Origin of the sequence: Paenibacillus sp. OV219 (assembly GCF_900110075.1) — a bacterium.
Classification (GTDB): domain Bacteria; phylum Bacillota; class Bacilli; order Paenibacillales; family Paenibacillaceae; genus Paenibacillus_Z.
Window position 1 is genome coordinate 230686 of the sequence record NZ_FOCJ01000008.1, and the last position, 46906, is coordinate 277591.

The 46906-nt window shown below is 50.2% G+C and carries 48 protein-coding genes (1 of these 48 cut by a window edge); 21 read left to right on the forward strand and 27 right to left on the reverse strand.

The annotated features are described in order from the left end of the window. Together BMY11_RS20530 and BMY11_RS20535 are read right to left on the reverse strand one after the other, a co-directional pair. Positions 1 to 419, reverse strand: the 5' portion of a protein-coding gene (locus BMY11_RS20530; protein WP_090580511.1) for a PadR family transcriptional regulator. It extends 157 nt beyond the left edge of the window; 419 of the gene's 576 nt are visible here — the first part of the coding sequence; the start codon lies at positions 417 to 419; its stop codon lies off the left edge, out of view. Positions 420 to 425: 6 nt separating this feature from the next. Further along, positions 426 to 2033, reverse strand: a complete 1608-nt coding sequence (locus BMY11_RS20535; protein WP_090580513.1) for an MDR family MFS transporter — start codon at positions 2031 to 2033, stop codon at positions 426 to 428. A gap of 359 nt (positions 2034 to 2392) precedes the next feature. Between BMY11_RS20535 and BMY11_RS20540 the strand changes: the two genes are divergently transcribed. Further along, a complete protein-coding gene (locus tag BMY11_RS20540) occupies positions 2393 to 2908 on the forward strand; it encodes a hypothetical protein (protein ID WP_090580515.1) in 516 nt (171 codons plus the stop codon). Positions 2909 to 3136: 228 nt separating this feature from the next. Here the strand turns inward: BMY11_RS20540 and BMY11_RS20545 are convergent, their stop codons facing one another. From BMY11_RS20545 to BMY11_RS20575, 7 genes are all read right to left on the reverse strand, one after another. Continuing rightward, complete coding sequence (locus BMY11_RS20545; protein ID WP_090580518.1) at positions 3137 to 3361, reverse strand: hypothetical protein; 225 nt, start codon at positions 3359 to 3361, stop codon at positions 3137 to 3139. 50 nt (positions 3362 to 3411) lie between these two features. Then, positions 3412 to 4398 carry a lipoate--protein ligase gene (locus BMY11_RS20550; RefSeq protein WP_090580521.1) on the reverse strand — a complete coding sequence of 329 codons (987 nt, stop codon included), beginning with the start codon at positions 4396 to 4398 and terminating at the stop codon, positions 3412 to 3414. A 16-nt stretch (positions 4399 to 4414) separates the two neighbouring features. After that, positions 4415 to 5215 carry a helix-turn-helix domain-containing protein gene (locus tag BMY11_RS20555; RefSeq protein ID WP_177182736.1) on the reverse strand — a complete coding sequence of 267 codons (801 nt, stop codon included), beginning with the start codon at positions 5213 to 5215 and terminating at the stop codon, positions 4415 to 4417. A 96-nt stretch (positions 5216 to 5311) separates the two neighbouring features. Continuing rightward, positions 5312 to 5986 carry a C40 family peptidase gene (locus BMY11_RS20560; protein WP_177182737.1) on the reverse strand — a complete coding sequence of 225 codons (675 nt, stop codon included), beginning with the start codon at positions 5984 to 5986 and terminating at the stop codon, positions 5312 to 5314. A 142-nt stretch (positions 5987 to 6128) separates the two neighbouring features. Then, positions 6129 to 6869, reverse strand: a complete 741-nt coding sequence (locus tag BMY11_RS20565; protein WP_090580702.1) for a phytanoyl-CoA dioxygenase family protein — start codon at positions 6867 to 6869, stop codon at positions 6129 to 6131. Between the two features lie 96 nt (positions 6870 to 6965). Beyond that, on the reverse strand, positions 6966 to 7268 hold the full coding sequence (locus BMY11_RS20570; protein ID WP_256217667.1) for a Dabb family protein: 303 nt from the start codon (positions 7266 to 7268) through the stop codon (positions 6966 to 6968). A 414-nt stretch (positions 7269 to 7682) separates the two neighbouring features. Next, positions 7683 to 8045: a DUF1572 family protein gene (locus BMY11_RS20575; RefSeq protein WP_371262901.1), complete on the reverse strand. Its 363-nt coding sequence runs from the start codon at positions 8043 to 8045 to the stop codon at positions 7683 to 7685. A gap of 1 nt (position 8046) precedes the next feature. On the opposite strand from BMY11_RS20575, the gene BMY11_RS20580 reads away from it, so the two are divergent. Beyond that, complete coding sequence (locus BMY11_RS20580; RefSeq protein WP_090580536.1) at positions 8047 to 9042, forward strand: DNA/RNA helicase domain-containing protein; 996 nt, start codon at positions 8047 to 8049, stop codon at positions 9040 to 9042. Next, a complete protein-coding gene (locus tag BMY11_RS20585) occupies positions 9039 to 9665 on the forward strand; it encodes a histidine phosphatase family protein (protein ID WP_090580538.1) in 627 nt (208 codons plus the stop codon). Before BMY11_RS20580 ends, BMY11_RS20585 begins: the two co-directional genes overlap by 4 nt. 100 nt (positions 9666 to 9765) lie before the next feature. On the opposite strand, the gene BMY11_RS20590 is transcribed toward BMY11_RS20585, so the two are convergent. Together BMY11_RS20590 and BMY11_RS20595 are read right to left on the reverse strand one after the other, a co-directional pair. Next, positions 9766 to 10698, reverse strand: coding sequence for an aminotransferase-like domain-containing protein (locus tag BMY11_RS20590; protein ID WP_177182738.1), 933 nt, complete (start codon positions 10696 to 10698; stop codon positions 9766 to 9768). After that, a complete protein-coding gene (locus tag BMY11_RS20595) occupies positions 10641 to 11186 on the reverse strand; it encodes a GntR family transcriptional regulator (protein WP_090580544.1) in 546 nt (181 codons plus the stop codon). The genes BMY11_RS20590 and BMY11_RS20595 overlap by 58 nt, the downstream gene beginning before the upstream one ends. A gap of 108 nt (positions 11187 to 11294) precedes the next feature. On the opposite strand from BMY11_RS20595, the gene BMY11_RS20600 reads away from it, so the two are divergent. Both BMY11_RS20600 and BMY11_RS20605 read left to right on the forward strand, forming a co-directional pair. Then, positions 11295 to 11861 carry a DJ-1/PfpI family protein gene (locus tag BMY11_RS20600; protein ID WP_090580547.1) on the forward strand — a complete coding sequence of 189 codons (567 nt, stop codon included), beginning with the start codon at positions 11295 to 11297 and terminating at the stop codon, positions 11859 to 11861. 19 nt (positions 11862 to 11880) lie between these two features. Then, positions 11881 to 12339 carry a RidA family protein gene (locus BMY11_RS20605; protein ID WP_090580550.1) on the forward strand — a complete coding sequence of 153 codons (459 nt, stop codon included), beginning with the start codon at positions 11881 to 11883 and terminating at the stop codon, positions 12337 to 12339. A 58-nt stretch (positions 12340 to 12397) separates the two neighbouring features. Here BMY11_RS20605 and BMY11_RS20610 read toward each other — a convergent pair whose 3' ends face one another. After that, entirely contained in the window at positions 12398 to 13207 is an 810-nt protein-coding gene (locus BMY11_RS20610; protein WP_090580553.1) for a phytanoyl-CoA dioxygenase family protein, read from the reverse strand. A 133-nt stretch (positions 13208 to 13340) separates the two neighbouring features. Next, positions 13341 to 14213, reverse strand: coding sequence for an AraC family transcriptional regulator (locus BMY11_RS20615; RefSeq protein WP_090580556.1), 873 nt, complete (start codon positions 14211 to 14213; stop codon positions 13341 to 13343). 80 nt (positions 14214 to 14293) lie between these two features. Between BMY11_RS20615 and BMY11_RS20620 the strand changes: the two genes are divergently transcribed. After that, positions 14294 to 14881, forward strand: coding sequence for a hypothetical protein (locus BMY11_RS20620; RefSeq protein ID WP_143069319.1), 588 nt, complete (start codon positions 14294 to 14296; stop codon positions 14879 to 14881). Between the two features lie 99 nt (positions 14882 to 14980). Beyond that, a complete protein-coding gene (locus BMY11_RS20625) occupies positions 14981 to 15910 on the forward strand; it encodes a manganese-dependent inorganic pyrophosphatase (protein ID WP_090580562.1) in 930 nt (309 codons plus the stop codon). 103 nt (positions 15911 to 16013) lie between these two features. Here the strand turns inward: BMY11_RS20625 and BMY11_RS20630 are convergent, their stop codons facing one another. From BMY11_RS20630 to BMY11_RS20650, 5 genes are all read right to left on the reverse strand, one after another. Then, positions 16014 to 16295, reverse strand: coding sequence for a hypothetical protein (locus tag BMY11_RS20630; RefSeq protein ID WP_090580565.1), 282 nt, complete (start codon positions 16293 to 16295; stop codon positions 16014 to 16016). A gap of 98 nt (positions 16296 to 16393) precedes the next feature. Continuing rightward, the gene (locus tag BMY11_RS20635) at positions 16394 to 16876 is read right to left on the reverse strand and encodes a hypothetical protein (protein WP_090580568.1); all 483 of its coding nucleotides are present in this window, start codon (positions 16874 to 16876) and stop codon (positions 16394 to 16396) included. 117 nt (positions 16877 to 16993) lie between these two features. Next, on the reverse strand, positions 16994 to 19771 hold the full coding sequence (locus BMY11_RS20640) for an alpha-mannosidase (RefSeq protein WP_090580569.1): 2778 nt from the start codon (positions 19769 to 19771) through the stop codon (positions 16994 to 16996). A 149-nt stretch (positions 19772 to 19920) separates the two neighbouring features. Next, complete coding sequence (locus BMY11_RS20645; RefSeq protein WP_177182739.1) at positions 19921 to 21108, reverse strand: LacI family DNA-binding transcriptional regulator; 1188 nt, start codon at positions 21106 to 21108, stop codon at positions 19921 to 19923. A gap of 159 nt (positions 21109 to 21267) precedes the next feature. After that, positions 21268 to 21714, reverse strand: a complete 447-nt coding sequence (locus BMY11_RS20650) for a cupredoxin domain-containing protein (protein ID WP_256217668.1) — start codon at positions 21712 to 21714, stop codon at positions 21268 to 21270. Between the two features lie 126 nt (positions 21715 to 21840). On the opposite strand from BMY11_RS20650, the gene BMY11_RS20655 reads away from it, so the two are divergent. From BMY11_RS20655 to BMY11_RS20665, 3 genes are all read left to right on the forward strand, one after another. Next, positions 21841 to 22920: an alpha/beta hydrolase family protein gene (locus BMY11_RS20655; RefSeq protein WP_090580575.1), complete on the forward strand. Its 1080-nt coding sequence runs from the start codon at positions 21841 to 21843 to the stop codon at positions 22918 to 22920. Between the two features lie 240 nt (positions 22921 to 23160). Beyond that, positions 23161 to 24612 (forward strand): stalk domain-containing protein, encoded by a 1452-nt coding sequence (locus BMY11_RS20660; protein WP_177182740.1) that lies wholly within the window; start codon positions 23161 to 23163, stop codon positions 24610 to 24612. Positions 24613 to 24699: 87 nt separating this feature from the next. After that, positions 24700 to 25209, forward strand: coding sequence for a hypothetical protein (locus BMY11_RS20665; RefSeq protein ID WP_090580581.1), 510 nt, complete (start codon positions 24700 to 24702; stop codon positions 25207 to 25209). Positions 25210 to 25263: 54 nt separating this feature from the next. Here BMY11_RS20665 and BMY11_RS20670 read toward each other — a convergent pair whose 3' ends face one another. After that, complete coding sequence (locus BMY11_RS20670; protein ID WP_090580585.1) at positions 25264 to 25728, reverse strand: hypothetical protein; 465 nt, start codon at positions 25726 to 25728, stop codon at positions 25264 to 25266. 159 nt (positions 25729 to 25887) lie between these two features. Here BMY11_RS20670 and BMY11_RS20675 point away from each other — a divergent pair, with 159 nt between their 5' ends. Together BMY11_RS20675 and BMY11_RS20680 are read left to right on the forward strand one after the other, a co-directional pair. Next, positions 25888 to 27147: an alkaline phosphatase gene (locus BMY11_RS20675; protein ID WP_090580589.1), complete on the forward strand. Its 1260-nt coding sequence runs from the start codon at positions 25888 to 25890 to the stop codon at positions 27145 to 27147. 344 nt (positions 27148 to 27491) lie between these two features. Continuing rightward, positions 27492 to 27776 (forward strand): hypothetical protein, encoded by a 285-nt coding sequence (locus tag BMY11_RS20680; RefSeq protein WP_090580593.1) that lies wholly within the window; start codon positions 27492 to 27494, stop codon positions 27774 to 27776. 232 nt (positions 27777 to 28008) lie between these two features. On the opposite strand, the gene BMY11_RS20685 is transcribed toward BMY11_RS20680, so the two are convergent. The 6 genes from BMY11_RS20685 to BMY11_RS20710 all read right to left on the reverse strand — a co-directional run bounded on the left by BMY11_RS20685 (position 28009) and on the right by BMY11_RS20710 (position 36162). Further along, positions 28009 to 29520 (reverse strand): ABC transporter substrate-binding protein, encoded by a 1512-nt coding sequence (locus BMY11_RS20685; protein WP_090580596.1) that lies wholly within the window; start codon positions 29518 to 29520, stop codon positions 28009 to 28011. 95 nt (positions 29521 to 29615) lie between these two features. Continuing rightward, entirely contained in the window at positions 29616 to 30548 is a 933-nt protein-coding gene (locus BMY11_RS20690; protein ID WP_090580599.1) for a carbohydrate ABC transporter permease, read from the reverse strand. A 12-nt stretch (positions 30549 to 30560) separates the two neighbouring features. Continuing rightward, a complete protein-coding gene (locus BMY11_RS20695; RefSeq protein WP_256217669.1) occupies positions 30561 to 31613 on the reverse strand; it encodes an ABC transporter permease in 1053 nt (350 codons plus the stop codon). Between the two features lie 63 nt (positions 31614 to 31676). Next, a complete protein-coding gene (locus tag BMY11_RS20700) occupies positions 31677 to 33293 on the reverse strand; it encodes a response regulator transcription factor (RefSeq protein ID WP_090580601.1) in 1617 nt (538 codons plus the stop codon). A gap of 62 nt (positions 33294 to 33355) precedes the next feature. Continuing rightward, on the reverse strand, positions 33356 to 35125 hold the full coding sequence (locus BMY11_RS20705) for a cache domain-containing sensor histidine kinase (protein WP_090580604.1): 1770 nt from the start codon (positions 35123 to 35125) through the stop codon (positions 33356 to 33358). Positions 35126 to 35304: 179 nt separating this feature from the next. After that, positions 35305 to 36162 carry an amidoligase family protein gene (locus tag BMY11_RS20710; RefSeq protein ID WP_177182741.1) on the reverse strand — a complete coding sequence of 286 codons (858 nt, stop codon included), beginning with the start codon at positions 36160 to 36162 and terminating at the stop codon, positions 35305 to 35307. A 327-nt stretch (positions 36163 to 36489) separates the two neighbouring features. On the opposite strand from BMY11_RS20710, the gene BMY11_RS20715 reads away from it, so the two are divergent. Both BMY11_RS20715 and BMY11_RS20720 read left to right on the forward strand, forming a co-directional pair. Beyond that, on the forward strand, positions 36490 to 36987 hold the full coding sequence (locus BMY11_RS20715) for a hypothetical protein (protein ID WP_090580610.1): 498 nt from the start codon (positions 36490 to 36492) through the stop codon (positions 36985 to 36987). A gap of 100 nt (positions 36988 to 37087) precedes the next feature. Beyond that, on the forward strand, positions 37088 to 37489 hold the full coding sequence (locus tag BMY11_RS20720) for a DUF3888 domain-containing protein (protein ID WP_177182742.1): 402 nt from the start codon (positions 37088 to 37090) through the stop codon (positions 37487 to 37489). Between the two features lie 287 nt (positions 37490 to 37776). Here BMY11_RS20720 and BMY11_RS20725 read toward each other — a convergent pair whose 3' ends face one another. Next, complete coding sequence (locus tag BMY11_RS20725) at positions 37777 to 38754, reverse strand: aldo/keto reductase (RefSeq protein ID WP_090580617.1); 978 nt, start codon at positions 38752 to 38754, stop codon at positions 37777 to 37779. Positions 38755 to 39068: 314 nt separating this feature from the next. Here BMY11_RS20725 and BMY11_RS20730 point away from each other — a divergent pair, with 314 nt between their 5' ends. Further along, entirely contained in the window at positions 39069 to 39686 is a 618-nt protein-coding gene (locus tag BMY11_RS20730) for a sigma-70 family RNA polymerase sigma factor (protein WP_090580620.1), read from the forward strand. 90 nt (positions 39687 to 39776) lie between these two features. Here BMY11_RS20730 and BMY11_RS20735 read toward each other — a convergent pair whose 3' ends face one another. Beyond that, entirely contained in the window at positions 39777 to 40355 is a 579-nt protein-coding gene (locus BMY11_RS20735) for a class I SAM-dependent methyltransferase (protein ID WP_256217671.1), read from the reverse strand. A 316-nt stretch (positions 40356 to 40671) separates the two neighbouring features. Between BMY11_RS20735 and BMY11_RS20740 the strand changes: the two genes are divergently transcribed. The 6 genes from BMY11_RS20740 to BMY11_RS20765 all read left to right on the forward strand — a co-directional run bounded on the left by BMY11_RS20740 (position 40672) and on the right by BMY11_RS20765 (position 46778). Then, on the forward strand, positions 40672 to 41760 hold the full coding sequence (locus tag BMY11_RS20740) for a BMP family lipoprotein (protein ID WP_090580625.1): 1089 nt from the start codon (positions 40672 to 40674) through the stop codon (positions 41758 to 41760). Between the two features lie 105 nt (positions 41761 to 41865). Continuing rightward, positions 41866 to 43362, forward strand: coding sequence for an ABC transporter ATP-binding protein (locus tag BMY11_RS20745; RefSeq protein ID WP_090580628.1), 1497 nt, complete (start codon positions 41866 to 41868; stop codon positions 43360 to 43362). Between the two features lie 23 nt (positions 43363 to 43385). After that, complete coding sequence (locus tag BMY11_RS20750; RefSeq protein WP_090580711.1) at positions 43386 to 44432, forward strand: ABC transporter permease; 1047 nt, start codon at positions 43386 to 43388, stop codon at positions 44430 to 44432. Beyond that, positions 44416 to 45339, forward strand: coding sequence for an ABC transporter permease (locus tag BMY11_RS20755; protein ID WP_090580631.1), 924 nt, complete (start codon positions 44416 to 44418; stop codon positions 45337 to 45339). The genes BMY11_RS20750 and BMY11_RS20755 overlap by 17 nt, the downstream gene beginning before the upstream one ends. 24 nt (positions 45340 to 45363) lie before the next feature. After that, positions 45364 to 46041, forward strand: coding sequence for a sulfite oxidase-like oxidoreductase (locus BMY11_RS20760; RefSeq protein WP_090580634.1), 678 nt, complete (start codon positions 45364 to 45366; stop codon positions 46039 to 46041). Further along, a complete protein-coding gene (locus BMY11_RS20765) occupies positions 46041 to 46778 on the forward strand; it encodes a nucleoside phosphorylase (protein WP_090580637.1) in 738 nt (245 codons plus the stop codon). Before BMY11_RS20760 ends, BMY11_RS20765 begins: the two co-directional genes overlap by 1 nt. Positions 46779 to 46906: the final 128 nt, after the last annotated feature.

Consider the following 46906-nt stretch of genomic DNA (forward strand, 5'->3'; position numbering starts at 1 on the left):
AATTGAAGAACGGCGGTCATCCGTTCGATTCGAGCTTCGCAATCGGCTAGCTGTATCACGATGAGTGCTTCAACCTTGGCAGGATCGCCATGGCGGATGAACGGCATCGTTAGGAAGACCGGATGCTGGGGATAAGAGTTCTGCTTGAACTCAGCATGCAATAGATCTTGAAAAGATGCTTTGCCTGCATCGGTAATCCGGTAAATCGTCTTGTCCGGCCGATTATCGCCAGGCACCGAGACGACTTCCGCCGCCTCGATTAACCCGTCCTGCCGCAGCTGGTCAACTGCATAATACAGCGACCCGTCGCGAAGCTTGAAGCATTCATTCCAATTGCGGTGTTTAATCGTTTGACGAATCTCGTAAGGGTGACGCTCGCACTCCATCAATAGCCCCAGGATTAAGAGCCGCATGGACATTGGCTACTAGCCTCCGTGGTACGAAGGTTCAGGTTTGCCTGCGCCTTCGCCTTGCTGGCCCCCAGGACCTGGCTTGCCTGAAGCGCCTTTCGGGCCTCCGGCAGCTTTGCCGATTTCAAGTCTTGCGCGGCCGAGCAGGAGTGCGAATACAATCGCAAGAACCGGCAGGATAACCGACCATTGGAAAATAAACACGATGGAGTCTGAGAGCTTGCTTAGCAGCGTATTGACGATTTCAGGGGAAAGGCCCATCTGCTTTTGAATGACAGGATCCAAGAGCGCCTGGCCGCCTTTAATTTTCTCGGCAACCGCTGGATCCATATTTGGAATTGCTTTGACATCGGACTGGAATGCAGATTTCTGTAACGTACCGAATACCGTTACGCCAAGCGCGGAACCAATCGTTCTGAAGAACGTGATCAGCGATGAAGCCGAACCTTTATATTGCGGTGGTACAGCATTCAGCGTTGAGATGTTTAGCAAGGAGAACGATACGCCAATACCGAGACCGACAATGACCATGAACAGTGTGATGACTAAGCGGCTTGTTTGATCATCCATCACGAAGCCGAGCAGCGATGTGCCGATGATCAGCGTAAGTGCGGATAGAAGCATAACATCGCGGTATCTGAAACGTGTCGCAATCCGGCCGCCGATCTGACTGCTCAGAACGACGCCAAGCATCATAGGTGTAAGTACGCTGCTTGTTTCAGTAGCCGATTTATGGAATACCCCTTGAATGAAGATTGGGATATAAGTAGCTGTGGCGATCATTACGCCGCCGTATAGCAAGCTGATGCCCATGCTGCCTGTTACGACATTGTTTTTGAATAGGGACAGCTGAATGATCGGGTCTTTCGCTTTACGCTCCACAAAGAGGAATCCGATCAACAGTACAGCGGAAGCGACAAACAGGGAGATCGTCTTCGCCGAAGCCCACGGCCAGTTGTCCGAACCGCCCAGCTCTAGGCCGAACATGAGGAACAGGATGCCTGCAGTCAGAACGATTGCGCCTGCCCAGTCGATAACTTGTTTGCGTGCATTACGCGTTTCATGGTAAGCCTGTGTGATGAACAGTACCGCAAGAATGCCAATCGGCACGTTAATGTAGAAAATCCATCTCCAGCTGACGCTGTCTGTAATAACGCCGCCCATAACGGGGCCAAATACGCTCGAAATACCGAATACGGCACCGAATAGACCCATCATTTTGCCGCGCTTCTCAGCAGGGAATATGTCAAAAATAATCGTGAACACGATCGGCATAATTGCACCGCCGCCGATACCTTGAATCGCGCGGTAGATGATCAGCTGATCCATGTTTGTTGCCGTGCCGCACATAATTGATCCTAGCATGAACAGGATGAGACCGGATAGGAAAAATCTTTTGCGTCCGTACATATCGGACAGTTTACCGAATATCGGCGTTGATACGACCATGGCGATCATGTAGGCGGAATAAACCCAAATAAATTTATCAAAGCCGCCGATCTTTTTGATGATCGTAGCCATTGCGGTAGACACGATCGTCTGATCGAGCGCCGCCATAAACAGCCCGAGCAACAATCCGGCAATGACGAGCTTTACGTTACTTCTCTTGGCGTCCACTTGCATTCTCCTCTCGCTTTTGCGTGTAATAGTGATAACTCAAATTTGAATAGCCATTCATTATTATACTCAAATTTGAGTTTCTAACAAGTGAATTTGAAGTAAAACGGTTTAGAAATTATTTTGCCCGGGTATAGGGTGGGGAATTCGGGTCGTGTAGGGGAGCGGAAAGTTGGTCAAAAACGCCGAAGAAGTCCAGTAGACCAGCTACATTGGCGAAAAGTTAGTCCAAACCGCCGAAGAAGTCCAACAGACCAGCTACATCGGCGAAAAGTTAGTCCAAACCACCGAAGAGGTCCAGCAGACCAGCTACATCGGCGGAAAGTTAGTCCAAACCGCCGAAGAGGTCTAGGAGACCAGCTACATTGGCGAAAAGCAGCTACATTGGCGGAAAGTTAGTCAAAACCGCCGAAGAAGTCCAGCAGACCAGCTACATTGGCGGAAAGTTAGTCAAAACCGTCGAAGAGGTCCAGCAGACCAGCTACATTGGCGGAAAGTTAGTCCAAACCATCGAAGAGGTCCAGCAGACCAGCAACATTGGCGAAAAGTTAGTCCAACCCGCCGAAGAGGTCCAGCAGACCAGCTACATTGGCGGAAAGTTAGTCCAAACCGCCGAAGAGGTCCAGAAGACCAGCTACATTGGCGGAAAGTTAGTCCAAACCGCCGAAGAGGTCCAGCAGACCAGCTACATTGGCGGAAAGTTAGTCAAAAACGCCGAAGAAGTCCAACAGACCAGCTACATCGGCGAAAAGTTAGTCCAAACCATCGAAGAGGTCCAGCAGACCAGTAACATTGGCGGAAAGTTAGTCCAAACCGCCGAAGAGGTCCAGCAAACCAGCTACATTGGCGAAAAGTTAGTCCAAACCGCCGAAGAGGTCTAGGAGACCAGCTACATTGGCGAAAAGTTAGTCCAAACCGCCGAAGAAGTCCAGCAAACCAGCTACATTGGCGGAAAGTTAGTCCAAACCGCCGAAGAGGTCCAGTAGACCAGCTACATTGAGAACCAATGTGTGAATGTATCCCCCAGGGATCTATCTATATTCGCCGAAAAACAGCAAAAAGCCCACGCAGCGCATCAACCGTGCCGCATGGGCTTTACTATTTATTATTTACTCGTTCTCAACTACTCGAGCGACTGGCCCGGAGCAGGTACGGCATTTGCCTCTTAGCAGAAGGCCGTGCTTCTCTTTCTTGATGCTGTAATCGACAATTTCAACAGCCCCACCGCATTTGCCGCAAAATACGTTTCGTACAAGCTTCTCGCGATACTGCTCAGGAATCGCTTTCCAAGTTTGTAAAGCTTGGATCGAGGTGACGTTCTCGTTCTTCGCCATCGAATACTCACTCCCATTCCATTCGATTAGTTAATCTCCGCCAACAACCATTAGAACAGCAGTGCGAGCCATTCTTCCCGATCGACCGGGCCAAAATACACCGTCAAATCCACATCCGCCAGCGCGGCAGCGACATCCGCCGCATTGTAACGCACGCCTGCGAGCCGCGCAGTTACATCGCTCACTTCGCCGGTGCCGAAGAAGTCGCCGAAGACGGACGCTTCGGCAATGATGCCGTCCTTCACATCGAGCCGCACGTCGAAGGTGCCAGCAGCAAGCCGCTTCACTTGACGCACGTTGAACGCAGGGGAGCGACCGTAATTCCAATCCCAGCTGCGGTACCTCTCTTCCGCAAGTTGATCGACTGCTGCGAGATCCGCCTCTGAGAGCGGATACGCCGGAATATCTTTGCCGCCGAAGATGGACTCCAACAGGAAGGAGCGGAACTGCTCCATTGTCATCGGCTCCTGCAAGAATTCGGCAATGTTCGCGACTCGGCTGCGGACGGACTTCGTCGCTTTCGATTCGAACTTGGCTGGATTCGGCTTCAAAGCCGACACGATGGAATCCACCTCGGAGTTGAACAGCAGCGTGCCGTGGCTGAACATGCGACCTTTCGTTGCGAACTGTGCGTTGCCGGAAATTTTCCGTTCGCCGACTTGCAGATCGTTGCGGCCCGACAATTCAGCATCGACGCCAAGCCCACGAAGCGCCGCCACGACGGGCTCTGTGAACTTGCGGAAGTTGTGGAACGATTTGCCGTCGTCCTTCGTGATGAAGCTAAAGTTCAAGTTGCCCAGATCATGATAAACTGCGCCGCCGCCGGACAGTCGGCGTACGATATGAATGCCGTGCTCTTCCACATAGGAAGTGTTAACTTCTTCGGCGGTATTCTGATTCTTGCCGATAATGATGGAGGGTTCATTCATGTAGAAGAGCAGAAAATCTTCATCCCCCGTCAGATTGCGCAGAATATACTCTTCAAGCGCAAGGTTCCAGGCAGGATCATTGTTGCCCTGATTATCGATAAATCGCATCGCAATGTACCTCCATTTATTTGACCGTGACTGTTCCCCAAGCGGACTTGCGGATTTCTGTCGGGGTGCTGCCAGTCTGTTCTTTGACAAGCCGGGACAGGTGAAAAGCCGTCTTGAACCCGCAGCGCACAGCAATCTCGCCAACCGCGAGGCCGGACTGCGTCAGAAGCTCGGTCGCCTTCAGCACGCGATAGTGCCACAAATAGCGAATCGGCGTCATCTGATTGTGGCTGTGAAATAGTCGAACGAGATGCTCGGGTGAGACACCGGCCGCGCCAGACAGTTCATGCAAGGAAATTTCCTCGGCAAAATGCTGCTGCACATACGTAAGAGCTCCTCGAATGCTCGGATGCAGCTCTTGCTGCTGCTTCGTCTCTGCGATACGTGCGGCAAACGAATGAAACGCCGCATAGCCAAGGCTCACCATCAGCTCGTTATGGTTCAAGCCATCTTCCTTCATGGACAAGATCATATCTGTAATTGTATTGAGCGCTTCCGGAATCGGCATGCTAAAGGGAAGGCTGTCCAAATACGCCAACTCGAATTCGGTAAGCGGCTCCACCGATAAGGCGATCCAGCGGTGCCAAGATTCCTGCGTCTTCGCGAAAGCAAAATACTCTTGGTGATGCGGCTTCAGCAGGACGACTTGTCCAGGCTTCACATCATAATGAACACCGTCAATCGTCATGTCGAGCTCTCCCGTATGAAGCAGCACGAGCTGTATATCCTGCTGCACGCGAGGACCATATGTACCGCGAGGTGGATAGACGATGGTACCCGCGTGAATAGAAGTTATTTTGGCATAAGGCAGGCTCATCGTTAGTTCCCAGCTCCTTATCTCCATTATAACGATATCGCCCTTAAACAGGAACAGCCCGGCGAGATCCGCCAGGCTGCTGAACAACATATTCAATTAATAAATGCGTTTCGCCCCGGCATAGCGCGGGCTCCAATAGGTATTGTCCAGCTGCTGGACGTACACGCCTTTCGAGGATGTAGCTGAGATGAACGAACCATTGCCCATATAAAAGCCGACATGATCGATTGTACCAGTCGTTCCGATACGGAAGAAGACGAGATCGCCTGGTTTCAGCATGGCGCGTGCCACGTTACTGCCTTGCGTAAATAGATTCGCAGCGGTTGTCCTCACTTGAGGGACGCCGAATTTAGTGAACATGAAGTAGACAAAGCCTGAGCAGTCGAAGCCAGACGTGCTTGACCCGCCCCAGGCATAGGGAACGCCTATGTAAGATGAACTTTCTGCAATCAGCTTCTGCTTCAAGAGCGCATGATTGATCGCATCGCCGGTTACCGGACCTGCAAGTCCGTCAGCTGGGAGGCTGTAGTTGTTCTGGAAGGCAAGAACGGCATCACGAGTAACCGTACCGTAATAGCCGGTTGCTGTAGGGTAGTTGAAGTAACTTAAGGCTTTCAAATTATTTTGCAGCGTTGTGACGTTATCGCCTGTTGTACCTATGCTCATAATGGCAGAGCTTGCTTGCGCGCTTCTAATAAACGGCGAAGCAGCCTGTGTTGTTCCTGTCAGAAGGGTGAAGGCGGCCGCGGCTAGCAATAGATTTTTCTTCATGTTAGTCCTCCATCCAAAATTGGGATAAATACTCCTATTCTTTCTCAGCATACCAGTAACAAACAAGAGAGATAAGCTGAGTTTTACTGGAAAAAAAGAGACAGCCTTGGCATTACTGCCAGGCTGTCCGATTCATTACATATTAGTAGAGCAGGAATTTCTTCTGCAAATCCATGCGAGGTGTTGTCGCATCCTCGCGGATATAGTGGCAGACGTACGAACGGCGCCAACGATCTGTGCTGCGGTTGCGTCCTGAGGAGTGAATGAGCAGCTCATGGAAGAAGAGAATGTCGCCTTTCTCCATGATGACAGGTACCTGCTTCGTAAGGTCGATGCCTTCCGTTTCATCTGTCCAAGGCTCATGCTCATCGAGGTTCTTCACCGCACCATGCGGCAGAAGGCCAAGGCGATGCGACTTCGGAATGACCCATAGGCAGCCATTCTCTTCATCGACATGCTCTTCCATCGCGATCCAAGCGGCAATCATCGTCATTGGATCGTTCTTAATATAATAGAAGTCCTGATGAGCAGCCTGTCCCGGTGCTCCCGGTTCTTTATAGAAGAACATGCTCTGAATGCCGACCGCCTCACGACCCATTAGCTGAGCGAGCGTTCCCCGAATGACGGGAAGCTTCATCATCTGTGCCGCGAAGCCGTCTTGCAGATGCGGATTGAAGAGGCGAACGGAGTAGCGTTTGCTTGGCTCGCAAGATGCCCATTCCGGCATCGGGTCCATATTTCGCAGATCGTAGATATGTCCGTTATAGGCATCTATCAAATCATCGGAGCAGCCCTTCTTGATGAGCAAGAAGCCGTCATCTTGGAATTGATCTATCTGCGCCTGTGTTAGAGGCGTTGTAATTGGCGGAATCATTTTGTTCATTGTCGTCATCCCCTCTCCTTAATTAATTTAAGCATACCGTGGGAGAGGGAAGCGAACAATGGCTGACATTATCACAAATATATCTGAAATTGATATTTATGCGATTGGGTAGTCAACAACAACAACATTCTCAAGCAAGCCGCCGAGCTGCTGCACGAACGCTTGGTGAAGCGGATGCGGACCATATGCGCGAAGCGCTTCCTTATTCTCGAACGTCACCCGCAGGCCGAGGGAATAGCCGTGGATGTTATCCGTTTCTTCCGTCACATTAATGCCGGCACTAACATCAACAATGCCAGGGATGACGCCTTTGAAAGCAAGCAGCTGAGCAAGCAGCTCCTGCTCCTTCTCTGTCGTAATGCGGTCGTTGAATTTGAAAATGACGAGATGCTCGAACAAGTGAATCGCTCCTTTGAATTAGGGGATTTTAGGTGATCGTTCATTCCGTATTATAGCAAAAATCGGATGATGTGGATTGACGCTTATTTTGGCATGTGGCAATATTTTGAATAATTATTCAATATACTATCGCATTAATGTATTAGTATATTAAAGAGAGATGGGCATATGAGATGCAGGAAAAGATCGGAATTTCCATGCTATTCCCATTCGATTTTCCCTTTTCTCAACTTGGCTATATACACGATTTGCCCCGTGTGATAGTGAATCTCTCTTACCATGGCTATCATTAAGTTAAGCGCAGTTGACTGGTTATTTATTTGGCTGTAGGTAAGGGGAGGCTTGTCTAGAAAAGGCTGCGACATCAGCAATTGAGGATTAGCCTTCAAGTGTTCCAGGAATTGCAGGATAATATCAAATGCTTCTTTTGCCTTCTGATATGCTTCCTCTTTGGAACCCTCGTTCAAACTCCTTGTCTCTGTCCCTTGTGTCAGGTATGTTAAAAAAGATTTGTTCAATTCGTGAGTGAACACATCCGCGAATATGAGCGACTAGATTTGCAATACTGTTGCTTTCAGAGTTTGGCGACCAAGTAATATCTTCTTCCGACAATTGTCCTATAGCTGTAAGGGTCCCTCTCATTTCGGACCGAAACTTCGGCAACATACTTTCAATGACCTCGATGGCGATATCCATTAGCACACCTCTGAATCCCTTATTTTGTATATAATAACGAACGTTTGTTCTTGTGTCAATAACTAGATGGAGGTGTGACATTGTGCAAAATACGCAATTAATTATGATCGAGGGTATTCCTGGTTCGGGAAAATCCACGACTGCACAGCTAATATCGAATGAGTTACTCCGGATGGGTTTGGGTCATAAATGGTGGTACGAAGAAGTGAAAGGCCATCCTGTTTACATTTACGAGAATTACAACGAAATGCAGACAATCATTGAGGATCTGACAAGTGGAAATTATCAGAAGGTTATCGATAGGGCTCTAAAGAAATGGCGTGAATTTGCCGATTCTGTACAGTTATCTAATGAAATCGTTATTGTAGACAGTTGTCTTTTTGGATACTTGACTTGGACTTTATTTCCATTTGAAGTGCCGGTGCAAGAAATTGAGGCATACGTAAAAGCTGTGGAACAAATGCTAAAGCCTTTGAATCCAGCCATTATATATTTCTATCAAATCGATATTGGTGCAGCGCTCAAAAACATCTGTACGCGTCGAGGTGGAGAGACCGAACAACATTTCATTCGTGCTTCTACGGGGTCTGCATATGGAAAATCCCGAGGATTAGATGGATTCGAGGGTATGGTAGCTTATTGGAAGGACTATCGCACCTTAACGGATACAGCTTTTCAAAGCTTGGCTTGCAATAAAATTTCCATTAACAACTCTGAAGGAAACTGGCCGCAGTATGCTCGTATGATATCTGATTTCTTAGGATTTGATAACTCCGATGTTGGTCCAATGGTTGAACGTGATCCTAAACCTTTACTTGGAGACTATCAAGCTGAGCTGGAGGGGATTCCCGATTGTTCGATTCAATTCGAATCAGGTCATTTGATCGCAGATGGACTTCCACAGGTATGGACAAGATCCATATTAATTCCGAGGGCGGTCAATGTGTATGATGTTCAATCATTACCGTTTCAAGTGAGGTTCATTGAAGATGAATTTATTCGATTGTGCTTAACGGGTCCTGCGTTATTGGATGGTCCTGTTGATTATAGATTCGTTAAGAAGGTGGGAAACCGTTGAAAGAGCTGTACTTAATCAGGCATGGCGAAGCCGAGCACCTATTGAAAGGTAAGGTTGGCGGATGGTCGGATACACCATTAACCGAAAAAGGACGTAATCAAGCCAAACTGACAGGAAAGAGATTGCATGCATTATTGCAAAACAAACCAATCCATTATTATGCTAGCGACCTCTCGAGAGCAAGCGATACAGCTGTCATAATTGGTGAGATGATTTCAAGCAGTCCAGTTATCGTTAAAGAACTAAGGGAATTAAGTAATGGACTTGCAGCAAACAAAACGAAAGAACAAGCCGAGAAATTAAAGCTGCCGCGCACGGATCCCATACTTGATTGGATACCTTACCCCGGAGCGGAAAGCTGGGTTATGATGCATGATAGAGTAGCTCGATACATGGATCAAATTAATAACGATATATATGAGACAACCGTGATTATCTCTCATTCGAATACAATAAATGCAATTATACATTGGTGGTTAGGATTTGATGCTGAGCTGATCTCCAACGTTTCGTTTGATATTGACCCATGTAGCATAACCTTGCTTAATAGAGTCGAATGGTCTGGGAATAAGAATATTTCCAAGTTAAACGATACGTGCCATTTGGAATGTAATTGTGAATGATGAAATGAACGGAATATGGGAGGCAGTTATGACACTATAGGACCCTAACCTAGGCTACCGGAAGCAACGGACTTCGTGATTTGAGTTGGTTGTATAATAATTACAGAACGGTTGACCAAGCTTTTCTTAACAGTTGCACACCACGATCCATATCCTTCACTTTGATTCCCCCAAATCCGAGATAAATCTTGGGGTTGCCACCAGCTAATCGCATTTGATTATCCTGACTACCGTATACAAGCACGCCTTCCTGCTTTGCTAACTCCATTAAATGCTCGGCATTGACAGGGGTAGTAATCGATAATTCGATGTGTAACCCTGACCCGCTGCTATTGACTGCGACAGAGTCTGGCATATAGGTGCGTATGTATTGAACCAATGCCTCGTGCTTTAACCGATATACCTTCCGCATCCGCCTTAAATGGCGATACCAATGACCGCGTGACATAAATAACTGCATAGCCCATTGATTCATTCTTGAAGGACAGGAGTAAACCTGATCTAATAATTGAAGCTTTTCTAATAGCTGCAGTGGTAAAATCATATAGCTCATACGAAGTGAAGGCGTAAATACCTTCGAAAATGTCCCCATATAGATGACGACGCCGTCCTTGTCCAGTCCTTGAAGGGAAGGGATTGGTTTGCCAGATAGTCGAAGCTCCCCATCATAGTCATCCTCAATAATATAGCCTCTGTTCTTATTGGCCCATTGAAGCATTTGTTGTCTCATCACATAGGACAAAGGTTCACCTGTTGGACGGTGTGAAGGGGTTATATAAAGCAAACGAATCTCATTGTCTGTAAGCTCGTGTTCCAGTTCTCCAGTATTGTTCATTGAACATGGGACAATGTGAAACCTGTTTTGCGTAAAAATGGGTCTGACTTGAGCTATTCCAGGCTTCTCGATCCCAATGTTAAGGTTTTCTCCCAAAAGTCTGGAGAGTAAGTGAATACTAGAGGAAATTCCGGTTCCAATTACAATTTGTTCGGGTGAACATACAACTCCCCGTGAGTGTCGAAGATACTGTGCCAAGCTCTCTCGTAATGGATATTCCCCCTTTGGATCGCGTATTCATGAAGGGATTGACTATGGAGTGTAAGGGATTCACCTACTATGGACTTCCATATTCGAAGAGGGAACGAATCTCCATCAATCGTGAGAAGACTGAAATCAATATAACCTTCTTCCTTATATGCTTGTCCATTTGCCTCAAGTTCGGTTGCCAGCTTCCTAGGAGTCAAGGAATCGGTTTGAATGGATGCTCTCTCTACATACGGATTAACCACAATTAAGCCCGCTCTTTCTTTACTAAGAACATATCCTTCTTCCAACAACAAATGATAGGCCGTTTCTATCGTCGTTTTGCTGATGTTTAACTGTCGTCCAAGTGAGCGAATGGAGGGTAATTTCGTACCGTCTTTTAAGACGCCTTCCTGAATCAATGCCCGAATATGTTTATATAACTGCATATATAGTGGTCCGTCTGTATGAAAGGAAAGATTAAGTTCGATCGTATTCACCTCCTCTTCTGACCCTTAAATATTGTTCTAAACTGAACCTTTATAAAGGGTCATTACTATTTTAAACTTTGTACTAAGTTTCCATCAAGTGTGAGGAGAGAGTTAAAGATGAGGATGGCATTTATATTATTCGATGATATGACGACGTTAGATTTCTCCGGCTTCCATAATGCGGTGACTTGGTTAAAGAAACGTAATATCTTGGAGGACTTGTCGTGGGATTATTGCTCGAATAAAGAAGTAGTTAAAGATGATAGAGGGATGAGCATTCAAGTAGACCATGTTCTTCCGGATTTGTCTGTTTACGATCTGATATTTATCCCTGGTGGCATAGCGACACGGCAATTAATCCACGACCCGATCTTTATCGATTGGATTCGAACCGCACAAGAAGTGGAATATAAAGTCTCTGTATGTACGGGGGCGCTCCTGCTCGGAGCAGCAGGATTAACTAAGGATAAGACAATTACGACCAACCCGTTAGCCTTAGATTTACTGGAACCTTATTGCAAGGAGGTCGTCAAAGTTCGAGCTATGCGAAATGGGGATGTGTTTACCGGTGGCGGAATAACCGCATCCATCGACCTCGGTTTGTTCTTTATCGAGGCAATTACGAACAAAGAAGTTGTACAAGAAATTCAAACCTATATGGACTATCCCTATTACAATCTTTGAGCATGCAGGAGGAACAACCATGACGGAACAAACAGTAGCTGAGAGATTGAGGTTGCTCGGGATTGTACTGCCAAGTGCGAGTGAGCCTGCTGCCAAATACACGAATGTTGTGAAAGTAAATCATCTATTGTTTGTTTCAGGAAAGGGACCTGCGGGGAATCCTAGGGGCAAGCTTGGAGAGGATTTTACAACAGTAGAAGGTTATCAGTTCGCTAGACAGGCTGGAATTGAAATTCTCGCCGTATTGGTATCAGCTATAGCTTCCTTGGAAAACGTGAAAAGAGTGGTTAAAATTCAAGGCTTCGTGAATGCAACCGCTGCTTACGAAGAGCATCATAAGGTGTTGAATGGCTGTTCAGATTTAATGCTAGACGTTTTTGGAGAAAAGGGAGTACATTCTCGGTCGGTTTTTGGAGCTGTTTCTGTCAGAGATAATCTTCCGATTATTATTGATTCGATATTTGAAGTGGAAGAATAGAAGGCGTAATGCGAGGTTCAAGCAAAAGAAAAGGTGCCGGCATCCCGGCACCTTTAACTTATCCCATCATCATTTTGCCAACAGCTGCCTCAGTCTCTTCCTCAAACGCTTTCGCGTCGACCATCCAAGGCGTTACGCCGAGCAGCATTTTGCGCATATTGCTAGTCGCCTCGGATTGGATTCTCTCCGATGGCTCATAGCCAGGCCATGTGCGAAGGGCGGATTGAGCGTAGTTGTAGATCAGCGAGCGACGAGTCACGTCGGACAGATTGTTCAGAGCGGAGTGGTACGTGTAGCCGTTGAAAATAACAGCCGTACCTTTCTTCACGTTCATCCGTGCATGTCCAGGCAGATCTTCTTGCTTCTCGACCTTCGGCAGATCAGCGTCCTTCATGTTATTGCTTCCCGGCAGGAATGCCAGACAGCCGCCGTCATAAGGAACATCGGAGAGGAAGTAGAACACTTTAATCATCCATGGCACTTGCTTCTCGCCGATGAACATCTTCGTCGAGGTATCGCGGTGCCAGTTCGTGTGCGACACTTTGCCGGGCGGCTTCAGCAGGGCGTCGTTGTCGATCATCACGAAGCTGTTGCCGATCAAGTCACGCATGATGTTCATCATCCGCTTATGCTCCATCAGCTGCAGGAATTGCTCGCCGTATTCGATAATGCCGCAAATTTGCTTCACATGATTCAGCTGGCCCGTAGCCGGGTTCACACGATTATTCGTTTCGAATTCGACGAACGCCTCGTCGATTCGGTCATTGTATAGGTTTACTTCGTCTTCGCTTAGAAAATTGTCCAGGACGAGAAATCCATCGCGTTCCCACATCAATTGCTGTTCCTCAGTAAGTCCGTGCAAGCTCATTATTACGTCCTCCTCATTAGCGGATCGCTTTATTTATCTTTATTTTAAAGGATACTGAGGTCGTATAAAATAAAGCGGATTGCCGACTATACACCATAAATTGCTGTTGTACAGCAAAGATCAGCCCGCCCACTTATGAGCGTCTTAAATTTCGCCGGAAGTCGCGGGGCGATTCATGCTGAACCTTGAGAAAAGCATGCAGGAACGCATTATAGCTGGCAAATCCGCTCTGGATGCTGATCTCGTTAATGGAGTGGGAGGTGCTGATCAAGAGCCGCTTCGCATGATGCACCTTCTTCAGAAGCACATATTCTTTGGGCGTCACACCGTATTGCTTCTTAAATTGGCGGATAAAATGGTACAAGCTAAGCCCAGCAATTCCTGCCAGATGCGACACGTCCTCTACGGTCAAGTAGCTCGCGTCAATGTAGGCTTTTGCACGCTGTAGTGATTCAGGCTCCGCTCCGCCATAGCCGGAAGTGGCGTGGCTGCCGCTCAAGTCGCGCCGAATGCGATAGAATTCGAGCAAGAACTGATAGAGCAGCGCTGAGACGGGTAGCTCATGCGGTGTATCCTCATCCTTCATGAGCGTGATGATCTGGTCGATCAACTCGGTCAGCTCGTTGTGAGGAGTCGGCAGCGATTGAATCATGGAATAAGCCCCTTCGCCGTAGAGCCTTGGCCAATAGTGCTCCATATCGATGCCGTCGAAGACGAGATAGTACATCTCGAATGGGTTATTCTCTTCGGTCTTGTACGCGTGCGGTATACGCATATCATGGATAAGACAGTCGCCTTCGACGATGTCGATCCATTGGTTCGCATGCTTGAAGCTGCCTTTGCCTTTGGTGACGAACAAGATTTCATAAGCGGGATAATAGTCGCGATAGTAGGCGAAAGCGCCGTGCGGCGCGTCATAACCGCCGATTAGGCCGTGAAATAGTTGGCTGCGTGCGAACTCGCTCGGCGTGCCGATATATTGGTATGATGCCAGGGGGGAAGTCATACAAGCATCCTTTCCGCTTTTCGGTTGGTGCTTTCATTATAGCGTGGATTCGTTGCTCGCGTCAGGCGCTGCCTAGTACAATGAGGACAAGCAAGCTCTATTATCGTGAGGATGGATGGGGATGGACAATGGAACGAGCGGAAGCAGAGGCAATTGCCGATTGGATGCGGCGTTATAGCGAAGCCGAGGCAGTGGATACTTACGATGTAACGCGGATTAGCAGCGGCGGCGCACCATTGCAGGGATTCCATCAGTGGGCAAACGGGAAGCCGCTTGTGGATGCTTTTCACGTCAGTCGGCCGCTTGTGGGCGGAGCGCTTTATGTGCTGTTCATTGATTGGCACCGGAACGACAACTATTACTTGGTGCTCTATGCCGGCGATAAATCGACGACACATGCGGAGATTCAGAAGCTTGTTTATGATGAAGGCGGGCAGCCGTCGCATCTTCGCTGGACGTACAATCCGCTGAAGCGCGATGGCGGCAACGCAGTGCGCAAAGCCTACTTCAAGCAACAGTGGGGTGAGCTTATGATGACGATTCCGGTGCTGGGCGCTCTGGGTGAGGAGGAGATCGGGTGTTTCTTTGATGCGATCTTCGATGTAGTGGATCGGCGGCTTCGGGCAGACCGGGCTCCGGAGCTTCTAGACGAATTTGACAATATGTAGAATTGTGATTGAAAATGCCGTTATGGAATAGGCATTGGGGCCAATAAAATGTATAATACCGATAGGGATTCAAAACTATTATCAATAAGGAGCATCAAGATGTCAAAAACATTGATTTTCGGCCACAAAAACCCGGATACAGACACGATCTGTTCTGCAATTGCTTACGCGGATTTGAAAACAAAGCTTGGCCTTGAGGTTGAAGCAGTTCGTCTTGGCGAAGTGAACGGTGAAACGCAATATGCGCTGGACACGTTCAAAACAGCAGCGCCTCGTCTCGTTGAGACAGTTGCAAGCGAAGCAAGCAATGTTATCTTGGTTGACCACAACGAGCGCCAACAAAGCGCGAGCGACATCGACAAGGTGCGTGTTGTTGAGGTAATCGACCACCACCGTATTGCTAACTTTGAGACAAGCCACCCGCTTTACTACCGCTGCGAGCCAGTGGGCTGTACGGCGACAATTCTTAATAAAATGTACAAAGAGAACGGCATCGCAATCGACAGCAACATCGCTGGTCTAATGCTGTCCGCAATCATCTCCGACTCCTTGCTGTTCAAATCTCCGACTTGCACGCCGGAAGACGTTGCAGCAGCTCGCGAATTGGCAGCAATCGCTGGCGTTAACGCTGATACTTATGGCCTCGAAATGCTGAAAGCTGGCGCAGACCTGAGCCAGAAGACAGTTGCTCAACTGATCACGATTGACGCAAAAGAATTTACAATGGGCAGCTCCAAGGTTGAGATCGCACAAGTAAACGCAGTTGACGTGAACGACGTTCTGTCGCGTCAAGCTGAAGTTGAAGCGGCGCTGAACCAAATCATCGCGGACAAAGGTCTTGACCTGTTCGTATTCGTTGTCACTGACATCCTCAACAACGACTCCGTTGCTATCGCTCTTGGTAGCAAAGCTGCAGCTGTTGAAACAGCATACAACGTGAAGCTTGACGATAACAAAGCGGTTCTGAAGGGCGTAGTTTCCCGCAAATCGCAAATCGTTCCCGTATTGACTGAAACGCTGAGCAAGTAAGACTTTGCTCTCGCGCACAATAGGAAAGCCGCATCTCCTTAGGGGGATGCGGCTTTTTTTGTATGCTTTAGGCCATCGCTCGACGCTTTTTCAAAGTGGTATATTAGCCCGATCGAAAACGCTGGATCATTTTATCCGCCGCTAAGCCTACCCCGTACCAGACGCCAACAGCCATTACTACAGTGAGCAATCTGAAGTGATAGCTAACAATGTCGTCAAAGCCCAGCAGCTGCTTGAAGAGAAACTCGACATTGCTGACGAGATTTGCCGACACTTGATTATCGCCTTCGCCAAGTCCGTGCTGGATGCTTTGGTCGATACATACAGATATGGCAGTGAGAAGAAGTTGAAAGGCAGGTAGTACATACCGCAATTGCAATCCCATACGCATAGCTCTCCACCAATCTATTAGGATTTACATAGCATTAGACTGCGGCAGCACAAGGAAAGTTGCGTAAAGATGAAGCTGAGACTGCCAACTATCTATCCATAAGAGTTGTATTTTTTGTACATATATCTAACATGCTGTTTGTGCAGCTTGTCCTTCAGCTTCGAAAGGGAGGCTGCATTGAGCTGTGCCATTGTTTCCGGCATCCCTTGATAAGCTTCGGTCAATTGGTCGATAACAAAGGCTCGGTCATCGTTAAATTTATTTTGCAGCAGGATCGAGAAGAGCTCGGACTCCAGCTCGCGGGTAAATCGAGCTACCTCGACCAGATCAGAAGAACTGTGAGTCTTGTTAAAACCAAGCAGTATACCCGTTCCTTCGCGGATCAATCCATACTGCTGGAACACAGGCTCACCGGGAGCTTGCTCGAATACATCTCGTACGCCGCCTACATAACTTCTGACGTCATGCAAGATATCTGAGGCTTGCTGCTTGGACTGTTTGTGCTGTTGAAAGAGGTGTGTCATGTACAAAATAACAATTAGAACGACAATCCCGAAATAGATATACCGTCTCACCCTCATTTTTCCCTCCAATTCTATCCAGTCCTTCGCCCTGCATCATGCCCAAACCAGCACTGAGTTATGTGCAAAAATGAAAAAAAGGGCTGCCACATGGCAGCCCTAGAAGTACAGTTATTTAATAAGTCCGATACTTACTATCTCATGTCCTGCAATCTCAACCGTCGCAGAACCGCTGTCGCCGCTGCCCAGACGCGCATCAGAAGCATCCTCGAGAATAGTGCTCGGATAAAACTCGCGATGCGATGGGGAGCTGACGGTCAGCTCGGCTGGCTGGCCGGATAGGTTGTACCAGCGGGCGATCCAGTCGCCGCGGTCTTCTCCCACCTTGAGGCTGGACAGCGCAAGGCCGGATGCGCCCATTGTGTTCCAGCTCAGCAAGCTGTGCTCGGCAGGGAGGCTGCCGCTATGCACGCCAGTTTGGCTGACGGTGAGCGGTACCTGGAAGCCGTATGCTTGCTGGTACGCCGCGAAGCGATTGTATTCTCCCTCGCCCTCGCCGTTATGCGGAATGATCATCCACTCCGCTTCATTGTCACCGATGCACTGTGCATCCGGCGTCGTGAAGACGCCCCAGTCGCCAAGCTCGCCAACGGAGCGAAGTATCGTTACTGCAATCGAGCTTCTGCCATCACGCAGCACCTCATACTCATTGAGACCCTTGTTCGCAATGGTCAACCCGCGACCGGCATGATGCACATCGACAAAAGCGCTCTGATGCTGGCAGTTGCTTGGGTTCTGCCACTCTGCTTCCGGCTGCGCCTGGCGCTCTGCGACTTCGAAGATCGAGTCTGCGAAGTGGCTGGATGCCGTAACATCAGACGGGAAGAGGACGCGCAAGCGCTGATCCTTCGCCGGATTGCTAATGCGCGCATGCACGCGGACGCCTGATTCGGAACGATTCAAGCTGACGCGCGTGACAATGGTCATCGGCACAAGCTTGCTTGAACGTTGCGCTTGCCGGTCGAGGAACGGAATCATCGTTGCAATTTCCGTCTGAAGACGTTCATCGGCACTTTCCGGAACGTCGAACGTATGCGTAATTTCAAACGCTGCGCGATATGGCGTATCTTCGACCTGTACGATTGAAGCCGTAAGTCCTTGCGTCGTAATCGCCTGATCTCCATTCGGCTGCTTGAAAATATACTCGTTGCCAATATCCCCAACGTTCTCGTAATAGCCGAGGCCAGTGAAGGTTTGACCCGAGCGCTTATCAAGCAGCGTCAAGCTGCCGTCTGCTTCGATTGCGACACGCAGAGAAGCGTTCTCCAATGTGTTCGGCTGCGTAATAAGCGATGCGCCCACACCAGTCGTACCAGCCGCGCCCACTGCAGCTTCCCCAGATACCCACGCAAAGGTAGAATAGCCCATCGCAGGAAGTTTCGCCGCTTCAAACGTCACAGCTATAACGCGGGCAAAATACGGCTGCCTGAATCTGTCACTCGGCAGATCATAGTTAAAGCGAACGCCTTTATCGACAACGGTGCAGTCAATCCGTTCGCCTGTATGGCTAACGAGGTAGCCGTCCGCTGTCGACTGCTCCGCGACGAATGCAGCAGTCGCATCCGGCGTCTCGCCTGGCTTGGAGTTGAGGTAGCGGCGACCAAGCTCAAGCTCCACCGTCACGACGCCTGAACCGCTATAGCCGCTCGTGCTGTAGACAACGAATGGCGCAGCAGCCGCGCTGATCGAAGCGAAGCCCGATGTATCAATCTGCTCACTTAGATGAGCGGCGCTGTCCGCGATGACCGATGCGGCTACGCCTTTGCTCTTCTCGAAACGAGTCTTCATCTCGTGGTACACTTCATCAACGCTGCAGCCGCAGATGCTGTCATGCGGATGGTTCTGCATAAGCGTTCTCCAGGCATAGTTCAATAAACCATGCGGGTACGGACGTCCCGCTGATTGGGCGAATGCCGCGAGTGGTTCAGCGACCTTCTCCAGCATCGTCTGATTCTGCTGATTGAGCTGCTTAATATATACACGCGCAGAAGCTGTATTCACGAGCGTGAACCAGCCGTCTGTCCGCTGTCCGCGCAGCTCGCCGCGAATCGTGCTGAGCGATTCAGGCAGGGAAGCCTGTACGGCCTTCATATAGTCATCATAATTCGAATGAATGAATTCGTGGTCGGGGTACAGCTCGCGGGCTGTCCGAAGTGCCGCGGACAGATTCGCTTGCGGAGGCTGATGATCGCAGCCGTTCATGAGCAAGAGATGCGGCGTTGAAGCAAACTTCGACGCATTCGCAATGGCATTGTCCCAGAATCTACGCGCAGCTTGCGGCTCCTCTGGAATTTCCATGCCGTTATGATACCAGTTGGCGAATAGAATGCCGAGCACTCGCGAGCCATTCGGCGACTCCCAGTACATCTCGGAGTACGGAGACTCGAGGTCCATAGCTTCGGCCACACTGTTGTTGAAGCCGGTCGCTTTCACGCCACGTCCGAATACGGCTGTCGTAATGCCAGCTTGCTCGAGCAGTTGTGCCGCCTGCCCCATATTACCGAACGAGTCGGGGAAATAGCCGAGCTTCGATACCGGCCCGAATGCCCGTGCATCCCGGTGGCCGATCTGCATGTTCCGCACATTCGCTTCGCTGCTGGTCAGAAACTCATCCTGCAAAATGTACCAAGGTCCAGCGGATAAGCGGCCTTCCTGCACGAGTTGAACTAGCTTTTCCCGTTTCTCAGGATAGACCTGCAAATAGTCGTCGAGCACAATCGTCTGACCATCGAGATAGAAGCTCTTAAACTCCGGATCGTTATCCAAAATGTCGAGCAGCTGATCCATCGTCTGAATAAGCTTGGCATGATGTGCCTCGTAAGGCATATACCATTCCCGGTCCCAGTGGGTATGCGAGATGACATGAATGACCTCTTTTGGCGTTGTCATAGTGGGGGCGACCTCCTGAATTATCGAATAAAGTATATTTTAATAATAACGAAGTCCAATTTTCTTGTAAATTAAAATATATACAAAAAGCCCGTGACCTTGTGGTCACGGGGTGGAGACAGTGCGTTTATCGGTTGGTTAGCGGATGTTCACGGGAATGACGGCGGTGCACTGGTCGATTGTCTGGCGATCAGCTTCGTGCTAAGCACGAGCTTGTTGTTATTGCTGTCTTGTCCACGCTCTGGGGTTAAGACGAGCTTCGCGGCTTCTCGGCCGATGCTGTAGAAATCCTGTTCGATCGTCGTTAGCGGCACTTCCAAATGCTCGGTGAAGGAGAGATTATCGAAGCCGGTAATGGACAACTGCTCCGGTACGGCTACGCCTGCTTGCAATGCGGTTTTCAATAGCCTTGTGGCAGTATAGTCGTTCACGACAACGGCAGCCGTTGGTGCCGGATCAAGCGAGAGCAGCTTGGACAGCATGAACTCGCCTTCTTGCGCCGGCTCTGCGAGCAGCTCCATGTATTCGGTGGCGGAGCGAATCTCATCAATGTTGATGAGCCATTCCGGCATAGGCGGAATGCCAGCTTCGATAAGCGCGTTGCAGTAGCCTTTGTACCGGTCGCTGACGGACACGGCTTCTTTCCACGATTGGCACACAAAAGCGATCCGGGTATGGCCGAGCTTAAGGAGATGTGAAGCGAGATTATAGCCCGCTTCCACGTTGTTGGAGATGACGAGCGGCGCATCCAGTCCTTCGATGTTGCGGTCGATGAGGGCGAACGGGATGCCTTCAATGGTGAGGCTGCTGAATACGTCGATGTTCTTGTAGCTCGACACGGGATAAACGATAATGCCGCTCACGTGGTCCTTGGTCAGCCTCTGGATAATGCTGCGCTCGACGCTGTCATCGTATTTGGAATTATGAAAGGTGACGTACAGCCCTTGCTTCGCGCATTCTTCTTCTACCCCGCGAAAAATCTCATAGCCTACCGTTTCGCTAAAAGGCATAACGAGCGAGATCACAGGCATAGCGTGGTGAGAGGCAGGGGCAGCAGGATCCAATGCGAATATAGCCCCAGAACGGGATTCCGCTAGTGCAAAATGCGAAGGCTCCGGCCGCTCAGTGACGAATGTGCCTGCTTTCTTAATTCGCTTAATGAGGCCATTTGTCTCCAACTGACGCATGGCATTGGTTACCGTAATGGCACTGACGCTGAACTGCTCAGCAATCTCCGGTCCGGTCGGCAACTTATCTCCTGCGTGCAGCTGCCCGGTTCCGATTTGGTCTGTATAGTAATCGATAATGATTTGATAGCGAGGTTTACGTTCGCTCAAGGGTGCTCCTCCAACTTTGTGCCGATGCATTAATATATATTTTAATTAGTATAAGGCAAGGTCGGCGATATGCACAATAGCAGGCAAGGTTAGCGGAAAAAGCAAAAACGCAGTAACCTGTCGGTTATCTGCGTCTCGTTCTGCTCGTATGATTAAACATTAAGCTTCATCTACAATAATGGTGCCCTTCATATCGCGATGTCCGGAGCCGCACATAACGGAGCAATGGAATTCGAAGGTGCCAGCGTTCGCTGCATCGAATTCGGCGCTGCCATTGCCTTGGATGTCTACGCTGTAGTCAGGAATTGTGAAGCCGTGGCCGCCATCATCGCTTGCAAGCGTAATCTTCACATGCTCACCTTTCTTGACGTGAATTTCCTTCTGATCGTACTCGAAATCTTTGGCCCCGAGCTTAATCTCGTGTGTTGCGCCCGATGATGCGCTGTCTGCTTCTTTTGTATTGTTGGTTGAGTTGTTCGTGGTGGTGGTATTAGATGTTGTATTGCTTTTGCCTGAGTTCGTGTTGTCCGAATTACTTCCGCAAGCGCTGGCAATGGCTGCTGTAACGATGAGCGCTAAGATTAGCATCCCTGTTTTTGCTTTCACGATTATATCACTCCCCCAAATGTTGGCTACATTTTCCATTCTAGCAGAGCTACATTAAAATAGTATGAAAGGAACGATTCTATCTGTGGAGAATTTATTTAGAGGAGATAGAGGAGGGGGCTGGCGATGCCAATAGGCCGCACGACGAGGTTGCTCACAGACACGGGCAGGAATAATCCTTTTGCCAGTGATGGCGGGTCCAGACGGATCATGGTCAGTATCTATTACCCTTCAGCGAAAGTGGATGAAGCGTTGCCGCTGCCTGTTTATCCGCAATTGTTCGAGCCGGGTCAAGCGGCCGCGCTCGCTTTCTTGCGCAGCAATGGCGTAGATCCGGCGTATATCGCTTCCTTACAAACGGACATTTATAACGATGCTTTATTGGCAGAGCCTAATCTTACTGCTGCTTCTTACCCGGTCGTTATTCTATCACCGGCCTTCGGCATTGAGCGGGATATGTACTCGTTCGCTGTGCGGAAGCTGGTGCGGAGCGGCTTCGTTGTGCTGACCGTCGGCGCCACCTATGAATCGGTGTTTACGGTATTCCCGGACGGCGAGAAGATTGCGCAGCTTCCTTCCTTAACGAATCTGCAATTGACGGATTGGCAAAGCTGGAACTCGCTGCTAGAGGTGCGCGTACAGGATCTTACTTTTGTACTCAATCAGCTAGAGGTGATGAACGAGCAAGACGCACTTCTGCGAAACCGACTGAATCTACAACAGGTAGGTATAGTAGGGCATTCACTCGGCGGTGCTGCTGTATATCATTTGCTGGGCAGAAGCCCTTCTGTGAAAGCAGGGGTTTTGCTCGATCCAAGCCTTCATATGCTCGGTTCCGTCAGCAAACTGCTTCAAATACCAGTTCTGCTCATGCGCCAAAATGCGTCCACATATGAAATGCTGCTCAGCAGCGGTTGGTCGGAATCGCTTGCCAGCGAGACAATAGCGGGCCAGCGGCAGCTTGCCGATGTGTTGATAGGCTATCAATGCTTCGTGCGCGTCCACGGCGCGAATCATCTCTCGTTCAGCGACGTGCCTCTATTTATGGCGGACGCGAGCATCGCACAGAAGCATAAGCTTATTGGCACGGCAATCGCGGACTTCATGATGGAGCATGTCTGCGGCGCGGCAGGGCAGCACACGAACCGGGTTCAATCGTATGCAGGTTTAAGTGTTATTCGCAGTGACGGGCATTCGGCAAGCTAAAGCTCACGGGGGGACTGTTAACCGGCCGCAAGCCGTTGCTCTGTTCCTCGCGAGAAAGAGAGGATAATAGAGACCTAATAGAAACGCCTGTTGACGACGAACTGCTGATCCATACGGATCGGCAGTTTTTTTGTTGAGTGATTCTCTCTGAAGTGAAATGATGCAACCTTACTTGCTTCCTTGGCGTCTTAGGTGAGTATAAAAGCTGTCTAATAAATGGTAGAACAGGAGCGTACTCACATGATGAAGGTTATCATTCCAGCAACACTCGCGATGAGCCTGCTTACATTTTTCGTAGGAGCGGCTAACGCTAGTGCTGCAGAAGCAGCGAGCCAATCCACGATTAGAGATTTTGGTATCGATTCGCTCATTAAGATGGACGGCACCTACTGGATATGGGGACAGAACCATTCGGTTCCCACCCAAATTCATGAACTTTCGGACGTTGCGGCTTCTTATGCTGATCGGGTCATTATGAAGAAGGACTTGTCTGTCTGGCACTGGGAACCGACTTCATCTGCGACCGCATATAAGCTGGAGCCTATCCCAACTTTGACGGATATCGCTTCGATTACAGATGCGTGGGAGAAGACTTTTATCATCGAGAAGGATGGGGATGTATTCGTTACACCACGATTGAATGGGACTACGCTTGACTGGGGCAGCATGAAGCAAGTTGACGGGCTCGATCATGTGAAGAATATGAGCCTCTTTATCGAATCCCCAAGCTATAATCAGCAGCAGCTCTTTCTGAAGACCGACGGAACGGTATGGAAGAGTGAGGATAAGCTCGGCGAGGTTTATCAGGTTAGTAATCTTGATCACGTCGTAGATGTAAGCAACAAGTTCGCGCTTAAGCAGGACGGGACCGTTTGGGCGGTAGATACGAGCTCCGCGACCAGGCTGTCGGAACTGTCTGATATTCAAATGATCAGAAGCAATGGAAATTCAACGGTGGCGATAGACAAGCAGTCGCATCTCTGGTTCTGGGGAGTGACGTTCACAGGAGTGTCTGATGGAACGGTTCTGCACGATCAAACGCCGATACAGATTACGAGCTTAAGCGGGGTGGCCGATGCTTTTGTCGTGGAACGTACACTGCTTGCTTTGACCAAGGATGGCAGTATGTATAGCACGTCAATTAATTTGGAGACGATGTCTGTTGCCCCTCGCTTCGAGCTTCTGGCTACACGTATTAGCAGCGTTAAAGCCGGACCCCGCCATCTCATTATGCAGAAGAGCGACGGTACGCTGTGGGGATGGGGCGTCAACAAAGAGGCCATGCTCGGCAAAGGCGATTACGAGTTTCAGTACACGACGCCTGTGGCTGTCCAGAAACCGATAACAGTCGAGCTGAACGGAGACAATATTGCGCTTAGCAACGGAGTTATCATTCAAGATGGGCAAGCATTCGTTCCGCTTCGTTCGATTTTCGAGAAAATGGGAGCAGCAGTAAAATGGGATTTATATAGCAAAAAAGCGACCATTCAGAGTGCGGATACTGCAACCCAAATCGAAGTCAACTTCATGTCAAGCAATCACACATTGAATGGAAAAACGATTAAGATGAGCGTCGAGCCGTTTATTGTTAATGGCACGGTCTATTTGCCGCTACGTTTCATTAGTGAATCGCTTGGCGCGAAAGTGGACTGGGTGCAGCAGGAGAGCCGCATTACGATCACAATGAAATGATTGTAGTTTTATTCGTTTGTGCAAATACGCAGCTATCCCCTTCCTCTATGAGCGAATGATCATATCCTATATGGAAAGAGTAGGGAGGTGGTCAAGCTGGCTAACCAATTTCTGGACATGCGGCTGTCGGTGCACTCGAATACGAGCGGCGGCGATACGGAGCTGACGAATACGCCGCTGTTGATCGGAGACATCGGTGTGCAAACCGCAGGTGCAGCTTCTATGAACGTGAGCAATGTTCGCGTATTGTTGACGGGAACGGTATCCGTTATCAAGTTTTATGATCCCGATATCATCATCGTAACAGAAGAAGCTATCCTCACCTCGTTCATAACGATAAGCATTGAACGGGGCGGTACGGGGACTGCCGGTACGGGGACGGTTATTTGGGAAGAGGTTGTGGACGTAAGCTTGCTTCAATTGACGATTGCGCCGCTAAGCGTTAATGCCGGGGATTTTCCGCCTGCCGCTGCGGTTATGGCTGGACAGATTCGTTACACGATGTTCATCCGTGTGGACAATCCGTTTTACTCGTATCGGTTCGAGCTGAGTGGTCCTGCTGTACTGAATGGCATCGCCGCAGCCGGAACGACATAGAAAGATGAGATGACTCCTGTATGGACGGGAGTCATCTTTTTTCTGGTGAATGAATTAATCCGAGAAGGCGCTGGCATTAAAGCTCTCGGGGCCGATACGTGTGCAACCTTCAGACGAAAATAAAAAGAGCGAGTAGACAAGCTCATGCGAAGCGGGAAAAGGAACATTGTAGTCGGATGCGGTCAGATGGAGAATCTTCACGCCGGACTCGGCTCGACTGAACTCGTAACGGGTGTAGCCGATAATCGGGTCAGTTGGCAGTGTTCCTCGGATCGCGCCAAGGGCAACAACCTTTTCCTCGGGCAGCTTCTCAGGAATATCAATGGCGGCTATGCCGGACAGCTGGACGCGGATAATGCCGGATGCGCCGGTGACGATCAGACCGACAACACCGATCATTGTAGGCGTATCGGCTAGCAGCTCGATGTTGATTGAGTTGCCGTTAGAAGCATTTTGCGAGGTGCGGGCATCTAGTAATTTACTCAGTGGACATCCCTCCTTTGTGCTAGTGTATGCCACCCTTGTCCACATCGCTCACGGCAGCAGCTAGTAATTGAGAAAATATGGATTCTGGTTACATTTATGTATCCCATTAACAAAACATACATATACGGAAAACATCCTCTTAATAGAAGCGCATTAAGATAAACACGTAACTATTACGAGGAGGTAGAATGAATGAAACGGTTAGGCAAAGGTATGAAAAGCGCGATTACGGTGACAGCATTAGCTGCAGTTGCAATTACGAGCAGTGTCGCTGCGCAACCTTCAACACCTGTGAACGCAGCATCCTCGCAAACGAAGAACGTAATTCTGTTTGTCGGCGACGGTATGGGAACAGCACAGCGTGACGCGATTCGCCTTGCAACAGTCGGTGAGAAGGGCAAGCTGGCTATGGATACAATGCCTTATGTCGGTCTATTACACACGAGCTCTACAATTCCGGTAACGGATTCTGCTGCGGCTGCGACTGCTTTTGCAAGCGGCGTGAAGACGTATAACGGTGCAATCGGTATGGATGAGAACAAGAAGTCTGTGAAGACGATTATGGAATATGCGAAGGATGCGGGCAAATCAACTGGTGTCGTGACGACGAGCCAAGTAACAGATGCGACTGGCGCAGCTTTTGGCGCGCATGTTGAGAACCGTGCGTTGCAAAGCGATATCGCGCTGCAATACCTGACGAAGAGCAAGATCGACGTTATTCTCGGCGGCGGTGAAGACTTCTGGTACCCTGCAGGCGAACCGGGCAAGTTCAAGGACGAGCCGGCTGAAGATCCATCCGAGAAGAGCAAAGGTACGCAAGGCAATCTCGTGAACAAAGCGAAGCAGCTCGGCTACAGCTTCGTATCGAACAAGACGGATCTGGCAAAAGCTAAAGGCGGCAAGCTGCTCGGCCTGTTCTCGAATGAAGAAATGTTCCAGCAGCGTCCAGAGGGCGAAGGCGACATCTACAATCCAGTCGTTTCGCTGCCTGCCATGACGAAGAAAGCAATTGATACACTGTCGGCGAATAAGAAGGGCTTCTTCCTGATGGTCGAGGAAGAGGGAACAGATGAGTTCGCGCACAGCAACAATGCGAAGATGACGATCAAAGCAGGCCAGCAGCTGGACAGCGCGGTTCAAGTAGCGAAGGATTACGCGAAGAAGAACCCGGACACGCTCGTGCTTGTGCTCGCTGACCATGAAACAGGCGGCTTCTCCATCGAAGAGGTAAGCGCGGATGACGAGAGTGGCGATGGCATCTCGAAGGAAGACGGTCCATTCGCAATCGCGAACTCGAAGCTGAACTTCGTTGTCGACTGGACAACGTCCGGCCACACAGCGGTTGACGTGCCAGTTACTGCAACAGGCAAGAACGCGGAGTTGTTCTCGGGCGTGTATGAGAACACGGAGATTTTCACGAAGCTGATGCAATCGCTTGGGTTTAAGAAATAAGTTTTGTGCGAGGTGACTGGATTCAGCCGAGCCCAGTCCGCGCTCCCGATATGGTGCCCCCATCCCGCCTAGTTGGCGCTGGTGGGGGTTTTTGTGTTGTTGACGGAGGTATCTACATTGAGAGCGACTTAGCTGGTCTGGTGGACTACATTAGTGGAAATTCGGCGTAATGGGGGAAATTAGCTGGTCTGGTGGACCACATTGGCGGAAATCCGTCGCAAAGGGATAAAGTAGCTGGTCTGGTGGACTACATTAGCGGAAATCCGTCGCAAAGGGATAAAGTAGCTGGTCTAGTGGACCACATGGGCGGAAATCCGTCGCAATAGGAGAAAGTAGCTGGTCTGGTGGACTACATTAGTGGAAATCCGTCGCAATGGGAGAAAGTAGCTGGTCTGGTGGACTACATTAGTGGAAATCCGTCGCAATGGGAGAAAGTAGCTGGTCTGGTGGACCACATTAGCGGAAATCCGTCGCAATGGAGGAAAGTAGCTGGTCTGGTGGACCACATTGGCGGAAATCCGTCGCAAAGGGATAAAGTAGCTGGTCTGGTGGACTACATTAGCGGAAATCCGTCGCAAAGGGATAAAGTAGCTGGTCTGGTGGACTACATTAGCGGAAATCCGTCGTAATGGGGGAAAGTAGCTGGTCTGGTGGACTACAATAGCGGAAATCTAACGTAATGGGAGAAAGTAGCTGGTCTGGTGGACTACATTAGCGGAAATCCGTCGCAATGGGAGAAAGTAGCTGGTCTGGTGGACTACATGGGCAGAAACCGGCTCGGTTGGTCGGTGGGCTCTTGCCATAAACACGAAAAAGCGAACCACGGACAAGCGCCCATGGTTCGCTTTTTACTATTCACGCTTACTTCGATCTAAGGAACGCGTTTAATTGCTTTTGCTTCTCTTTGAGCACTTTATCGAGTCCGTTCGCGACTTCTTTCTTCTGGAATTCTTTCGCTTTCGAAGGGGCGATTGCGCCTGTTTCGAGTCCGGCAATATATTTGCTGCGGACGGTAACGAGAGCGGCTACTTGCGATTTCACCGGCTGAGCGTTGAAGGTAAAGCCAAGTGCCGGCGACAGCTTCGCGCCTTTGTTGAACGCTTTAAACTGAGCCCATTTGTCCGGAGATTCCGTATTCCAAACATAGTTCAAGAACTGGTTACCAAACATCCATGTCGCGCCTGGATTGTAGTTCGCTGCGTTCGGACCAGGTTTAATGATTTCGTTAGATACTTTCTTGTAATGCGTGCCTTCGATACCGAAGTTAAGCAGATTGTTTAAGTATTTGTCAGAGTGGAGCAAGTTGATGAACATCATCGCACGTGCCGGATTTTTGGACGTAGAGGAAATACCGAGCATAGAGCCCGCTGTTTCGCCGGTCGATACCGTACGGCCCGTCATATTAATTTGTTTCAGCTTGCCTGCCAAGTTCGCTGCAATGCCGAGCTCGGCATCTTTACCTGGCTTCAGCGATGCGACGATCATAAAGACGTTGCCTTTCTTCAGGGCATCCTGGCCGGACAGCTGCGTCGTTGCGGCATCTCTGTTGATATACCCTTTCTTGAAAATGTCGCGGGTGAGCGACAGCTGGTCCATATACTGCTTGTCGTCAAATCTTGTAATGACTTTGGTGCTTGTGCCGTCTTTGCGAATTAGTCCTTCGATTGTCGTATCGCCAAGGTAATCCTGTTGCATGAAATAGTGGGAGTTGAAGTTGTCGCCGTCACGCAAGAAGAGCGGTGTCATGCTCGGCATTTTCTTCTTGACCGTTGCCAGAATCGGAACGAGATCCTTAACAGATCTGACAGTGTTCAGCTGCGTGGTCAGGCCGAGTCGGTCGGCGATATCTTTGCGGTAGATGACGCCGCCTTGGGCAGCCAATTCTTTGTTCGTCGGAATGCCGTAGTTATGGCCATTAACCTTAGAGCCCTTCAGGAAAGCAGAATCCAGCGTCCGGGTTATGTCTTTGCCATATTGGGCGATCAAGTTGCCAGCAGGTCCTCTAGAATCGTCAAGCGCCAGAAACACATTTTTAGCTACGTCGTTCGCATGGCCATTCCATTGCGCTGTAAAGATAACATCCATCGGCTCGCGGCTTGCTTTGAGCAGGTTCATTTTGCTGTCCCACTGGCCCCAATCGATCGGGATCAAGTCAATCGTCGCATTGATTTTGGACTTTAAATAAGTGTTCATCTTCGCTTCAACTTTAGCCTCATCCTTCGCCGGAGAGCCAGGGTAGTACAAAGTAAGCTTGTAAGGCGCAAGTGAACTGCTGGATGCTGCGCTCGCTACCGGTAACGCGGATAAAACTAAGCTAGCCCCCCCTACAATGAGAGAGATGCTTCTTCCCAGCTTTCTTTTTCCTACGAACATGTGGTAGTGCCTCCCTTATAAGTTTAAATGCGATGTATACTCAACCGGATGCAACCGGACCGAGCCGTTCGTGAATACCAACTAATATTCGCTCGTTACCCCTTTATCGCTCCGACAGTCAAGCCTTTGATGAAGAAGCGCTGGAAGAAAGGGTAAGCGAACACGATAGGGCCAATACCGACAACCGCCATTGCCATAGTTACCGTTTCTGTAGGCAGCTGGTAATCAGGGTTTTGAGCCAAAAGCGCCGAGTAAGCCGTCGAGTTGGCGCTCAGGAAGGTGATATCGAGCAGTGCCTGATACATGCGGAATTGGATCGTATAGAGCGTATCTTCATTAATGAAGAGTAAGCTCAGAAACCAGTCGTTCCAGTAGGTCAGCGTACAGAACAGGCCGACGGTCGCAAGGACTGGTAGTGAGAGTGGCAGAACGATTTGGGCGAATATGCGCCACTCGCCGGCCCCGTCGATTTTTGCAGATTCCAAGAGCGCAGGCGGTACGGAATGAGTGAAGAAGGTACGAATAAGTAAGACGAAGAAGGGCTGAACGAACATAGGAATCATAAGAACCCATAAGTTATCCCGCAGATGCAAGCCCTGTGTATACAGCAGATAGAAAGGAACAAGTCCGCTGTTGAACAGGAGGGTGAAGAACATGATGAAGGAGAACACTTTGCGATGCGGAAAGTCTTGTCTGGATATCGGATAGGCATATAGCGACATCGTAATAAGCGCAATCATTGTTCCGACTAAAGTGATTAGGATGGAGACGCCGTACGATCTGACGATGCTCGCCCAGTCACTGAGAAGGAAGTCGTATGCCGAGGTACTAAACTTCTCGGGCCACAGCTTATAGCCGTCTACCAGCACGCTATTCTCATCCGAGAAAGATACCGCGATTACGAGAAGGAGAGGCAGTACGCAAAGAATCGTGTAGAACCAGAAGAAACCGTTAATTAGAAAGTTTGGTAAGCTTGCGATTTCATTTAAGTTTTTTTTTCGTTTGGCTGCAGCTGCAGCTGTATTCATTACGAGCCCCCCTTAGAACAATGCATCGTCTCTGCTGATCCGACGAATGACCAAATTTGACAGCAGCACCAGAATGAACCCGACGAACGCTTGATAGAGGCCAGCCGCGGAAGCCATGCCGATATCGCCGCTTACAATAAAGCTTTGGTAGACGTAGGTATCGATGACGAGCGTTGTATCGTAGAGGATTCCCGAGTTGCGAGTGACCTGGAAGAACAATCCGAAGTCGGAATAGAAAATGCGGCCGATCTGCAGCAGAGTCAGAACGATAATAACCGGGCGAATCAATGGGAGCGTAATGCTGCGGATTTGACGCCATCTGGAGGCACCGTCTATCGTTGCCGCTTCGTAGTACTCTTGGTCGATTCCGATAATAGCTGCCAAGAAGATAACCGCGTAATACCCGATCACTTTCCAAGTATTAATGAGGGGCAGAATGATCGGCCACCACTTCGGATCCGTGTACCAGTCGATTGGCTCAATCCCGAACCAAGGAAGTACCACCTTGTTCATGATACCGATGTCCGGATTTAAGAAAGCGTATACAAGATACGAAATGACGATCATCGACAGAAAGTAAGGAAGGAACATGACCGACTGGTGCAGCTTCGCCAACCGGCGGTTTCTCATGGCATTAAAGAGGAGGGCGAACGTAACGCCGACGACCAAATTCAAGAAGATGAATACAGCGTTGTACAGGAGCGTGTTGCGGGTAATCATCCAACCGTCGGTCGTGCTGAACAAGTAGTCGAAGTTGGCTAGACCGACCCACTTGCTGTCCAGAAAGCTTTGGATGAAACTATCGGCCGTATACTCAATTTGCTTAAAGGCGATCAAGGAGCCGATCATCGGGATGTAATTGTTCAGTAGCAGCACAAGCAGTGCCGGAGCCATCATGATGTAAAATGACCCAAATCTCTTCCAATAGCCGATGTTTTGCTTGGTTCGCGACTTCGGCACAGACGTCTTCTTAGCGGTGTCCACAGCTTCTGTCGTTGGCGTCATCTCATCACCATCCTTGCTTTCTCTTGTACCTTCATTGTAAAGGAATGGGAGATTAGTCATCTATCTACTCCGGTGACTGACATAGCACTGTGGTGACATTAGGGGGAGTCTAGCATTTTGTGGCTAATGCATAATTTGATTCATTTTGCGATATTCCTGGGGGGATAAGCCTGTCATCTTCTTAAATAGCTTGGCAAAATAGGAGAAATGGACATAGCCGACTTCTTCCGCAATGTTGCTCACTTTGTCGTTCGTTTCGATCAAGTATCGTTTCGCGCGTTCGATACGTATTTCCGTAATATAGTCCGATAAGGAGTTTCCTGTCTCTTTGCGGTACAGACGCGATAGATAAGCTGGGTTGCGATATACAGAAGCAGCGATGTCGTCCCGGGTCAACTCCGTATGCAAATGCTCATGGATGTACGACTGAACCTTCGCAATGACGGCGGAAGCATCGCGCGGACGCTCCGCGATGGCTTGTCCCATTTTGTAGACCATTTTGGCGGCCCATGCCAGCAGCTGGATTGAACTTCGCGGAACTTGATACTCTTTCAACTCACTGACTGTGAATACATCGTAGATGGAAAAGCCTTTGCGATAAGCGACGCGATACAGCATGCTCATCATGCCATAGTGGAATAGCTCGAGCGCTTCGCGGCTTGCTTGCTCGGTCTGCCACTGCTTCAATGTGTCTTCGACCACCATGCCCAGCTGTTCATAACCGCCATTATCGAGCAGTGCTCCCCAATCCGCGAACGAAGGAATTTGAATGCCCGCACCGGCAGCACTCATTTCATAGCCGCATGCAGCTGCGTCCTGGACAGACTGTGGGGCGGACACATTGGACCGCTCCAATTGCTGCAGCCGCTCAAGCGAGCTGGCAAGTCCGCCTAACCCAGAGCCTTCCCCCACATAACAGGAAACTCTGCAATGGAAATAACTTTGGCAGGCCGCCACATATTCATTGCATTTCCGAAGCAAAGCAGCACGATCAGCGGGATCGTCGTCGTTCAAATACAGCAGTACCATGTTCAGTTCGTTACGGTCTTGCAGCACAGTGCCTGGCCATTCCCCTAAAATAATCTCCGCAGCCGATTTCCGCAGAGCGTACTCCATGATGCTCTCGTCGCGCGCATCGAGCTCGATATCCCATTGTTCGATGCTGAGCAGAACCGGAAGCACCTTACTGCCTTCACCTAGCGGAATATCGAAGTAATCGAATTGCCGCTTCAGCCGCTCAGGAGTCAGACGTACACGGCCAGATAGAAGTTCTTGCCAGAAACGCTCCACCAGGATGGGGAGCTGGTTCTTCCATTGTCTCCTACCGAGTTCGATGATCTCCTCGAATTGCTGCTGTTCTCTTCGCAGCTCGATCTCGACCAAAGCGCGTTTCACAACTTCCTTCAACGCATCGTGATCGACAGGCTTCAATATGTAGTCGAAGCAGCCGTTATGCAGCGCTTCCTGTGCGTAATCGAATCTCGCATGCCCCGTAAGGAAGATGGTCAGCGTGTGAGGGCGGTTATCCCGCGTCCAACGAAGCAGCTCCAGTCCGCCGAGGCCGGGCATTTCAATATCGGAGATGATAAGATCCACGGGATGCTCCTCCAACAGCAGGATAGCCCCGGCTGTATCCTCGGCCTCCATAATTTTGTGGATCGGTAAATCGCTCCAATCGATGCCTTGTGTAATGCCTTTCAGCGCGTAGATTTCATCGTCGACGACAAGCATTCTAACCATCCGAGCAGTCCCCTTCCATATCGTATGAGTAGGTGTATGAGTATGAGAAAAGAAAAACGTTATTATCCGTCTTCGAATGTGCTTGTCCCGCGAAGTGGCAGGCGCATACGGACGATTGCACCTCCGGACTCGCCGTTCTGAAAGGTAATCCCGCCATCATCGCCGTACAGCATACGGAATCGGCGGCGAATGTTCCAGATCCCTAGATGATGCTCGCCTGCTTCATTAATATCCGCGCCGCTTTGCAAATCCTCCATAAAGGCATCAGGAAATCCCGGGCCGTTGTCCACAATTGTCAGCATGAGGAATTGCTCCGGCTTCTCATCATCATGGCTTGAGGAGATGTCGATACGGAACGGCTTGCCGTCTTGAACCTTCTTGCTGAACCCGTGTATGACCGAATTTTCGACGAAGGGCTGCAGCAGCAGCGGGGACAATTGGACCGGTAAATGCTCGGGGAGCACATGAATCTCATATTCAAGCTTCGTCACGTAACGGATTTTTTGGATTTCCAAATAATGCTCGATATGCCGGATTTCATCCTCCAGCGCAACCACCGTCCGATGCCCGAGCATTAAGAAACGGAAGTAGTCAGCCAAATGCAGGCTCATCTTCTGCACCAATTTGTAGTCCTTCAGTGCGGCCAAATTATAAATAATATTGAGGCTGTTCATATAGAAATGAGGATTGATTTGGATTTGGAGATGTTTATACTCTGCCTTCTGCACGCGAATCTGCTCCTCGTACACGTCGATTTTGAGCTTCTCGATCTGTTCAGCCATTAAGTTGAACGTGCTCGACATGAAGGCAAATTCGCTGTTACCGGGGTTGACCGGCAGCCGTACATGGAATACCCCTTGGCCCAGCTTCCGCATACCGCGGATGAGCGCGACTAAAGGCTTGAACATCACCCTCTGCAAGAACAGCCAATAGAAGGATAAGACGATGGCAACGGTCAGCGGGATCCAGATATACAGCATTTTTTGAAAATACGGCAAGTTTTTGAGCGTATACGTTTCGGGGATAACGATCATATAGTGAATATCAGAAATCGCTGAGGGCTGTGTTATGACGAGAAAATGATTGTGGTTCCATGTCGTTCGTCCCTGCTTGGTCATCTCCACGATATCGTTATGCACGACCGTCTCTTGAACGACTGGCAGCGGAGAGTTCGTCAGCGGATTACCTGCTGGATCAACGACAAACGTCGCCCCATCGGGACCAACGTCAAATTTGCTGAGTTCTTCGTTTAATCGGTCAATTTGTACCAGCGCTCCCATATAGACGCCGGAGCCAAGATCGACCGTTTTAATGAGATAATTGGTGTCGTGCGGAATGGAGAAGCGCTCCCAGCGCTGCGTCTCTTCAGGCAAATTCTTCGAGGCAAGCTTCGTGGTGTAATTCAGCAGAGCATCCTGCACTTCAGCGAAGTGGAAGCTGTATTGAGTGGAGAAGAACATATCGTCATCTTTGCGGGAATAAACGAAGAAGGTGTCGACTTTATTGTAGTAGCCTGTATCGAGCAAGAAGCGCCGAGTCAGCTCCATCTTCGCCATCGTATAATCCGAATCGTCGCTTTGCAGAGACAGCAACTGTATCGTTTGAATGTCCGGGTCGCCTTGCATGCGATATAAATAACGCATCGTTTCCTGGAGAATGGCGTCGTTATTCTTCACCTGCTGCTCCATCAGGTTGTTATAGTGCAGCGAGATTTGGTCACGCACAACGTTCGTCGCATACACATTGTTGTAGATGAGAAAGAGCACCATAGGTGCAGTCATCATTAAAAAGCCGAATACGATCTTGAACCGAACGGACTGCAAAAATTGCATGGTCCCCCATCCCTCGCATCGTAGTATCCAAGTTATTCCAACCTCATTCAAGCATACTCTAGACAAATGAAAGCGGCAACAAAATCTGGGTCTATCGTCGCATTCGCATGATGGAAACAATGAAGGGGCTGCCCCTCAAGTCTTTTTGACTTTTGGGACAGCCCCTTCTAAATAATAAGCTAGGCGAGTTGGCGCTTCACCGTCCAGCCCGTTGTCGGCGGCTCGATGACGAATTTGTGCAGCTTGCCATCGGTGTCTTCGATGGCAAGCTTCAGTCCGTCAGCGACGGGGAGGATGTCATGCACTTCACCGCCTGGGACGAGCTCTTGCACGAGCGGCTCCAGGACTGGGATAAGTGCATCCTCGAGCCACATGCGCTCCACATGCCATTGCGGTGCAGGCGTGGGAATGGGATAGCCGCTCGCTGGTGCGCCAAGCGCGGCCGCCAGCTCGAGCGGATCGCCGCCGTTGTCTGGCAGTAGAGCATCAGCTCCAACCACGGCGACAAAACGCAAACAAAGCTCAATCGCATTCAGCACCTCATCATATTCGATGCTGCCATTGGCATAGCGGATTTCGACCGTTCCGATATCGAACCATGCCGCCGTATTGATGCCTGAGCGGTGGGATTGCGGTCGGCCCCTATGGCGGACCGACTCTGCGCAAGGCTCTGCCACATAGCGGTCACGCGTCTCCTTGGTCACGCGCGGACAGTAGATACGCCGATGCTCGCTCATCTGAAGCAGCTGCTCTAGCGCATTCTGATAGAGTAGCGCAGCGTCCAGTAGCGGAAGCACAGCATCCTGCCCCCAGGGCTCAAGACCGACATGCACATGCAGGCCGCAGCTCCAATTGGCGGATGCGCCTTGCGCTTTGAGCCGCTCTAGCATGATGCGGATTTGCTCGCGCTCAGACCATAACATCGGAGGAGGCTTGAGCTCGCTTCCCGACTCCACGCCAGTCATATCAAGCTGGTGTTCATCCAGCGACATGACCCAGCCTGGCAGCAGCGCAAGCTCTTCCGGCTCACCTCCCACGAATTCAATCTCAACTCCAAAACGCAACATTTTCCAATTAACAACAGATGGCCACATGCCAATCACCGTTCCTCTCCATTTTGAAATCTAGCTGGCAAAATGAGAGTAGGCGGGCCTCGGGCACACAGAGCATATCCGGCACATGTTGTGGCTTAACGGGGGATTTTCATTCTCGCCATCGCTGCACGCCTCCCACTAGGTATTTTTAACTACTACATCAATTCGCTAGTTCTATCTGCTATTCCTCTCTCAAAATACGCTCTCATCTAGTTCATCTACCTGCAGGCGTTCATAACATATAGGGAATAGATAGGGAGGTGGTTAAGTATGGCGATTCAGTTTTTGGACATGCGTTTATCGGTTCACTCCAATGAGAGCGGAGGAACGACGGCGTTTTCGAGTACTCCGCTGTTAATCGGCGATATCGGACTGCAAACGGCAGGAGTATCCCCTTTCAATGTTAGCACTGTTCGTGCGCTGCTCACGGGAACAGCATCGGTTGCTAAGGTGTTCTCGCCAACTTCAGAGGAAGAGGTTCCTGATCTCACTGCGCGGATTACGATTACGGTTGAGCGTAATGGAACGGGCACAGCTGGCACGGGGACTGTGATTCTGGAAGAGGTCGTACAGGTTGGCGCCGCACAGACGACGGTTGCACCGCTTAGTGTAAGTGTTGGCGACTTTCCTCCTGCAGCTGCAGTGCAAGCTGGTCAAATCCGGTACACGATGTTCATCAGCGTGGACAATCCACTATCAATTGCTTTTCAATATTTGCTGACTGGCCCTGCCGTATTTAACGGCGTCGCTACAGCCGGCACAACATAATATATGTCTATGGAGGACGCAATCTTACATGTGAAGATCGCGTCTTTTTTGATGCGTGCAGGAAATGCTAGTGAGAAACGTGTGGAAAAGGAGGTGCAGAGTGCAGTCCAGTTACCGAGTTGTGATCGCTTTGTTAGTGGTTTTGCTTAATGGATTCGTGCCCCGAGCGCAGGCCGGGCCTGAGGAAGAGCATTGTCAGAGGCTTGTCCTTACGCTGTTGAACCCAGTTATACAAGCCGAGGTCTATAAGTATTATAGTCAGCTATTAACGGATCCGCCGATGGTCGTCCCTTTTCTCCGTGACACCGAATTAGCGTATACATACGACTCGTCACACATTGATGTGACCATAACAGTCCAGCCTTATGTCGGTCCGCATCTCAGTGTAGGGAAGGATCGAATTGTGCTGACCATCGATAATCTAAGTCATGTGAAGGTCGTGAGCTACGAGCATCTCGCGGACTACGAGCTGCCGTGGAACTGGGAGCATATTCGGAGGTAGCGGGGGAGTGTGTCGTGCAAGGGTAGCAGAAGGAGCTGCAGCAAGAAGGGCACCCAATACCCTACATCGACGCATCTAGCGCAATATTTAAGCAAGAGAGGTACCCAGTACCCTACATTGCTGCAATAAGCGTAAAATTCAGGCAAGAAGGGTACCCAGTACTCTACATCGACGAAACTAGTCTGGATTTCTCGCAAGAGGGGCGCTACAAGATAGGAATGTGCTGCCCTAGCTTCTAGATTCAAAAAAGAGTCGGCCCCCAAACCCGGGCCGACTCTTTTCCCCATTTACGGCAAAGCAACGCCGCGCGATGCGACGTACAGACTGTACCAGTCCTCGCGGGAGAGGCGCAAAGTCGCCGCGTCTTTACAGGCGCGAATACGCTGCGGGTTAATCGTGCCGATGACCGGCTGAATACCTGCCGGATGCGTCATCAGGAATGCGAGCACGATCGACTCCGTCGTCGTGCTATACTTCTCAGCCAGCTCAGCGACGAGCTTCGCCGTCTTCACGACGCTCTCGCTTTGTCCTTCCAGCGAGCCACCGGAATAACGGCCTTGAGCGAGCGGTCCCCACGATTGCAGCTGAATGTTCTCAAGGCGGCAATATTCCATCGTGCCTTCAGGGAACACATTGCTGCGCCATGCTTCCTGATTGACGCTGACTGCCGTGTCGAGGAAGCCGAGCTTGTGCAGACTCATCTCCAGCTGGTTGACGATGAACGGTTCGTCAGTATACGCCGACAGCAGGCGGATTTGGCCTTGGCTCATGTTCGAGACGCCGAAGTGGCGTACTTTGCCGGATGCCTTCAGCTTCTGGATCGCGCTTGCTACATCTTCCGGGTCAACGAGCGGATCCGGGCGGTGCAGCAGCAGGATGTCGAGATATTCGGTGCCAAGACGCTCCAGAATGCCGTCAACACTACGCAGAATATGGTCCTCCGTAAAATCGAACCGGTGCGGCGAGTTGCCGTCACCGAAGCGGATGCCACACTTCGATTGCAGAATGATCTGCTCGCGAAGCTCTGGACGCTCCTTCAGCAGTTGGCTGAACACTCGCTCCGCCTTGCCTGCCGTATAAATATCGGCATGGTCATACATGTTAATGCCGATTTCGAGCGCGGCATCAAGCGCTGCATGCCCTTCCTTATAATGCTCGGTCGTAATCGGGCTGCTTGCATTCCAGTCGCCGCCAAGTCTCATGCAGCCAAGCACTAGCTGGCTTGCCGGAATGCCACGGCGCTGAAGCGGTATCGGTCTTGTCATATGTAATCGTCCTCCAGATCAGTGTAAGATGAAATGCTTTTTGCGAATCAATTCCCGTCCCATTATGCGCCACACGCTTCCAAAATAAAAGTAGTGAAATAATTGATATGTAATGATACAAGGTATATATAGTACGCCAAAGTATAGCGGGATTTGCTCCTTTACCCCTGGTCTCTGCCTCGTGATTTTGTTCTACTCGCACGTAAATTATATCGAATCGACACAAAAACGCATGCTTTAACAGATGCGTTTCTTGTTTTTCCTGTTATAATAAAGGGAGTAAGTTGGATGACGGGTGGCAAAGGAGAATTGCCGTGAACGAGGCGCAATTAGTGATGTTATCGAGGCAAGGCGATGAGACGGCCTTCAATAAGCTGGTCGAGCTGTACAAGGATAAGCTGTCGAGAATGGCTCATACGATTCTCCGCAGTAAGACAGATGTCGAGGATGTCGTACAGGAAACGTTTCTGAAGGTGTATTTGAACCTGAATCGCTTCGATGAGAACAAACGATTCTCAACCTGGATTTTTCATATCGCCAAGAATGTATGCCTTGATTTGCTGCGCCGCCGCAAAACACCGCCGCTGCCGCTAGATCAACCCGTTACCGCTCATTCCGACCAGAACTTGTCACTTCACGATGTCATTCCGCACACCTCGCTATCTCCAGAAGGCGAAGTGATCGAACGCGAGCTGGCCTCGAAGATGACGGAAGTCATTGCGAAGCTGCCGGAGAAGTATAGAACCGTCGTGTATCAGCGTTATGTGCTGGAGATGTCTATGGAAGATATAAGCGAGATGAACAACATTCCTGTCAACACAGTGAAGTCGCGCATTCACCGCGGCAAAGATTTCATGAAGAAGCGCTGGGGCAAGACGTTGCTCATGTATTCGCTGCTGCTGTTCAACTTCTTACTGCTCGTAATCCCTTAATAGATCAAAGTGCCTTAGAAAGTCCCCTCGGACTTCTGGCACTTTTTTTATTTGCGCGAATCTCGCCTAGCCTAACGAAGCCTACAATCGCTATCTTAACGAAATCGCGCAGAATTGATTTAGCTCTTTTGGGCGATCCAAATGGATTCCTTGTTCCTTAGTACCGTGCTGCAAGGTTTCCAGAACGCGATGGAAAGACTGGATGGAGTCCAAATGTTCAAGCAAAGAAACACTGATAATATAGTCAATGCTGCTCTCACCCACTTGAAGCTTGCTTATATCGGATTGAATCAATTCCAGCTTGTCAGCAACGCCGAATTCACGCGCATTAACTTCTAAGTGACGAATAGCGGATTCAAGAAAATCAACACCGACAACCCTGCTGTTCGCACCTTCAAGCCTTTGCGCCAGTGGTATGCTATTCCTTCCGACTCCGCAGCCCAAATCGAGCAATTGAGCATTATTTTTGTTTGACAGCAGCTCAAAGGTATCCATAACGGTTTTGACAGGCTTCTGTAACCAAGTATCTTTGGTAAACAGCTTAACGTTCTCATAGTATTCGTCATGATAAAGCTTTTCTTTCATCCGAATTTCGTCAAGACGACTCAGTGGCATGAGCACGCGCTCCCTTTCAAAGTAATGCGATTCAACGGAGTTAGTCCAGCTTATCTATTTCGACGATAAGTTGACATTGTCCTTGAACGACAGCTTGGCGAAGCTGAGAGTGCATAATAGAGAGTGACCGATTGAGTCGACACTCTCTATGTATTTGGTGCAAACTGCTGTGCACGGACACAGATGAGATTTTTTTATTTCCAACGTAGAAAATGTATAGCCAGCAAGGCTTCCGGGACGGTATAATATCGAGAAATGCGATTGTTTTCGACAACTTTCGCAGTTTGACAAATTCCGATAATTCCGGTAGGATTATTGGTAGATAAGCTTGCACATACACATCAGACAAAAAGAGTAGGGGAGAAACGTAATGAAAAAAGGGTTTTTGCTAGTCGCAGCACTTATTTTATTGTCTTCGTTGTTCGTCGGATGTTCCAAGAATGACAATTCTGCTTCCAATAATGGAGCAAACAAGAATGCAACAGCTAATGCAGGCACGAATGAAGGCGGCAATGCAGCAGCGGACACAACAGCTGACGCGCCTAAGAAGAAGGTTGCACTTGTGCTGCCAGAGAAGATCGGCGTTAATGCGTTCTTCGTACAAATGGATGAAGGCTTCAAGAAAGCTGGTCAAGAATTTAATGTAGACGTGAAAACAATCGAATCGACAGACCCTGCCGCATTCGAACAGAACCTTCGCGCTACAGTTGCTGAGAACTACGATCTAATCATCACAGCTACGTTCCAAGCGGAAGATGCACTGAAGAAAGTTGCTGCCGAGAATCCGGACAAGCCTTTCGCGGTTATCGATACAGTTGTTGATCTGCCTAACGTTCGCAGCGTTGTATTCCGTGAGTATGAAGCTTCGTACTTGCTCGGCGCAGCTGCAGGCCTTACGACTAAGACAAACAAAGTCGGTATGGTCGTTGCCATCGACGCTCCGCTCCTTAAGAAATATACAGTTGGCTTCCAAGAAGGCCTGAAATACACGAATCCAAATGCAGAAATGCTCGTGAACTACGTTGGCGGCTTTACTGACCCAGCGAAAGCGAAAGAGCTTGCATTGCTGCAATTCTCCAAAGGTGCTGACTTCATTGCCGGCGCATCCGCTGTAGGCGACCTTGGCGTGTTCGAAGCGGCGAAAGAGAAAGGCTTCCACACTTCCGGCCAAGACATCGACAACACTGGCGTTGATCCAGAGCACGTTGTACTTGCACAACTGAAAAGTACAGATACTGTCGCTTACGAAACCGTTAAATCGTTCGTGAACGGCGACTTCAAATTTGGCGCAGTTGATTACGGTTTGAAGGAAGACGGCGTTGGTCTTACTTATGTAACGCGCGACAGCAAAACTCCGCTTAACGCGTTCGTTGGTCAAGCGAACATCGATAAGCTGAAAACGATTAAAGATGATATCGTATCGGGTAAACTTGTTGTAAAGAACCCACTAGCTCAATAAAGTGAAGTTGCCGGCTGCGTGCATGATGCAGCCGGTTTCTTTCGATTTATAGATCCGGTAGATTTGGGCCCGATTGTATAGAGATGGAAGGAGTAGAGCAGCCGCATGTTGTTGAATATGGAGAACATATCCAAGTCATATGGTCCTGTAAAGGCGAATACGGACATTAATTTCACGCTTGGCAAAGGCGAAATCCATGCGCTCGTCGGTGAGAACGGCGCTGGTAAGACAACGCTGATGCGTATTCTCTATGGCATGGAGAACCAAGCGAGCGGAACGATTCTCGTAAACGGGAAGCCTCAGTCCTTCGCTACGCCAGCAGATGCGATATCGAGCGGGATCGGCATGGTGCATCAGCATTTCATGCTGTTCCCATCCTTCACGGTGGCAGAGAATATCGTCATCGGACAGGAAACGAAAAAGTGGAACGGATTCGACCGTAAAGCGGCTGCCGCTGCGGTAGAAAAGCTGTCAAAGCTATACGGCATGCCGGTTGATCCGCATCAGAAGGTCGAATCTTGCTCACTCGGTGTCCAACAGCGAGTTGAGATATTGAAGGTGCTGTATCAAGGCGCGGACATCATCATTCTCGATGAGCCGACAGGTGTACTGACACCGCTTGAAGTCAAAGAGCTGCTCGTCTCGATTAAGCGGTTGGCGAGTCAAGGGAAGAGCTTCATTATCATCAGCCATAAGCTGCAAGAAATAATGGAAGTGGCTGACCGTATCACCGTACTGCGCGATGGTCGCGTCACCGGTGTCGTTGATGCGAAGAACACGGACATTGAACAGATTTCTCGGCTGATGGTTGGCCGCGATTTGATGCAGATGGAGCGCAGTGCGCCGAAGCTTGGCGCACCGGTTCTGGAAGTAAGAGGGCTCACCGTGGCAGGCGATCGCGGCAAGCCGCTAGTAGACGGCGCAAGCTTCAAAGTGCATGCCGGTGAGATTGTCGGCGTCGCGGGCATCTCGGGCAACGGTCAATCGGAGCTCATTGGCGCGATTGCAGGTCTGCAAGGGGCTAGCAGCGGACAAGTCATGCTGGTCGGACAGGACGTAACAAGCGCTCCGGTGCGGAAGATACGCGAGCTCGGCTTAGCGCATATTCCTGAAGATCGGTATCAATGGGGGGCGGCGAAGGACGCGACAGTCGTCGAGAACGGCGTCATGGGTCATGCTCGCCAGCAGCAGCGCTCCGGGATCATGCGTGGTCGCAGCATTCGCAAGATGGTCGAAGGCTGGGTGAAGCGCTTCGAGGTGAAGACGGGTTCTCTCGATACGAAAGTACAGTTTCTATCCGGAGGTAACTTGCAGAAGCTGATCGCTGCGCGCGAGCTTGCGCAGGGCACACCGTTTCTTATTGCTGCCGAGCCGACGCGCGGTGTCGATGTCGGCGCGATGGAGATAATTCATGGCGAGCTGCTTAAGCGGCGCGATGAACAAGGAGCGATTCTGCTCGTGTCCTCCGAGCTGACAGAAATTCTGAAGCTGTCCGACCGCATTCTCGTTATGAATGAAGGACGAATCGTTGGAGAATTGGCGGCGGGTGAAGCGACAGAAGAACAAATTAGTTTATTAATGGCAGGAGGCAAGAGGCATTGAACTTCAGCAAACTTAAGAATGGCATGGGCGCGCTCGTTCAGCCTGTAATTGCAATCCTACTTGGCTTAATAATCGGAGCTATTGCGATTGCGATCGTTGGCGGCGACATCACGCAGACGTATACCGAGATGTGGAAAGGCGCCTTCGGCAGCTTCTACTTCTTCACGAATACATTGTCGCGGGCAACACCGATTATTCTGATCGGTCTTGGCACGACACTCGCCTTCCGCGCTGGCTTCTTCAACCTCGGCGCAGAAGGCCAGATGATTCTCGGCGGCTTATGCGCTGCGATTACAGCGCTTTATCTACCCGGCCCTGGTTGGGTGAAAATGATTGCAGCGATTATCTCCGGCATCGTCGCAGGCGGAATCTGGTCTGCATTCGCGGGCTGGATGGATGCGAAGTTCCGTATGAATCTACTCATTACGACACTCCTTCTCAACTATATTGCATCGCTGTTTGCGGGCTACCTGGTTGCGTATCCGCTTAAGGATAATACCGGCTCGGCGGCAATGGCGCAGACGAAGATGATCGAGCACAGCGCTTGGCTGCCGAAGCTGTTCCACGGCATGAGCCTGCACGCAGGTTTCCTGCTTGCTGTGGTAGGAGCTGTGGTGCTCTACTTGTTTATGAAGTTCACAGTCAGCGGCTATGAAGTGCGCATGCTCGGCAGCAATCCGTTGTTTGCCGCTTACGGCGGCGTACAGCGCGGCAAGCTCATGCTTTACAGCATGATTGCAAGCGGTGGATTCGCCGGACTTGCTGGTGCCGTGGAAGTGCTTGGCACGCAGTATCGCTACCTCGACGGCTCGCTGTCGACGCCGGGCTATGCGTGGTCCGGCATTATGGCGACGCTGCTCGCGGGCTCCCATCCGCTAGGTACGGCGGCAGCCGCACTGCTTCTTGCCGCATTGCAAACCGGTGGCATGGGCGTCGAACGGAACACGGAAGTACCGCTGGAGATCGCAAGCGTCATCCAAGCGACGCTTATCCTGTTCGTCTCGGCGAAGATCAGTTATTCCTTCATTAAACGCAAGAAAGCGAGGGCTCAAGATGGATCAATTGCTTGATGTGTCGCTGTTTAATTCAGCGCTGCGGATGGTTACGCCCATCCTGCTTGCTGCGCTTGGCGGCGCCATCTGTTCACGTGCAGGACTGTTCAATGTTGGACTTGAGGGCCTCGTGCTCTTCGGAGCTTTCTTTGGCATCGTAGGTAACTATTTGACAGGCAACGTCTGGCTTGCTGTGCTGTTCGCTGTCGTGTGTGTCATGTTATTTTCGCTCATATTCGGCTATTTAAGCATTCATCTAAAGGCGAACGCCATAATCGTTGGGATATCGCTGAACTTTCTGGCGCTTGGACTCACTTCGTTCTGCTTGCGGGCGATCTTCCACGTGAAAGGCGCATACTACGACAAAGATATGAAAGGCTTACCGCAGCTCGATATTCCGCTTATTAAGGATATTCCGTGGGTCGGCGGCATCCTTTCGGGGCATTCACCGCTTGTATATCTTGCTATCGTGCTCGTATTCGTGTTTCAATATTTCTTGTTTAGAACGGTTAGAGGCTTCCGCCTGCTTGCTGTCGGGGAGAACCCGGTGGCTGCGAAGAGCCTAGGTATCAAAGTGACGCGCATCCAATACGGTGCAGTGCTCATCTCCGGTTTGCTCTGCGGCCTCGCAGGTGCGCAGCTGTCGCTTGGACAAGTGACGATGTTTACGGAGAATATGACGAGCGGCCGCGGTTTTATCGCACTCGTGGCGACGATGCTGGGACAATCGAATCCGTTCGGCGTTGCGGCTTCGAGCATGCTGTTCGGCTTCATGGATGCAATCAGCATCCGGCTGCAAGGCTTCTCGATGCCGACGAAATTCACGGATATGCTGCCCTATGTGATGACGCTTGTCATGATGTACTTCTTCAAGAATAAGAGCTATGTGCAGGAAGCGCGCAAAACGAATGAGAGCTCTAGATAAGACGAGAAGCAGGAGGAATGAGAGTTGCATAATAAAGCGGAACGTTTGAAGAACGCGAGAGTTGTGGAGCTGGATCCAAATTTGGATCCTGAACTGGCACGTCGTTTGCCACCGGGTCAGGCGCTGACCGAGCGGTTCCCCATTCTGCATGAAGGCGAAGTGCCGCAATACGATCTGGATACATGGACATTCCGTGTGTTCGGAGAAGTGGAGAAGGAGCTGACCTTCTCGCTTGAGCAGCTAAAAGCGATGAAGCAGACGGATGTCGTCAGCGACATTCACTGTGTGACGCGCTGGTCGAAGTTTGATACGTTGTGGGAAGGCATCCTGTTCAAAGACTTGCTGCCGCTACTAGGCGTGAAGCCGGAAGCTCGTTATGTGATGGTTCATGCGGATAACGACTATGAAACGAACGTGCCGCTTGAAGACCTTATACGTGACGATGTCATGCTGGCGTTCATGTTCGATGGCAAGCCGCTGACACCGAAGCATGGCTTCCCGGTCCGTCTTGTTGTACCGCATCTGTATTTCTGGAAAAGCGCAAAGTGGGTACGCGGGTTCGAGTTTATGAAGGAAGACCGCCTGGGCTTCTGGGAGCGCAACGGCTTCCATAACGTGGCTGACCCGTTCCGAGAAGAGCGGTTCTCCGGCGAGGATCTAGGCTTGCCGGAAGATTTATGGGTGGATGTGGATTTTGACTAATGACTCTTATGCCGATCTTACAAATTCATACCGAGGACGCCGCTGAGTACGCCATTGTATGCGGCGATCCGAATCGTGCGGCTCTGATTGCAGCTAAGCTCGACAATGCGAGAGAGCTGGCATTCAGCCGCGAGTATCGCACGTTTACTGGCGAAATTAACGGCGTGCGCCTACTTGTAACAAGCCACGGCGTAGGCTCCGCCGGAGCAGCGGTCTGCTTCGAGGAGCTGATCCGCGCAGGCGTGAAGACGCTCATCCGTGTCGGCACAGCTGGCTCCTACTCCGAAGAGCATCCGGCTGGCAGCCTTATCGTCAGCACCGCAGCGGTTCGCGCAGAAGGGTTGACCCGTGGGCTCGTGCCTGACGGCTACCCAGCTGTCGGCGACGGCGATGTTGTGTCTGCGCTCTACGCTTCAGCGCTGGAGCAGGGCGGCATCGTCAAGAAAGGACTGACCGTCTCGCTTGACGTCTTCTTCGCGGGCGTGGAGGAAGTGCCGCATCGGAAGTACAAGCAAGCAGGCGTGCTCGCGGTCGAGATGGAGATCGCCGCGCTCTATGTGGTTGCTTCGCTTCGCGGCGTGCGCGCCGGCGCAATCGTAGCGCTGGACGGCTACGCGGACAGCGATCTCGCGGCTACGTACGATCCGCACACCAACGTTGTCGCGGATGCGGTCGAGCGCGAAATTCAAGCTGCGCTTGGAGCCATCGTGAAACTGGCTCGAGCTGGACAAGCTTAATTTAACTTTTCGAATAAAAAGGTATGCCCTCGGTAAACTGGTCCCTAAGTCAAGGACACTTGAAAAAAGAGAGTTAGGCAACCGACAAAAGATGATTCCTGTACTGCACAGGGGTCATCTTTTTTAAA

Bases quoted from the DNA above. Each gene is read 5' to 3' on its own strand.
- BMY11_RS20615 (WP_090580556.1), bottom strand. From the start codon at position 14,213: ATGACTTCCCCCCTGGCATCATACCAATATATCGGCACGCCGAGCGAG.
- BMY11_RS20565 (WP_090580702.1), bottom strand. From the start codon at position 6,869: ATGAACAAAATGATTCCGCCAATTACAACGCCTCTAACACAGGCGCAG.
- BMY11_RS20695 (WP_256217669.1), bottom strand. From the start codon at position 31,613: ATGACTAATCTCCCATTCCTTTACAATGAAGGTACAAGAGAAAGCAAG.
- BMY11_RS20755 (WP_090580631.1), top strand. From the start codon at position 44,416: ATGGATCAATTGCTTGATGTGTCGCTGTTTAATTCAGCGCTGCGGATG.
- BMY11_RS20555 (WP_177182736.1), bottom strand. From the start codon at position 5,215: ATGAGCCTGCCTTATGCCAAAATAACTTCTATTCACGCGGGTACCATC.
- BMY11_RS20550 (WP_090580521.1), bottom strand. From the start codon at position 4,398: ATGCGATTTATCGATAATCAGGGCAACAATGATCCTGCCTGGAACCTT.
- BMY11_RS20660 (WP_177182740.1), top strand. From the start codon at position 23,161: ATGATGAAGGTTATCATTCCAGCAACACTCGCGATGAGCCTGCTTACA.
- BMY11_RS20560 (WP_177182737.1), bottom strand. From the start codon at position 5,986: ATGAAGAAAAATCTATTGCTAGCCGCGGCCGCCTTCACCCTTCTGACA.
- BMY11_RS20535 (WP_090580513.1), bottom strand. From the start codon at position 2,033: ATGCAAGTGGACGCCAAGAGAAGTAACGTAAAGCTCGTCATTGCCGGA.
- BMY11_RS20600 (WP_090580547.1), top strand. From the start codon at position 11,295: ATGAGGATGGCATTTATATTATTCGATGATATGACGACGTTAGATTTC.
- BMY11_RS20765 (WP_090580637.1), top strand. From the start codon at position 46,041: ATGACTCTTATGCCGATCTTACAAATTCATACCGAGGACGCCGCTGAG.
- BMY11_RS20605 (WP_090580550.1), top strand. From the start codon at position 11,881: ATGACGGAACAAACAGTAGCTGAGAGATTGAGGTTGCTCGGGATTGTA.
- BMY11_RS20685 (WP_090580596.1), bottom strand. From the start codon at position 29,520: ATGTTCGTAGGAAAAAGAAAGCTGGGAAGAAGCATCTCTCTCATTGTA.
- BMY11_RS20625 (WP_090580562.1), top strand. From the start codon at position 14,981: ATGTCAAAAACATTGATTTTCGGCCACAAAAACCCGGATACAGACACG.
- BMY11_RS20545 (WP_090580518.1), bottom strand. From the start codon at position 3,361: ATGGCGAAGAACGAGAACGTCACCTCGATCCAAGCTTTACAAACTTGG.
- BMY11_RS20675 (WP_090580589.1), top strand. From the start codon at position 25,888: ATGAAACGGTTAGGCAAAGGTATGAAAAGCGCGATTACGGTGACAGCA.
- BMY11_RS20745 (WP_090580628.1), top strand. From the start codon at position 41,866: ATGTTGTTGAATATGGAGAACATATCCAAGTCATATGGTCCTGTAAAG.
- BMY11_RS20700 (WP_090580601.1), bottom strand. From the start codon at position 33,293: ATGGTTAGAATGCTTGTCGTCGACGATGAAATCTACGCGCTGAAAGGC.
- BMY11_RS20690 (WP_090580599.1), bottom strand. From the start codon at position 30,548: ATGAATACAGCTGCAGCTGCAGCCAAACGAAAAAAAAACTTAAATGAA.
- BMY11_RS20640 (WP_090580569.1), bottom strand. From the start codon at position 19,771: ATGACAACGCCAAAAGAGGTCATTCATGTCATCTCGCATACCCACTGG.
- BMY11_RS20655 (WP_090580575.1), top strand. From the start codon at position 21,841: ATGCCAATAGGCCGCACGACGAGGTTGCTCACAGACACGGGCAGGAAT.
- BMY11_RS20725 (WP_090580617.1), bottom strand. From the start codon at position 38,754: ATGACAAGACCGATACCGCTTCAGCGCCGTGGCATTCCGGCAAGCCAG.
- BMY11_RS20630 (WP_090580565.1), bottom strand. From the start codon at position 16,295: ATGGGATTGCAATTGCGGTATGTACTACCTGCCTTTCAACTTCTTCTC.
- BMY11_RS20620 (WP_143069319.1), top strand. From the start codon at position 14,294: ATGAGGACAAGCAAGCTCTATTATCGTGAGGATGGATGGGGATGGACA.
- BMY11_RS20575 (WP_371262901.1), bottom strand. From the start codon at position 8,045: ATGTCACACCTCCATCTAGTTATTGACACAAGAACAAACGTTCGTTAT.
- BMY11_RS20740 (WP_090580625.1), top strand. From the start codon at position 40,672: ATGAAAAAAGGGTTTTTGCTAGTCGCAGCACTTATTTTATTGTCTTCG.
- BMY11_RS20715 (WP_090580610.1), top strand. From the start codon at position 36,490: ATGGCGATTCAGTTTTTGGACATGCGTTTATCGGTTCACTCCAATGAG.
- BMY11_RS20750 (WP_090580711.1), top strand. From the start codon at position 43,386: ATGGGCGCGCTCGTTCAGCCTGTAATTGCAATCCTACTTGGCTTAATA.
- BMY11_RS20610 (WP_090580553.1), bottom strand. From the start codon at position 13,207: ATGAGCTTGCACGGACTTACTGAGGAACAGCAATTGATGTGGGAACGC.
- BMY11_RS20705 (WP_090580604.1), bottom strand. From the start codon at position 35,125: ATGCAATTTTTGCAGTCCGTTCGGTTCAAGATCGTATTCGGCTTTTTA.